A 55193-nucleotide genomic window follows, 5' to 3' on the forward strand; every position below is an offset into this window, starting at 1 on the left:
CGGGCGTACGTCTGGTGGGTGCTGGGGCGGCACGGCGAGGCGCTGGAGGACGTACGGCGGGCGGTGCCGGTGCTGCGGCAGGCCGACGACGTGATCTGGACGGCGCGGGCGCTGACCCTGCGGGCGACCGTGCACCTGGCGCTCGGCGCGGTGGACCGGGCGGACGCCGACTTCACGGCGGCGGAGGCCCTGTGGGACACCACCGGCCAGGAGCACGACAAGGCCGACGCGGTGGAGAGCCGGGGGCTGGCGGCGTTCCGGTCGGGTGACGTGCCGGCGGCGCTGAGGCTGCTGGACGAGGCGGAGGAGCGGTACGGGAAGCTCGGCACGCCGACGTTCATGCTGACCATCCGGCGCTGCGAGGTGCTGATGGCGGCGGGGCTGGCCACGGAGGCGCTGGCCGAGGCGGACGGGGCGATCGCGGCGCTGGACGGGATCGGCGGGCAGTCCACCCGCAAGGCGGAGCTGCTGCTGGTGGCCGCGCGGGCGGCCCGGCTGGCGGGCGACGCGCAGACCTCGCTGGCGCGCGCGGCCCTCTCGGTGCGGCTGTTCGCCGGACAGCGGCGCACCTGGTACGAGACGCACGCCCGGCTGGTGCTGCTGGAGGCGCGGGTCGCGACGGGGCGCGCCTCGGGCCGACTGGTGGCGGACGCGGCGGCGGTGGCGGAACGGCTGGCCGCCTTCGGGGCGCCGGCCGCGCCGGAGGCGTCGCTGCTGGCGGGCCGGATCGCGCTGGAGCTGGGCTGGACGGCGGACGCGGAGCAACACCTGGCGGTCGCCGCGCGCAGCCGGCACGGCGGGCCGCCGCTCGCGCGGATGACGGGCTGGGCGGCGCAGGCGCTGCGCGCGCGGGCGGCGGGGTCGACACGTGGGGTGCTGGAGGCCTGCCGAAGGGGTCTGGACGTCCTCGACGACCACCGGATGACGCTCGGGGCCTCGGAGTTGCGGGCGCGGGCCACGGCGCAGGGCGCGGAGCTGGCGGCGCTGGCACAGCGGGCGAGCCTCGTGTCGGGCGGGCCGCGGCGGCTGCTGGTGTGGAGTGAGCGGTGGCGGGCGACGGTGCTGTCGGCGCCGCCGACCCGGCCGCCGGCCGATCCGGTGCTGCTGAGCACCATGACGGCCTTCCGGGAACTGGCCGCCCGCGCGGACGAGGCCCGCACGGACGGCGGCCGTCCCGCCCCCGCCCTGGAACGCGAACAGCGGCGCCTGGAGCGGGAGATCCGCTCCCGCACCCTGCACATGCGGGGCGAGGGGCCCGGCGACGGCGACCGGTTCGACGTCGGGCGCCTGCTGGACCGGCTCGGTGACGACCTGCTTCTGGTGGAGCTGGCCGTGCTCGACGGGCGCGTGCACGTGCTGCTGTGCGGGCAGGGGCGGGTGCGGCGGTTCGAGGCCGGGCTGCTGGCCGAGGCGGAGCGGGAGGCCGAGCACGTACAGGCCGGTCTGCGTCGGCTGGCGCACCCCGGTGGCGAAGCCCGGCTGCCCCTGGTGGAGGCGGCGGGCGCCCGCCTCCAGGAACTCCTCCTCGGCCCCGCCGCGGCCCACCTCGGAGGCGGCCCGGTCGTCGTGGTCCCGCCGGGCCGGCTGCACCGCGTGCCGTGGGCGCTGCTGCCCGCGCTGCGCGAACGGGTCCTGAGCGTCTCGCCGTCGGCGAGCAGCTGGCTGCGCGCGAAGGAGACCGCCCCGCCGCCCGGCGGCCGCCAGGTCCTGGTCCGCGGTCCGGGGCTGGCCAGCGGCGGCGCCGAGGTCCCGGAACTCGCCGACCGGTACGGGGCGGTTCCGCGGACGCGGGAGAGCGGCGGGGCGGGTGCGGGCCCTGCCATGGACGTGCCGGACGTCCCGGTCGCAGCGCGCGCGGACGAGGTCCGGGCCGCCGTCGGACGCCCGGCGCCGGAGAGCACGGCGCGGACGCGTCTGCCCGCCGACCGAGCCCCGGACGCGGGCCCGGCGAACGGCCACGGCACAAGCGCGACCGGACCGGACGACGGGTACGGCCCCCCGGCCGAGCCGCGCACCGACGGCCGGCCCACCGTGCTGGAGGGAGACGAGGCGCGCGTGCCCCGGGTGTTGCGGGAGCTGGACGGGGCGGCGTTGGCGCACATCGCCGCGCACGGGACGTTCCGGGCGGACAGCCCCCTGTTCTCTTCGCTGCGGATGGCGGACGGGCCGCTCATCGTGCACGACTTCGAGCGGCTGGACCGCAGCCCGTACCGGATCATCCTCTCCTGCTGCGACACGGCCCGCTTCGCCTCGGTCGGCGCGGACGAGCTGCTCGGACTGGTCACCGCGCTGCTGCCGCTGGGCACGGCCGGGGTGGTGGCGTGCAGCGCGCCGGTCAACGACGCCGCGGTGGTGCCGTTGATGCTCGCGCTGCACAAGGGCCTGGACGCCGGACTGTCCCTGGCGGAGGCGCTGCGCGACGCGCGGGCGGCCCTGCCGGACGACGCGGTGCACCGGGCGACGGGGTGGGCGTTCTCCGCGTTCGGGGCGGCCTGACATACCGGGACCGTGATGCGCCGGGGCACGGCCCGACATCGTTGCCTGTCCCGGCGAGCGCTCAAGCAGCCACGGCGGGTGTCACGCCGGCTGGGGCTCGGGCAGTTCCATCAGCCAGGGCAGGGCGCCGCGGTCGCCGGCGCCGAGGCGGGTGTAGGCGCCGTAGAGGTGGTTGCCGACGGTGCGGACGGAGAGGGTGAGTCGCTCCGCGATCTGCCGGTTGCTCAGGCCGGCGGCGGCGAGGGTGACGATCTGGCGCTGGCGGGCGGTGAGTTCGCCCAGCGCGAGTCCGGACAGCGCCGGGGTGCGGGCGCCCTCGCAGCGCCGGGCGAGGGCGGCGGCGCGAGTGCGGGCGGTGCGGGCGGCGCTCGGGTCGCGGTGGGCGCGTACCGCCTGGGCGTGCGCCTCGGCCGCGAAGAGCAGGAAGCCGCGCCGTTCCAACTGCCCGGCCACCTCGTCCAGTGCCGGTCCGTCGCTCCGCGCGAGGGCGTCGGCGTGCGCGGCGAAGACGCCGGTCAGCCGGCCGGCCGCCCGCTCGGGTGCGCCCAGCCGGACGGCGTCGTACGGGTCGCCCCCCTCGGCGGCCGACCTGACCGCCTCGTCGAGGTCGCCGTGTGCGGCGGCGACCCAGGTGGCGACCGCCCCGGCGTGCTCAGCCCGCTCTCCGTCCCCTGCCGCCGCGTCGCCCGACTGGGCGTTGGCCAGCGTGAGTTCGTCGCGGCAGGGCCCGTCGTCCGGGTCGGTCCGCAGGCCCTCGCGAGCCCATGCCGCCGCCTCGGACAGCCGTCCGCGCAGGCGGGCGAACCGGGCGCGCAGTGCCGCGTACCGGGCCGGCAGCGGCACGCCCTCGGCCACCAGCCACTCCCCCACCGGCGCCGCGGGCTCCCGTACGTCCAGCTGCTCGATGCGGTGGGCCAGGGCCGCCCGCTCCGCCGCCAGGGCGGCCTCGTACCGCTCGGGCCCGCGGGCCAGGCGCCGGGCCCGCAGCCGGCCCGCGGCGGCGCGCAGCACCGGCCCGTGCAGGGGGTGGGCGAGCCGGGTGGCGCCCCGGTCGTCGACGGCGACCAGGCCCTCGGCCTCCAGACGCTCCAGGACGCGCACGTCGAAGACGTCCAGGTCGAGGGGCAGCGGTTCCGCGAAGGCGAGGCGGTCGAGCGTTTCGCGCTCCTCGGGGCACCCCCGGTCCAGCACGTGGGCGGTGCGTTCCCGGACGGCCGCGGTGACCGGCACGGGCCCCCGCCAGGCCCACAGGTCCGTGTCCGGGACCGGCGTGAGCAGGTTCCGCTCGCGCACCGCGGTCAGCAGCTCGCGCAGCAGTCGCAGGTCGCCGCGGCACAGGCGGTGCAACCGGTCCGCGGTGAGCGGGTCGAGGGCGACGCCCGCGCCGGCCGTGAGCAGTTCGGCGGTGTCCTCGCGGGGCAGCGGCCGAAGTGTGAGGCGCGGCAGCAGTTCCCCGGACCACAGCCGGGACACCGCGCCCGGCACGGGCACGCCCTCCGTGGCGGCGACCAGGAGCCGGGTGCGGCCGTGCACGGCGAGCTGGTGCACCAGGGCGGCGGAGGCGTCGTCGAGCAGGTGGGCGTCGTCGACCAGCAGCAGCCGTACGCCGGACAGGAGCTGTACCGCGCGGTGCAGGGTGACGGTCCCGGGCAGCAGGTGGGCGAAGGGGGCGAAGGGGATGTGCCGGGTCTCGGGCGTCCCGGCGGCCCTGGCGCAGTCCGTGCCGCGGACCGCCTCGGTCACGAGCCGGGTCCTGCCGCAGCCGGCCGGGCCGGTCACCACGATGCCGCCGCCCTTGCCGGCCACCGACCGGCGCACCAGCTCCAGTTCGTCCGCCCGCCCGGTGAACGGCCAGGGCGTCCGAAGTGTCCTCACGTCCCGCTCAGAAGTCGTCACGGCAATAGGAGTCCGCGTACTCAGCCCTGATACAGGGCGACTTGAGTACCCCCCGACTCAGGCGCCCGCACCCGCCCGGACGGCATTCTGGGGGCCATGACCGCACGCTACTGCTCGCTCGCGCGGCAGCCGGCTCCCGTGCTCGCACCGGGACTGGCCGCCGAGCGCGTCGCCGCGCTCGTCGGCGGGCAGCGGATGTGGGTCAACGGCACGGTGCTGCACTACTGCTTCCTCGGCGGGGACACGGACTCCTCCGTCGTGCCCATGCCGGGCACCGGGCGCCCGGCGCGGGGGGCGTGGGCGGGGACCGAGGAGCAGCGGGAAGTGGTCCGCGACTGCTTCCAGGAGTGGCAGGACCTCGGTGTCGGGCTCGTCCTCACCGAGGTCGGCGACCGCTCGGAGGCCGAGCTGCGCATCGGCTTCCAGCCCGGCGACGGCTCGTGGTCGGCGGTGGGCAGGGACGCGCTCGGGGTCGGCCTGAACGACCGTACGATGAACTTCGGCTGGGACCTGACCGCACCCGGGGAGCGCGCCACCGCCCTGCACCAGATCGGGCACGCGCTCGGAATGCTGCACGAGCACCAGAGCCCGTACTCCGGCATCCTCTGGGACGACGAGGCCGTCTACGCGGAGCTGGCGGGCCCGCCGAACCACTGGAGCCGGGAGCGGACGTTCCACAACATCCTGCGCAAGCTCGACGGCGACGAGGCCAACGGCCCGGTCTGGGACCCTCAGTCGATCATGGAGTATCCCTTCCCGTCGGGGCTGATACTGGAGCCGGAGCACTACCGTTCGGGCCTGCACCCGCCCGGTACCCTCTCGGCCGCCGACAAGGAGTTCGCCCTGCGCTGGTACCCGCCCTCCGGCCGGCCGGGCCCGCTGGTGCCGTTCCGTTCGGTGCCGCTGGGGCTCGGGCCGGGCGAGCAGGCCGACTTCCGCCTGGACCCGCCGGAGACCCGCGAGTACACCGTGGGCACCTTCGGTGACAGCGACGCCGTCGTCGTGATCTTCGAGGTGCGGGACGGAAAGCCCCGCTACCTCGCCGGACACGACGACGGGGGAACACCCCGCAACGCCACGATCAGGGCCCGTTTCGTCAAGGGCCGCCGCTATGTCGTCCGGGTGCGCCTGTACTCCTCGTGGGGTGCGGGCGAGACGGCGGTCATGTGCTGGTGACCGCACGGCTCCGAGACACCCGGGCGCCGCGGCCGCAGTCCGGCGCCGGGGGCGGCTGAGGACGTCACCTTCGGGGGACGGTGTCACTCGAAGACACTCGGGTGACGTTCCCAGCCCGCCGGGCCCGCTTCTTCGGGGGAGGAAGCGGGCCCGGCTCTTTCCGGAACCGCCGGGCTATCCGGGCGTGATCACCACGGTGACCGTCCGGTTCTTCGCGGGTTCCGCGTACGGTGCCTCGCGCTGGTCCGCGCTGACGGTGGTGAAGTCGGTGAGGGGCCTGCCGGTGGCGGCGCTGAGCTCGCGGGCCGCGATGAGGGCGCGCCATAGGGCGACGACGGATCCGCCGCTGGTCGGGGCGCCGGGGACGGTGGCCGCGTGGCCGTGGATCTCGACGTGCGGCCGGCGTCCGGCCAGTCGTTCGCCGAGGACGGCGAGCCGGCCGGCGCCAGCCGGGGTGAGCTCGGCGCCCCGGGAGAACAGTCCTTCGGCGAAGACGACCTCCACGGAATCCCCGTGGACCTGTGGCCGTATGCCCGGTGCCCGCAGCGCGCGGGCCAGTGCCTCGGCCGCTTCCGCCCGGCGGGTCGCCGCACGGTCCCGGTCCCTCGCCTGTTCCGCCCGGCGTTCGGCGGCGAGCTGCCGGGCCCGTTGTTCGACCAGGTCGGCCTGGGAGGGGTCGGGGCGCTCCGGCCGTCCGCCGCCGCCGTCCGCGAGGACGACGGTGCCGGCCGTCACCGCGGCCACCGCGCAGACCGCGGCGGCCAGGGCGGTGGCGGCCCGGTGCCGGGCGAGCGCTGTCCTCGGGCCGCGGCCGCCGAGTCGGTCGATCCTCGCCAGCCCGGCGGTCGCGGCGGCGTCCCCCGGGTCGAGTTCCAGGACCCTTCGCCAGTGGGCGGCGGCCTGCTCCGGCTCGCCGCGCTGGGCGTGCACCCGGGCGAGCAGGTCGAGTACGTCCCGGTGGTCCGCGACGACGGCACCGCCCGGGTCCGGCGCCGGCTGTCCGGGCCGGTCGTCCTCACCGGTGCGCGCCCTCGGCCCCGCCCCCGCGGTGTCGGCATCGCGCAGCAGCCGCAGGGCACCGTCCAGGTCGCCGGAGCGGGCCGCTGTCCGGGCCCGCGAGACGAGCAGGGCAATCCGGAGCGTGTGGGCGGGGGACGGCGTATCCGCGGACTCGGGGCCGCCGTCCGCGGTACGGCCCGGCCCTGCGCCGCCGGCCGGGGCGGCGCCGGGTTCCGTGCGGTCCGGCCCGGTGCCGCGGGCCTCCGTGCCGCCTTGGCCCGCCGACAGGATCGCGCCGGGCGGGGGGCCCGCCGGGATTCGGGATGTGGTCACCTTCGACTCCTCGTTCCCGCTGACTAGTTGATCCCGCCGGACAGCCGCTCGGCCTCCTCCGCGGCCCCGGGCGGCAGCAGTCGCCGCAGCCGCTCGTTGACACCGGCGAGGGCGCGCCGGTCGCCCGCCGCGACGGCCCGGCGGCCCTCGAGGATCGCGGCGTCCGCCTGGGCGCGGGAGAACATGTCGTCGCGGACCTCGACCAGCGCGTTGAAGACCACGTACTCCCACTGGTCCGTGCGGCGCAGCAGCTCGACGTGGAACTCCCCGGCCCGCTTGATCAGCCGCCGCAGATCGGCCGGTGAGGCGTCCTCGCCGAGCGCGCCGGCGCGGTCGCGCATGGTCTGCAGCTCCCGCCGGTCCGACGGGCCGCCGCCGACCTGCTCGATGACGTCCTCGCAGGCGCTGAGCAGGTCCCACAGCTCGCGTTGCAGCCCGGGGATCTCGATGGCCTCCTCGATGTCGTCGAGCAGTGACTCCACGTCGCGGATGCGGCGGTCGCTGGTGACGGCGGCACCGGTGTCGACGGCCGCCGCGTCGACCTCCTTGCGGAGCTGCGGGACGGTCTTCTGCTCGGCGAGGTCGTCCAGTCGCGCCTGTGCCTGTTCGGAGAACACGTTCTCGGCCTGGTCCTGGAGGAGGTGCACGCGCTGTTCCAGGTCGTGCAGCCGGTCCACGAGTTCGCCGTGTTCGGGCGCCAGCAGTTCGGAGCGGTCGATCGTCGCCTCGAACTGCTGCTCCAGCAGCGGGATGTCGGCGGTGACCAGGACCTCCCGGTTGCTCGCCTGGATCTCGAACGTCACCTCGACCTCGCTCTGGGCCGGCAGGTCGATGCGGATGTCGCGCGGGCGGACCTCGATCAGCCCGACCCGGGTGTTGCGGTCGGCGCGCCGGCGCTCCCCCTCCAGCAGCGGGATGCGGATGACGGCGTCCGGCTGGGCGCGGCGCAGCGGGATGGTCGTCCGGTACGGCTTGGTCACCTGGGCCGGCAGCGTGGTGCCCTTGCGCAGCAGCGGGTCGAAGGTGCCGTCGGCCTTGCCGATGCCGAGTGTGCCGGTGAGTACCGCGTCGCCGGGCAGGACGGAGGCGTGGGCGATGGAGAAGGTGTCCCCGGCGAGGTTCCGCCGGGTGCCGGAGGTGTCGGTCAGCTCCACGGTGAACCGGGACCTGGCGTCGGTGTCGATGGCCACCTCGGTGTAGAAGGTGCCGTCCGGGCCGAGTTCGGTGCGCGGTCCGCGGAAGGGCGGACGGCCCTCGGAGTTGGTCAGGGTGACGGTGTACCGCGTCCAGTCGACCGCGCTGCCGCTGCTGACCTTGCCGGAGACCGGGATGCCGGTGGTGTCGACGGACTGCGCCGGGTAGTGCAGCTCGATCGCGAACTCGCCCGGCGCCGCCCGCTGCGGCTTCTTGGGCAGCCGGACCGTGCGGGCGAAGACGGCGGCGCCGCGCGCGACGACGGTGGTGGGGTCCTGGCTGTGGTCGAGGGGGATGCCGGGGCCGTCGTCAGGGTCGGCGAGCAGTTCGCGCAGCCCGGGGCTGAGGGTGGCGCCGCCGACCAGGAGCAGCCGGTCGATGTGGTCGGGGCGCAGGGAGCTCTCGGCCAGCGCCTCGCGGCACAGGCGGATCGCGCGGGTGTAGAACGGCAGCGCCAGGTCGTCGAGGGCGCCCCGGGTCAGGGTGTATTCGAAGGGTTCGGTGCCGCCGCTTCCGTCGTCGAGGTCGACGGAGATCTCGACCGAAGCGGCGCGGGACAGCGCGATCTTGGCGTTCTCCGCCTCCAGCTTGAGCTTGGCGAAGTTCTTGCGCCAGCGGCCGCGGTGGGTGCGGTCGAAGTCGGCGAGGCCCAGGTCCCGCCGGACCGCGGGGGCCAGCAGGTCGTCGACGAGGGCCCAGTCGATGAGCTTGCCGCCCAGGTAGGGGTCGCCGGCGTGCTGGATGAGCTGGAGTTCGCCGTCGCGCTTGCTCATCAGGGCGGCGTCGAAGGTGCCGCCGCCCAGGTCGAACACCATCCAGTGCGCGGAGTCGGACGCGTCCTGCACGCCGTAGGCGATGGCGGCGGCGGTCGGCTCCTGCACCAGGGGGCAGTTCTCGCCGAGTCCGGCGAGGGCGGCGGCGGAGCTGGTGGCGTTGTTCTGGTTCAGCGCGAAGGAGGCCGGGACGGTGATCACGGCCGCCTCCGGCTGGTGGCCGTACTCGTGTGCCGCGTCCTGCCGCAGGGACTTGAGGACCTCGGCGGAGAGTTCCTCGGGCGTCAGCGACGTACCGGTGCGCTCGAAGAGCCGACTCGCGCCGGCGGCACCCATCTCCAGCTTGAACTCCGCGTAGGCGTTGCCGGGATCGGTCTCCGTGCGCTCCCGGGCCCGCCTGCCCACGTGGACCACCCCCTCCTTGGGGACCCACACGGCGGAGGGCGTGAAGTCCCAGCCGTCGTTGTTCTTGATGACGCGTACGCCGTCGTCCTCGGCCACCGCGATGGCGCTGTTGGTGGTGCCGAGGTCGATTCCGAAGTCGATGGTCTCGCGCATGGTCGTGGTCTCCTTGGTGGTTCAGCCGGCAGTGGCTCAGCCGGCGGGGGACGCGGGCCTGCCGACGACGACCTGGCCCATCTGGATCCGTTCGCCGCGGAAGTAGACGGTGGGCCGGACGGTCTCCAGCACGGTCTCCCGGTCCAGTCCCGGCTCGTCCTGGATCACCAGGGCCTCCAGGGACTGACCGGAGTCGAAGGGCATGCCGTCGTGCTCCTGGATCTCCAGCCCGTCGTCGGCGAGCGCCTGGCGGCTCGCGTGGACCTGACGGCGCACCTGCCTGAGGTCGGCCGCAGAGAGGGGGCCGGTCCCCTTGTCGAGCTTGCGCAGGGCGCGCCAGATGCCGATGGCCGCCCCCAGCAGCGCGTCGGTTCCGGCGCCGGGCCGTTTCGCCAGGGCTTCGGCGGCCTCCGCCTCGGCGAGCACGGTCGCGGCCCAGTCTGCCTGCGCGGGCGTCAGGAGCGGGCGGGGGACGCGGAACTCGGGCGGGTGCCGGAGCTGGCGGAGCGCGGCGCGCGCGTCGTGCACGCGCCGCCGGACTCGGGATGTCACAGGCGGAACCTCCTTCTGGCTCGGTAGTCCTGGATTTCGCCGTACCAGTCGTAGATCCGCTCGGCGGCGCCGACGACGAAGCCCAGGGCCAGGAAGGCGCCCAGCGCCCACTCCCACCCCTTGACCGTCCACAGCACGATCAGCCCGATGATCGCGAGGAAGGTCAGCCAGCAGCCCACTGCTTCGAGGAAGGCCGAGCCCTCGCCCGACTGCCGCGCGGACGAGTGCGAGAACCTGGTGTTCTGGGACCACTCGTAGATGACGTCCCAGTTCTCCTTGAACGCCCGCACATGGGCTTCCGGGGCGATCTCGTAGGCCTTCTCCGCGAGTTCGACCACCGTCTCCGCCTGCCGGGGGGTCGGCGGCCTGAACTGGTGATGGCCCAGCATCGCCACGGCCAGATTGCCCACGCCCACGGCGACGACGTGCGAGACGTCCTCGTACCGCCAGTCCGAAACGAACTCCTTGAGTTCACCGATCCGGTCGAACGCCGGGAGCACCTCCCGCCGCAGGACCCGTTCGGCGTCGCCGAACAGTCCGGCCTCCTTCTTCGCGTTCGCGGACCGCACACCGTCGGTGATCTCCTGGACGGTCTCCTCCACCGTCTCCTCGAACAGCCCGGAGAAGAGGTCCGCGAAGGCCGCGTACTCCGCCCAGGTCGCGCAGACGCGGGCGAGCCGCGGCCGGAAGCCGGGGTCGGCGGCGAGGTCCCGGAACGGGGAGGCCAGGAGGCGGGGAAGCTCGGTGAGGAAGTCGTCCGCCAAGAGCCCGCCCAGCCGGGGGTCGTCCAGTTCGCCGATCCGGTGGGCGAGGTGCCGCCGGAGCTCGGGGCGTTCCAGCAGCGGTCCCCAGCCGGCGGCCGCGCCCCGCCACAGGGTGTCCCGCTCGTCCGGGGCCGTGGTGGTCCGGCCGGCCTCCGCCTCCAGCGCCATGGCGTGCAGGCGCACCGCGTCGTCGTGCTCCTCGTGCACGGACGCCGGACAGCCGCATCCGGGGTCCGGCTCGCCCCAGCGCCACAGGAGTTCGTCGACCAGCCGCCGCCGCGGGTCCTGGAACTCCTCGAACGCGGCCCGCACCTCTTCCTTGCGGCGCCATCCCGTGAGCGGCGAGTCCGGGTCCGGGGGAAGGTGGTCCCGCACCGCGAGCCGGGCCTCCAGCCGCTGCCTGTGCTGCCGTACGGCACGGCCCTGCGCGGTCACCGCGAGCCCCGTGACGGCGAAGGCGTTGTCGTGGTACAGCCGCAGGCCGGCCAGGTCCGTGAAGCGGGACAGTTTCCCGGTGCCGCGCCGGAAGGCGGACGGCTGCTCCGTCCGGCCGCCCGCAGTCGTGTCGTCCATCCGCTCTCCATACGTCCGCTGCCGGTACGTCCGTTCCTTGTGCGCCGGGCCGTTCACATGACCACCCCGCGGCGCCAGGTCATCAGCCGTGCCACGTGCCGTTCCCTGAGCCGGGGGTGGCGGCTGACGGCCTCTTCCAGCTGGTTCGCGGCCTCGGCCAGCCGGCCCGGCGTCCGGGAGAGCTCGACGGCGGCCCGGACCTGCTCCTCGGCGGCCCGCTCCACCTCCGCCGGCGCATCCCGGGACGGCTGCGGGCCCGGTGAGGGCCGCAGGGCCACGGCCCGTTCGGCGACCTCGCGGGCGGTGGCGGGCCGGTCGGCCGGGTCCGTCCGCAGCATGTCCGTGATCAGGCGGTCCAGTTCGGGTGCCACCTCGTCGTTGTAGGCGCTCGGGGGCGGCAGCGGGCGGTTGAACCGCTCCAGGGAGAAGGACTGCACCGGGTCCCCGCCGTCGTACGGGAACTGAGAGGTGAGCAGGAAGTACGCGATGGTGCCCAGCGCCCACACGTCACCGGCGCACGAGTACCCGGTGCCCCGGCGCAGCACCTCCGGCGGCATGTAGGCGACCGTTCCCTGGGCGCTGGCCGCCATGGTGCCCGGGTCGGTCTCCTTGGCCAGTCCGAAGTCGCTGACCTTCACCCGGAGCCCGGACTCGTCGTAGGTGATCAGCACGTTGGCCAGGGACAGGTCGCGGTGCACGATCGGGTGCGGTCGCTCGTGGGCGACGGCGAGCCCGTCCGCGGCCTGGCGCAGCACGGCCGACGCCTCACCCACCGGTACCGCGCCGGAGTGGGAGGCGACGAGCCGTTCCAGGCTGCCGCCCGCGACGTACTCCATGGTGATGTAGCCGCGCACGCCCTCGGAGGTCTGCACGGTGCCCGCGTCGAACACCCGGATGATGTTGGGGTGGCCCAGGGTGGAGAGGATGCGTGCCTCGTCGAACAGCCTGGAGGTGGCCTCCAGCGAGGCCACGTGCTTGAAGAGCTTGAGCGCCTGCCAGCCGAGGATGTGGTGCCGCACCCGGTACACCTCGGCGAAGGCGCCCTCGCCCAGCCGCCGATCCACGACGAGCGCCGAGTTGATCCGCTGCCCACGGGTGAGCAGGGTCCCCTCCGCGCCCGTCGTGTCCCCCGTCATCGGCTCCCCCTTCTGTGCCCCCGTGCACGGCCACCGTGACACGCCCCTTCCGGGACCCCTCCCGGACGCCGGTCAGGAGTGGATGACCCGGAGGTGGGAGATGCGGACCTCGCCGTGGTTGCGTGCGGCGCACGGCTCGGAGTTGTCGCAGTTGGCCTGCGTGTAGGCGCCCGCCTTGAAGTAGTTGGTGTCGCCGTCGTGGGAGACCGTGGTCTCGAACCGGCCGTTGTAGTACGCGTCGATCTCCCCGTCCTTCGCGACGAACCTGGCCTCGAACTCGGTGCCCAGCTCGTAGTCGTCGGTCACCAGGTGGTGGTGGCGGTCGTCGCCGTCGGTGACGTAGAGGCGGCTGCCCTCGAGGCGGAAGACGGTGACGTCGTCGTCGCCGCCGTGGACCTGCGCGCCGACCACGTAGGGCCGTTCCTCGGGCAGGGCCGTGAACGCCTCCCTGACCACGAGGGTGTGGGTGCCGTCGGTGGTGGACCAGGCGGCCTCGTCCTCGCCGCCCTCGGTCATCTCCCGCAGCTCGGCGCGCGGGTAGCTGGAACCTCCCGTGGTGACGCCGTCGACGGCGGCCCGGAACCTCACCGCGTCGCAGCCGGCCTCGGCCCGGAACCAGGGAGCGGCGGAGAAGGTGGCCAGCTCGGGCTGGGTTATCTCGGTCGGGTCCTCGTCCCCGCCGGTGGGCAGGGTCAGCTTCCAGTTCGTCAGGTCGAGGACGTCGGCGGGGTACGCGCACCGGGCGGCCGGCCGGTCGTGCGGGGCCGGGGTGCCCGCGTGGGCGGACGGTGCGAGCGTGGTGGTCGAGACGGCGGCCGTGATGCCGGCCAGCACGAAGGTCGGGGTACGAGCCATGGAGGGGCGCTCCTGTCGGGGGTGGGCGGTCGGTGCGACGCGTACCGTAGGCGAAGCTTCCGGGACCGGTCCCGGCGCCCGCGACCACGGCCCGTACGGGCATGGGTGCGACTCATGGAGGCTCTGGGTAGACGGTGCGAACGGTCCGCTCCACGCAGTAGGTTCGTTCCGTACGCGCGGCAGGGGCCGTGTGGGGTTCCGGAGTCGACCGAGGGGGAAGATCCGTGCGTTCCGGGGACCGGTTCGCCGACCGTTACGTCCTCAAGGAGGTCATCGGCGCGGGACGGGGCGGCGATGTGTGGCTGGCCCACGACACGGTGGTGGGCCAGGACGTCGCGCTCAAACCGGAACGGGCGGACGGCGAGAGCGACGCCGCGGTACGGCGGCTGCTGGGTGAACCGCGTGCCATGGCCAAGTTCCGGGGCCATCCCCACGTGGTGACGCTGCTCGACGTCGTGACCGAGCCGCTGGGCGGGGAACGGGACGGGGCCGCGGGGAGCGGGCGGACGTACTGGTTCGTCATGGAGTACGTGACCGGGGGCGGCCTGGACCGGCAGCCGACGGTCTCTCCACAGCGGGCGGCGCGCATCGGTGCCCAGCTCGCCGACGCCCTGGCCGCCCTGCACGAATCGGGCATCGTCCACTGCGACGTCAAACCGGCCAACATCGGCCTCACCCGGCACGGCGACGCGAAGTTACTGGACTTCGGGGCCGCCTACCGGGTCGGCGGCACGGAGACCATCACCGTCAACGGCCCCTTCAGCTTCACCCCCGACTACGCCGCCCCCGAGCTGGCCAGGGGCAACGTGCCCCGGCCCGCCTCGGACGTGTTCTGCCTGGCCGCCACCCTGCACGCCCTGGTCACCGGTGCGCCGCCACGTGGCGGCACGCCCCTGGAGGAAGCCGGCTCCGCGGGGACGGGGGACGACGGCGAGGAGGCCGAGCGGCTGCGGTACTGGAAGGCCGAGCAGGGCGTCGTCGAGGTGGACGCCGCCGTGGGGCCGCTGTATCCCGTGCTCACCGCCATGCTGCGCCGCGATCCCCGGCAACGCCCCGACGCCGCCGAGGCCGGGCGGCTGCTGGAGGAGATCGCCGGGGCCGGTCCGAAGACGCCCCGGGACAGCGCCGACACCGTCACCGGTCGCCGGCGCCTGCGCCGGCCGCTGATCGCGGCGGCCGTCGGTGTCAGCGCCGCACTGGCCCTGGCGCTTGTTGTTGTTTTTTCCGGCCACGGCGACGGCGACGGCGGGAAGGCCGCCCCCGGCCCCGGGCGGAGCGGGACGCAGACGCGCGCCTCGGACGGTGAACGCCGGGCCCTGATCGGCGATCCGCACACGGCCGACGTGTGCGCGCTGGCCGACCCCACCGCCCTCGACGGGTTCGGCGACGGGGACGTCCACGTGGACGTGGACTACGGCAACTTCGACCGCTGCGACGTGCTCGTCGGCATCGACGAGCGGACCCGGATCGACGTGTCGGTCAGTCTCCTCCAGGGGGCGCCGCCGGAGGGATCGGAACCCTCCCGCACCGTCGGGAGGGTGGGCATCCGCGAGGAGGAGGCGGAGAGCGGCGAGTGCGAGCTGCTGCTGACCTCCGAGGGCGGTGCGGACGGCACCCTGGTCGGCATCCGCGTCAACATGGGCAAGGGCTCGGTGGTCGGCGGCAGGGCGACCCTGTGCACGGTCGCCGACAAGGCCGCCACGAGCGCGGCCGAGGTGCTGAACCGGGGCCCGGTCCCCCGGCGCTCCCCGGCCTACCCGCCCACGTCGCTGGCGTGGAAGGACGCCTGCGAGCTACTGGACGCGCAGGCGCTGTCCGCCGTCCCCGGCCTGCGGGCCGACGTGCCGGAGGTCGGGGTCGCGAACTGGAGCTGCGAGTGGGCGAGCGACGTCGACGACCTGGACGTGGAGGTGAGCTTCTTCCGCGACCAGCCCAAGTCCGCGCAGGGCGAGGCCACCGCCACCGAGCTGAGCGGCTACCGCACGATCGTCGAACCGGACGCCGAGGGCGACACCTGCGCGGTCTTCGTCGAGTACCGCAGGTACAGCGGCCAGGGCGCCGAGACCGCCGTCGAGATGGTGCGACTGGACGTCGGCGGGCAGCGGCCCGCGGACCGGCTCTGCACGACGGCCACGGACCTCGCGGCCTCGGCCGCCGCCGAACTCCGCGCGCGCTGACCCCGCGTGCCCGCCTCCTCAGAGCGCCGGGTCCGGCCAGGACTCGTCGTCCTCCATCAGCTCCAGGTCCGGCGGCACGAGGGTCGTGGACTCCACGAGGCCCCTGATCAGGTTGTGCAGCAGACTGTTGTCGGCGGGGCGGCCCCCGGACTTGTCGTGCAGCAGCGGGTACTTGAACCCGGTGCCGTGCAGCCGGCGGCGCACGGCCTCGACGCGGAACTCGATCCGGCGCTCGTTCCACCTGCCGTCCGGACGCAGGTAGGCCAGCCGCTCGGCGGCCTGACGGTACGACAGGGGACGCGGGTCCTCCTCGTACAGCAGGTACCGCTGGCCGAGTACGACCAGCAGCAGCCGCTCGTCGTCGTCCAGCGACCACGTCTCCGGCCGTACGGTGTCGGCGCGCCGCCGGGACACCGGCCCCTGGTCGTCGTGGCCCGCCACGTACAGCTCGACCAGGTGCTCGCGGTAGCCCGAACCCTTGACGAACAAGGGGGTGTACCCGGGGGCGAGCGGGAGCGGCTCGGTGCTGAGGTGCATCATCCGGCCGCGCGGCAGCCGGACGAGCTGCTGCCCGGTGTTGCGCAGCCACCACTGTCCGCGGCGGTAGGTCAGCTCGCCGTGCCGCCGGCTCACCCGCAGGTCGTCCACCCCGACCCCGAGGTCCACGTCCGGCTTCTCACCGCGCCCGAAGCGGACGGTCAGCCCCTGTCGGGGCGGCGCGCTGAGCTCGCCGGCGACCGTACGGGCGTGCAGGGTTCCGGGCGTGGTGGGCGCCACACCACGAGCGAGGCTGGTGGAGAGAGTCATCGCTGGTCTCCTCGGTTCGTGAGCTCGGCGTACGGCAGCCGCTCGGCGGGCGTCCGGCGTACCGACCAGTGTCCGCGCCCGCCCCGGGACCCCTCCCGCCCCAGGTGGAGGAGGTGGCGTTCAGCGGCATCGGCGCACGACCGAGAGGCCGCACCGGAATGTCCCGGTACGGCCTCTGGCCTGTTGCTTCACGTCGGGACGACAGGATTTGAACCTGCGACCCCTTGACCCCCAGTCAAGTGCGCTACCAAGCTGCGCCACGTCCCGTCGCGTCCACGCTTCCGTGTGATCGCGCTGGTCAAGCCTACCTCATCCGCGGGACGGGCACGCCGATGGTGCAGCGGGCCAGGTCCACCGCGTCCACCGGCGACGACCACCCCGATGATCACATCGCGAGACGGCGTTGCGCCCGGCCTCCCGGCGGGCGTTACCTCGCACGGTGCGAACCGAACGACCCGAACGCGTCAACAACACCACCGGCGGCGACCGCTCCGCGCGGCGCGCCGTGACCGTTTTTCCGATCCTCGTCCTCCTGGCCGGCGCCCTCGGCCTGCTGCTCCCCGGGAGTTTCACCGGGTGGAGCGAGGCGGTGCCGTACCTGCTGGGTGTCGTGATGTTCTGCATGGGCATCACCATGACGCCCGAGGACTTCCGCGGGGTCGTGAAGCGCCCCTGGGCGGTGGCCCTCGGCCTGGTCGCGCACTACGTCATCATGCCGGGACTCGGTTGGGCCGTCGCCCACCTGCTCGACCTCCCCCCGCAGCTCGCGGCCGGTGTCATCCTCGTCGGCTGCGCGCCCAGCGGCACCGCCTCCAACGTGGTGACGTACCTGGCGCGGGGCGACGTCGCCCTGTCGGTCTCCGTGGCGACGGTCTCCACCCTCGTCGCCCCTCTGGTGACCCCGCCGCTGACGCTGCTGCTGGCCGGCGAGTACCTGCCGGTGGACGCCGGGTCCATGGTCACCGACATCCTCAAGACGGTGCTGCTGCCGGTCCTCGCGGGGCTGGCGGTGCGGCTGCTGGCGGGACGGTACGTGGAGCGGGCGCTGCCGGCGCTGCCCTGGCTGTCGGCGGTGACGATCTCGGTGATCGTGGCGGTGGTGGTGGCGGGCAGCGCCGACGCCATCAAGTCGGCCGCGGCGATGGTGTTCCTCGCCGTGGTCCTGCACAACGGGCTCGGGCTGGCGCTCGGTTACGGCGCGGGGCGCCTCGGCCGGCTCGGCGAACCGGCGAGCCGCGCGATGGCCTTCGAGGTCGGCATGCAGAACTCCGGCCTCGCGGCCTCCCTGGCCACCGCCCACTTCAGCCCGCTCGCTGCCCTGCCGGCGGCGGTGTTCTCCGTCTGGCACAACGTCTCCGGCGCGGTGACGGCGGCGTGGCTCTCACGCCGGGGGCGGTGACGTGTGAGCCGGTCCGGACCCGACCGGCTCACGCACCATGAACACGTCCACCGAGTCCTCGGTCTCCACGGTGAACCCGTGCCGCTCGTACAGCCTCCGGGCCGCGCTGCCCCGCAGCACGTTGAGACGGACGAGGTCGCCGCCGCGGTCGCAGCGCGCCAGCAGTCCGCGCAGTACGGCCGAGCCGATCCCGGCGCCCTGGAGGCGCGGGGCGAGGTAGAAGTGCTCCAGCCATCGGGCGTCCCGGGCCGGTCGCAGCGCCACACAGCCGGCGAAGGCGTTCTCCACCTCGATCACCCAGGTGTGCGTACGGTCGAAGCCGTCCCTCAGCCGCTGCCGCACCCGCCGCTCGTCGTACCGGCCGAGTCGCTCCAGGTCCGGCCGCAGTACCACGGCCCGCAACTCCGCGACGGCTTCCACGTCCGACGCCGACGCCGGCCGGAGTTCCCACTTCACCATGATCGCCACACTAACGGCCGGCCCTGCTCGGTTCCGGGCGTCCACCGGTCGCTACGCCGGCGCGGCCCGGGTCACGCCGAACTGCTCGGCGAGTCCGTTCGGACCCGACGAAGTGTCCGTGGACACCACCGGATACGCCACACCCTGTCGCCCCCGAAGCCTCCTCGGCCCCGGGTAGCGTCACCGCACATGACCCACAGCTTCGTCGTCCACGTCCCCGACACCGAGCTCGAACCCGAGCCCCTCTCCCCCGAGCAGATCGTCTCCGGCAAACCCGAAGTGACCGGCAAGGTGGTCTGGGAGTCGGCGGACGGCCGCCAGGCGCGCGGGGTCTGGCAGATCACCCCGGGCGTCGTCACCGACACCGAGGCGGACGAGATGTTCGTGGTGCTCAGCGGCTCGGCCACGATCGAGGTGGCGGGCGGCCCGACACTGACGGTCGGACCGGGCGACCTGGCGGTACTGCGCGAGGGCGACCGCACGACGTGGACGGTGCACGAGACGCTGCGCAAGGCGTACGCGATCAACCTGGGCTAGCGGGGCACCCGCCGGGCTTTGTCCTGTCAAAAGGTTGACATGATGCCGACGCTCCGCACAGGGTGGGCGGGACAGCGCAGGGACCGGTCCGAAGAGGGGCTCTCATGGTGGACGCACTCGGTGTCGCCGTCGTCGGTTTCGGCTGGATGGGCCGGGTGCACACCCAGGCGTACGCCCGGGTCCGCCACCACTATCCGCGGCTCGCCCTCCGCCCCGAGCTGGTCACCGTCGCCGAGGAGGTGCCGGGGCGGGCCGAGGAGGCCGCCGCGCAGTTCGGCTTCGCCTCGACGGCCCGCGACTGGCGCGAGGTGGCCGCCGACCCGCGGGTCCAGGCGGTCAGCATCACCGCGCCGAACTTCCTGCACCGGGAGATCGCCGTGGCGATGGCCGAGGCGGGCAAGCACATCTGGATCGAGAAGCCGGTCGGCCTGTCCCTCGACGACGCACGGGCCGTCGCCGACGCGGTCGCCAAGGCCGGTGTGCAGGGTACGGTCGGCTTCAACTACCGCAACGCGCCCGCCGTGGAGGCCGCCCGCGACCTGATCGCCGCCGGGGAGATCGGCACCGTCACCCATGTCCGCATCCGGCTCTTCAGCGACTACGCCGCCCATCCCGAAGGGGCGCTGACCTGGCGTTACGAGCGCGAGCGCGGCGGCAGCGGGGTGCTCGGCGACCTGGCCTCGCACGGCGCGGACCTGGCCCGGTTCCTGCTCGGCGACATCGCGTCGCTGACCGCCGACACAGCCGTCTTCCTGCCCCGGCGGGCCCGCCCCGCTGCCGCCACCGCCGGCCATGCCCGGGCGGCCGGCGGCGAGTTGGGGCCGGTCGAGAACGAGGACTACGTCAACTGCCTGCTGCGCTTCGCCTCCGGCGCCCGCGGGGTGCTGGAGGCCTGCCGGGTCTCGGTCGGCGAACAGAACAACTACGGCTTCGAGGTGCACGGCACCACGGGCGCGGTGTTCTGGGACTTCCGCCGGATGAACGAACTGGGCGTCAGCCGCGGCACGGAGTACCAGGACCAGCCGGTCAGCACGGTCTACGTCGGCCCGGCGCACGGCGAGTTCGCGGCCTTCCAGCCGGGGGCGGCGAACGCCATGGGCTACGACGACCTCAAGGTGGTGGAGGCCCACCGTTTCCTGCGCTCGATCGCGGAGGCCACCCCGTACGGCGCCACCCTGTCGGACGCCGTGCACAGCGCGGCCGTACTGGAGGCGATGGCGCGGTCGGCCGAGGGTGGTGCCTGGGTCAGCCCCGAGACTCCCGGGTGAGGGCGTCGCGGCGGGCCCGCGTCGCCCACCGGCCCAGCAGGGCCTGGACGGGGACCAGCACGAGCCAGCTCCACATGGCCGCGGGACCGACCGCCAAGGCGAGCGGGATGCTCAGCGCGAAGACCACCGTCGTCGCCGCGATGTCCAGGCCGAAGAGCCAGAACCCCTCCTCGGGGGCCGCGTCACCGCGCAGCCAGGGCCGGGCGGCCAGCACGGCGAGCAGGGCTAGGTGGGATGCGCCCAGGGCGGCGATCGCCGCCGCGTAGACGGCGACGGAGACCGGCTCGTCCCCGTACTCGGAGATGAGCTTGGTGGGGAAGGGGACGAGTGCCGCGACGCCCAGGCCGAGCAGGGACAGGGTGATCACCTGGCCGTCGACCCGTTCGACGAAGCCGAAGATCCGGCGGTGGTCGCGCCAGAACAGCCCGAGCACCAGCAGACTGAGCACGTACGCGCCCAGGTTGGGGGCGAGGTCGCGCAGTGCGGCGTGGTAGGCCGCGGAGTCCAGGTCGCGGGGCACGGAGAAGTCGAGGACGAGCAGGGTGATGGCGATCGCGAAGACGCCGTCGGCCAGCGCCACCACCCGCTCGGGACCGCCGGCCGGAGTCGATTTCCACATGCGACCGACGGTACGAGCGGCGGCGCGGACGGCCGCGTCACACGCCCGGGGCGGCGGCGCGCGTCACACGGTCGCGGTGTCCGGAGGCATGTTGTGCGGGGTGACGACCTGGATCGCCGACGGCCGTGCCGGACCGGCGGGCGGCAGGGCGCCGTGGGCCCGCATCACGTGGCGGCACGCCTCGCGCAGGTCCTGGCGCAGGTCGTGGTGGAGGACGACGGACAGGCGCCGCTCGCGCAGCAGCCGGGTGTTGTCCTGGTCGAGGTCGTGGGCGACGAACACCTCGCAGGTGCGGCCGAGGTCCTCGAAGGCGCGCAGGGTGGCGATGTTGCCGCCGCCTATCGAGTAGACCGCCCGGATGTCCGGGTCGCGTTCCAGCGCGGCCCGCACCAGGTCGTACTGGGTGGCGTCCAGGCCCTGCCCCTCGGCGATCTCGACGAGAGCCCGCCCGGGGTGCCGGGCCCGCATGACGCCGCGGAAGCCCATCTCGCGCTCCTCCTCGTTGCGGAAGAAGCCGCTGCTGAGGCTTGTGAGGACGTTGCCGGGGCGGTCGCCGAGCCACTGGCCCGTGAGGTAGGCGGCGGTCGCGCCGGCGGCCCGGTCGTCGATGCCGACGTAGGCCACCCGGGGGCCGGCGGGCAGGTCCGTCGCGAGGGTGACGACGGGGATGCCCGCGGCGGTCAGCCGGCTCACGGCGGCGTTCACCTCGGGGACGTCCGGGGCCTTGAGGATCACTCCCTGGGAGCCGCGCCGGGCGATCCGGTCCAGGGTGGCGGTCAGCTCCCCGGCCGGGTCCGTCTCGCGGAAGTGGAAGCGGCAGCGCACCACCGCCGGGTGCAGGGCGGGCAGTTCGGCCTCCAGGGCGGCGCGCACGGCGGTGGAGAAGCGCTCCGGAGCCTGCATCACGATGTCGCACATGAACGTGCGGCCGACCAGCCGGACCTGGGTGCGCTGGCGGTCCAGGTCGGCGATGGCCCGGCGCACCTCGTACGCGGTGCTCTCGCGCACGCCGCCGCGGCCGTTGAGCACCCGGTCGACGGTGGCCTCGCTCAGGCCCGCCTGCCGGGCGATCTCCCGGATCGGGAAGGGGTGTCCCATGACCGGCTCCTCGGCTTCCTCCCGCGGCGCGCTCTGAGGGGTTTTTGATGGCCGCCTGCTGGTTGTTCGACGCGTTTGTCAGGACAAGAATGACAGCACCGCGTCGCCCCTGTCAGCGAAAGGACGACGATGTCCGCAGCGCCCGTCCCCGCATACCGCGCCCATCTGTCCGAACGCGACTGCGACCTCGGCGCCTTCCGCGCGCTCGTCGAGCAGCCGACCGACCCGTCCGCGTACCCGCGGGCCACCGCCGTGGAGCGGAACGTCCCCGTGTACGACGCCGGCGGGCTGCGCGACGACGCGGAGACGGCGGCCGAGCTGATCGACGCCCTCGCCGACGGTCCCGGCATCGTCGTCCTCAAGGGCGCGTTCCCCGACCCTGCGGTGGTCGACCGGGCCTCCGCCGTGTTCGACGCGCTGATCGACGGGCAGCGCGCCTCGGGCGCCACCGCCGGTGACCACTTCGCCGCGCCGGGAGCCAACGACCGGGTGTGGAACGCGCTGGAGAAGGCCGCGCTGCACGACCCCGAGGCCTTCGCCGACTACTACGCCAACGACGTCCTGGCCCTGGTCGCCCGGGCCTGGCTCGGTCCCGGCTACCAGGTCACCTCGCAGATCAACGTGGTCAACCCGGGCGGCGCCGCCCAGTCGGCGCACCGCGACTACCACCTCGGCTTCCTGTCGGCCGAGGCCGCGGCGGCCTACCCGGCGCACGTGCACCGCCTCTCCCCCGTGCTCACGCTCCAGGGCGCCGTCGCCCACTGCGACATGCCCGTGGAGTCGGGGCCGACGATGTACCTGCCGCACTCCCAGAAGTACGAACCGGGCTATCTCGCCTGGCGGCTCCCCGAGTTCCGGGACTGCTTCGAGGCGCACCACGTGCAGCTGCCCCTCGCCAAGGGCGACGCGGTCTTCTTCAACCCGGCCCTGTTCCACGCGGCGGGCACCAACCGCTCGTCCGGCATCCGCCGCATGGCCAACCTGCTGCAGGTCTCCTCCGCGTTCGGCCGCGCGATGGAGACCGTGGACCGGGAGGCGGTGGTGAACGCCGTCTTCCCGGTGCTGCTGAAGCGCAAGGCCGAGGGCGCGGGCGAGCGGTGGCTGGAGAACGTGGTCGCCGCGAGCGCCGAGGGCTACCCGTTCCCGACCAACCTAGATCGCGATCCGCCCGTGGACGGTCTGGCGCCGCCCACCCAGGCGGACTGCGTGCGGCAGGCGCTGCGCGAGGAGTGGACGCCGGACGGGCTCCGGGCTCGGTTGCGGGCCGGCGCCGGACGCCGGGAGACACGATGACACTGCTCGACGACAAGGTGGTCCTCGTCAACGGCGGCAGCCAGGGCGTCGGCGCGGCGATCGCACGGGCCGCCGTGCGGGAGGGCGCGGCCGTTGCCGTCACGGGGCGCCGCCCGGAGCCCGTCGAGGCCCTGGTGGCCGAGCTGACGGCGGCGGGCGGCGAGGCCGTGTTCGTACGGGCCGACCTGGCGGACGCCGGGCAGGCGAAGGCGTCCGTGGGCCGGGTGGTGGAGGCGTACGGCCGGGTCGACTGCCTGGTCAACTCGGCGGGGCTGACGTCCCGGGGGACGCTGCTGGACACCACGCCCGAGCTGTTCGACCAGCACATCGCGATCAACCTCAGGGCGCCGTTCTTCGCGATGCAGGCGGCCGTCGCGGACATGGTGGGCCGGGGCGCGCCCGGCACCGTCGTCAACATCATCACGTCCTCGGCGCACGGCGGGCAGCCGTTCCTGGCGCCGTACGTCGCCGCGAAGGCCGGTCTGGTGGGCCTGACGAGGAACGCGGCGCACGCGCACCGCTTCGACCGGGTGCGGATCAACGGCCTGAACATCGGCTGGACGGCCACCGAGGGCGAGGACGCCACCCAGCGGGCCTTCCACGGCGCCGGGGACGACTGGCGCGAGCGGGCCGCCGCGCGGTTGCCGATGGGCAGGCTCGGGCAGCCGGACGAGATCGCCGACTTCGTGGTCCTGCTGCTGTCGGACCGGTCCGGCGTGGTCACGGGCTCGGTGATCGACTGGGACCAGAACGTCCTGGGCGGCCTGGACTGAGCAGTACGCGTGCCCGGCACGGCAATCACGCACAAGGAGCAACGAGAAGCATGCGCATCGCAATCCTCGGCCTCGGCCGCATCGGCGCCTTCCACGCCGAGACCCTCTCCTCCCTGGACGCCGTCGACTCGCTCGTCGTCGCCGACCCGTTCGCGGATGCAGCGAAGGCGGCCGCCGAGCGGTTCGGCGCTGAGATCGCGGACTCCCCCGAGGCGGTGCTGGCCGCCGGGGTGGACGGTGTGGTGGTCGCGGCGGCGACCGACGCCCACCCGGACCTGATCCTGGCCGCCGTCGAGGCCGGCGTGCCCGTCTTCTGCGAGAAGCCCGTCGCCCGCACCATGGCGGAGGGCGTCGAGGTGCTCAAGGCGGTCTCGGGCCGTGACGTGCCGGTGCAGATCGGCTACAACCGCCGCTTCGACACCGCCTTCGTCGCGGCGCGGGCGGCCGTGCGGGCGGGTGAGCTGGGCAAGCTGCACACCGTGCGGTCGACCACCCTGGACCCGGCGCCACCGCCGGCCGCGTACATCGCCGCCTCCGGCGGCATCTTCCGCGACTGCGCGGTGCACGACTTCGACGTCATCCGCTGGGTGACGGGCCGCGAGGTGAGCGAGGTGTACGCCGTCGGCGGCAACCGGGGTGCGGACTTCATCCGGGAGGCGGGTGACGCGGACACCACCGGTGCGGTCCTCACGCTGGACGACGGCACGATCGCCGTGGTCTCCAACAGCCGTCACAACGCGCGCGGTTACGACGTCCGCATGGAGATCCACGGCTTCGCCGACTCCATCGCGGTCGGCCTGGAGGACAAGCTGCCGCTGCGCTCGGTCGAGCCCGGCACGGCCTTCCCGGCCGGTGTGCCGCACGACTTCTTCATGGACCGCTTCGCCGCCGCCTACCGCGCCGAGCTGACCGCTTTCACCGAGGTCGTCGCGGGTGCCCGTCCCTCCCCCTGCACGATCGAGGACGCGCTGGAGGCGGGGTGGATCGCCGAGGCGTGCACCCTGTCGCTGCGGGAGCACCGCCCCGTGACGGTGGCGGAGGTCAGGCGGGCCTGAGGCCGGTCGGGGCGGGCCGGCGGGGCGCGGTCAGCCCGCCGGCTCGGTGATGTCCACCATCCAGGGGACGCCAAACCGGTCCGTGCACATGCCGAAGACGTCCCCCCACATCTGCTTCTCCAGCGGCACGGCGACGGAGCCGCCGGCGGACAGCTTCTCCCAGTACCCGCGCAGCTCCGCCTCGTCGTCACCGCTGAGGCTCACCGAGAAGTTGGTGCCCGGGGTGTAGTCCATGCCGGGCGGGGTGTCCGAGGCCATCAGGGTGAAGCCGCCCGGTGTCTCCAGCATGGCGTGCATGATCTTGTCGGTGTAGGCGCTGTCGGGCATGCCGGACTCGCCGAAGGTGTTCAGCGACAGGGTGCCGCCGAACACCTGCTCGTAGAACTCCATCGCCTGTCGGGCGTCGCCGTCGAAGCTCAGGTAGGGATTGAGACGCGAGGTCATGACTGCCTCCCGGAACGGGACGAAGGGCCAGTGCTTCGCACGCTAGCGCGCACCACTGACAACGGCCCGCCGGGCGGTGCGCCGGCGGGACCCGTCCCCGCCGGCGCGACCGGGGTCAGGCTCCGCAGGAGCGCAGGAACCTGCGGGTGCGGACCGCGATGGGCAGCGGCCTGTCCGGCTCGCACGGGTACATGTCCTGCTCGACGATGGCGAACAGGTCGACGCCGAGCTTCTGGGCCGCGGTGAGCACCGGCCCCAGCTCGGGCACTCCCGCGGGCGGCTCGCACATCACCCCGCGCTGCACGGCCGGCCCGAAGGGGACGCCGTTCGCGCGCACGTCGGCGAGGATCTCCGGGTCTACCTGCTTGAGGTGGAGGTAGCCGACGCGCTCGCCGTAGGTCTCGATCAGCTTGACGCTGTCGCCGCCGCAGTAGGCGTAGTGGCCGGTGTCCAGGCAGAGGCTCACCAGGTCGGAGTCGGTGGCGTCGAGGAAGCGCTCGACGTGCTCCTCGGTGTCGATGTGGGTGTCGGCGTGCGGGTGGACGACGATGTCCAGGCCGTAGCGCTCCCGCACCTCGTGGCCGAGGCGTTCCATTCCCTTGGTGAGGTGGGACCACTGCTCGCCGGTCAGCTCCGGCGGCTCCAGGATCTCGGCGGTCTTGTCGTCGCGCCAGAAGGACGGGATGACGACGAGGTGCTTCGCGTCCATGGCCTGGGTGAGGGCGGCGACGCGGCTGACCTGCTCCCAGGTGCCGTCCCACTCCGAGGGGCCGCGGTGCAGGCCGCAGAAGATGGTGCCGGCCGAGACCTTGAGGCCGCGCCGGGTCACCTCGTCGGTGAGGCGGGCGGGGTCGGTGGGGAGGTAGCCGTAGGGGCCGAGCTCGATCCACTCGTAGCCGGCTTCGGTGACCTCGTCCAGGAAGCGTTCCCAGGGCACCTGTCGCGGGTCGTCGGGGAACCAGACGCCCCAGGAGTCGGGGGCCGAGCCGACGCGGATGCGGTCCAGGGCGGTGGGCATGTCAGGCCTTCCCTTCGGCGGGTGCGGCGGTGCCGGACGCGGTGGTGTCGTCGGGCGCGGGGGCCGCCGGCTCCTGAGGGAGCGCCGCCACGTCCACGCCGCCGGTCTGTGCCAGTTCGTGCTTGAGGGCGGCCAGTTCGGCGCCGCCCGCCATGTGGTTGGTGAGTTCCTCGAGGGTGATGTCGGCGCGGGCGGCGCTCAGTTCGAGGGTGCCCAGGCGCAGCACGCTGAAGTGGTCGCCGACCAGGTAGGCGTGGTGGGGGTTGTGGGTGATGAAGATGACGCCGAGTCCGCGTTCGCGGGCGGCGGCGATGTACTTGAGGACGACGCCGGACTGCTTGACGCCGAGGGCGGCGGTGGGCTCGTCGAGGATGAGGACGCGGGCGCCGAAGTAGACGGCGCGGGCGATGGCGACGCACTGGCGCTGGCCGCCGGAGAGGGTGCCGATGGGCTGTTCCAGGTCGTCCAGGACGATGCCCATGTTGCGCAGTTCCTCGTCGGCGGTCCGCTTCATGCGGGCGATGTCGAGACGGCGGACGGGCCAGGGGCCCTTGGTCATCTCGGAGCCGAGGAAGAAGTTCCGCCACACCGGCATCAGCGGGATGGTCGCGAGGTCCTGGTAGACGGTGGCGATGCCCCGGGCGAGGGCGTCGCGCGGCGTGCTGAAGCGCACCGGTTCGCCGTCGACGAGGAACTCTCCCTCGGTGTGCTGGTGCAGCCCGGAGATGATCTTGATGAGGGTGGACTTGCCGGCGCCGTTGTCGCCGAGGACGCAGGTCACCCGTTCGGGGTGGACGGCGAGGTCGACGCCGTGCAGGGCGCGGATGTTGCCGTAGGCCTTGCCCGCGCCGCGCAGTTCGACGATCGGGCGGCCGTCCTGCTCGGATGCGGGGTCGTCGGCGAGGACGGCGCCGTGGGTGCCGGGGGTCTTGTTGGTCATCTCGGTCACCTCCGGGTCGCCGCGCGGCGGACGTACAGGTTGATGAGGACGGCTCCGAGCAGCATCACGCCGAGGAAGGCCTTGAACCAGTCGGGGTTCCAGCCGGCGTAGACGATGCCCTGGTTCACCATGCCGAACATGAAGGCGCCGAAGACGGGGCCGATGGCGGAGCCGTAGCCGCCGGTGAGCAGGCAGCCGCCGATGACGGCCGCGGCGATGTAGATGAGCTCCTGGCCGACGCCCTCGCCGGACTGCACGGTGTTGAAGGAGAAGAGCTGGTGCATGCCGACGAACCAGGCGCCGAAGCCGACCAGCATGAACAGGGTGATCTTGGTGAAGGTGACGGGGACGCCGACCGCGCGGGCGGACTCCTTGCTGCCGCCGACGGCGAAGATCCAGTTGCCGTACTTGGTGCGCAGCAGCACCCAGGTGGCCAGTGCCGCGAAGGCCAGCCACCACACGACCGTGATCTTCACCTGGACGCCGCCGACGTCGAAGGAGGAGGCGAAGAGGGCCTTGGCCTGGTCGAAGCCGTCCATGTCGCTGATGTCGTCGGTGGCGACGTTGCCGGTGACCAGCTTGGTGACCGCGAGGTTCACGCCCTGGAGGATCAGGAAGGTGCCGAGCGTCACCAGGAAGCTCGGCAGGCCGGTCTTCACCAGCACCCAGCCGTTGAAGGCGCCGACCGCGAGGGAGACCACGAGGGCGACGATCACGCCCATCCAGACGTTCATGGTCAGCTGGTAGCTGAGCATGCTCGCGGTGAGCGCGGAGGTGACGACGGCGACGCCGGCGGACAGGTCGAACTCGCCGCCGATCATCAGCAGCGCCACCGGCAGCGCCATGATGCCGATGGTCGACGACTGGTACAGCACCGTCGCCATGGAGCCGCCCTCGCGGACCGTGGGCGCGGCGATCAGGAAGAAGACGAACACGGCGACGGCGCCGAGGAAGACCCCGACCTCGGGCCGGGCGAGCAGACGCAGCGTCATGGAGCGCTGCCTGGTCCGCCCGTCGGTCTGCTTCGGGCCGGGGGCCGGCGGTGTGTCCACCGCCGGCTCAGCCTGTTGGGTCATGCCCATCACCGGGTGCCCTTCGCGGCGAACTCGGCGACGGCCTTGACGTTGGACTTGTCGACGAAGGCCGGGCCGGTCAGCACCGGCTGCTCACCGCCGCCGCTGTAGTTGCCGTTGTTCTTGTAGAGCCACAGGCCGTCGACGGCGAGGTAGCCCTGGAGATAGGGCTGCTGGTCGACGGCGAACTCGATGTCGCCCTTCTCGATGGCGCCGGTCAGCTCCTTGTTGAGGTCGAAGGTGGCGACCTTCGCCTTGCTGCCGGTCTCGTCCACCGACTGCACGGCGACCATGGCGAACGGGGCGCCGAGGGTGACGACGTGGTCGATGTCGCCGTCCTCCTGCAGTTTGGCGGTGACCGTCGCCTTGACCGAGGGCTTGTCGGCGCCGTTGACGTAGAGGTTCTCCACCGAGCCCTCGAAGGTCTTCTTCAGGCCGTCGCAGCGCTGGGTCAGGCCGACGTTGCCCTGTTCGTGGATCACGCAGAGGGCCTTCTTGGAGCCCACCTCGTTCAGCTTCTTGCCGAACGCCTCGCCCGCCACGCTCTCGTCCTGGCCGAAGAACGACATCAGGCCGAGCTCCTTCCAGTCCGCCAGGCCGGAGTTGAGCCCGACGACGGGTATCCCGGCCTTCTCCGCCTTGCCGAGGACGCCGCGCAGGGCGTCCGGCTTGGCGAGGGTGACGGCGATGCCGTCGACCTTCTGGTCGATCGCGTTCTGCACCAGGTTGGCCTGGTTGCCCGCGTTCGGGTCGGCGGAGTAGACGAGCTTGATGTTGTCCTTGGCGGCGGCGGCCTCGGCACCCTTGCGGACGATGTCCCAGAACGTGTCGCCGGGCGCCTGGTGGGTGACCAGGGCGACGGTCATGCGCGGGGTGTTCGCCTTGCCCGCGGAGGCACCCGAGTCCCCTTCCTCGTCGGCCTTCTTCCCTCCGGAGCCGCTGGAGCAGCCGGCGAGGGTCAGGGCCGCGGCGGCGGCGAGGGCCACGGCGGGGGCGAATCTGCGGGAGCGGGCGTGCGAAGAGCGGTCCATCTTTCCTGCACCTCACTGTGCGACTGTGCGACGGGGAAGCCGTGTGCCAGACCAGAGAAGAACGGCTGTTGCTGCGCTGGGTCCGGATACAAGTCCTTGAGACGCCCGCTGTCAATACTTTGTCAAGACATCATTTCACTCACAGGTCCGAATGTAAGTACAAAGTATTGACATGGTCGTCCGGGAGTCATACACCTGGGAGGCGGCAGGCCCCCCGCCCAGCCCGAGGAGCGTCGCACATGGCCGAGTCAGTCCCGCGTTTCGATCTGATCACGATGGGCCGCATCGGGGTCGATCTCTATCCCTTGCAGACGGGCGTACCCCTGGCGGAGGTTGAGACCTTCGGCAAGTTTCTCGGCGGTTCGGCCGCCAACGTGGCGGTCGCCGCCGCCCGGCTCGGCCGTGCCACGGCCCTCATCACCCGCACGGGCGAGGACCCGTTCGGCGGCTTCCTGCACCGGGCGCTGAAGGAGTTCGGCGTCGACGACCGCTGGGTCACCCCGGTCGCCGCCTACCCGACGCCCGTCACGTTCTGCGAGATCTTCCCGCCGGACGACTTCCCGCTGTACTTCTACCGCCGTCCGAAGGCCCCCGACCTGGAGATCCACCCCGAGGAGCTGGACCTCGACGCCGTCCGCGCCGCCTCCGTCTTCTGGATCACCGGCACCGGGCTGAGCGAGGAGCCGAGCCGCACGGCGACCCTCACCGCCCTCGCCCACCGCGCGAAGTCCGGCACCACGGTCTTCGACCTGGACTGGCGCCCGATGTTCTGGGCCGACCCCGACGAGGCCCGCCCGCACTACGCCGAGGCGCTGCGGCACGCGACCGTCGCGGTCGGCAACGTCGACGAGTGCGAGATCGCCACGGGCGTACGCGAGCCGCGCGCCTGCGCCGAGGCGCTGCTGGCGGCCGGCGTCGAGCTGGCCGTGGTCAAGCAGGGCCCGAAGGGCGTCCTCGCCGTGCACCGCGACGGCCGCAGCGCCGAGGTGCCCCCGGTGCCGGTCGAGGTGGTCAACGGGCTCGGCGCGGGCGACGCGTTCGGCGGCTCGCTCTGCCACGGTCTGCTCTCCGGCTGGGACCTGGAGCGGACCATGCGGTACGCCAACGCGGCCGGCGCCCTCGTCGCCTCCCGTCTCGCCTGTTCCTCCGCGATGCCCACCGGGGCGGAGGTCGACGACCTCCTCGCGCGAGCCACTCCCTGAACGGAGCAACGCCTTGTCCCTCAGCATCCCCGACCTCACCGCGGTCAGAGCCCGGCACCCGGAGGCGATCGCCGAGGCGGCGGCCCGCCGGGTACGCCGTCCGCTGATCGGCGCCTCCGGCCGCCTGATGATCGTGGCCGCCGACCACCCGGCGCGCGGCGCGCTCGGTGTCGGCGACCGCGGGCTCGCCATGGCCAACCGGGCCGACCTGCTGGAACGCCTGTGCACGGCGCTGTCCCGGCCCGGCGTCGACGGGGTGCTCGCCACCGCCGACGTACTGGAGGACCTGCTGCTGCTCGGGGCGCTGGACGACAAGGTCGTCATGGGCTCCATGAACCGCGGCGGCCTCGCGGGGGCCGCCTTCGAGATGGACGACCGCTTCACCGGCCACCGCGCGGAGGACATCGCCCGGCTCCGCTTCGACGCGGGCAAGCTGCTGCTGCGCATCGACTACGACGATCCCGGCTCGCTGACCACCATGGAGGCGACCGCCCGCGCGGTGGACGCGATGGCCGCGCGGGAACTGCCCGTCTTCGTCGAGCCGTTCATCTCCCGCCGCGTCGGGGGCCGGGTCCGCAACGACCTGTCCGCCGAGGCCGTCACCCGGTCCATCGCGATCGCCTCGGGCCTGGGCGGCACGTCGGCCTACACCTGGCTGAAACTGCCCGTCACCCAGGACCCAGACGACATGGGCCAGGTCCTGGAGACCTCCACGCTGCCCGCCGTCCTGCTCGGCGGCGACATAGGAGGTTCCCCCGCGGACCAGGCCGCCGCCTACGAACGCTGGCGCAAGGCGCTGCGGCTGCCCACCGTGCAGGGCATGGTCGTCGGCCGCTCGCTGCTCTACCCGGCCGAGGGCAGTGTGGAACAGGCGGTGGACACGGCGGTCGGACTGCTGTGACCGGCGTGGAGACGAGGAAAGGGGAAGAGGAGATGACGTACCACCTCCCGGCGGGCAAGGCGGCGGACGGGGTCCTGGCCGTCGACGTGACACCGGAGAAGGCCGGCTGGGGCTACTCCAGCCTGCGCGTGCTCCACCTGCCGCCCGGCGGCAGCCACACCTTCGACAGCGGTGACAGCGAGTGGATCGTCCTCCCGCTCAGCGGCGCCTGCACCGTCGCCACGGCCGACGACTTCGGCCAGGACACCTTCGAACTCGCCGGCCGGGAGAGCGTGTTCAGCGGCGTCAGCGACTTCGCGTACGTACCGCGCGACGCCCGCACGACCGTGACGACCGCCGCCGGGGGCCGCTTCGCCCTCACCGGCACCCGCTGCACCCACCGCCTGCCCGCCCGCTACGGGCCTGCGTCGTCGGTGCCGGTGGAGCTGCGGGGCACCGGGAACTGCTCGCGGCAGGTGAACAACTTCGGCGCGGCGGGGACGTTCGAGTGCGACAAGCTCATCGCGGTCGAGGTCATCACCCCCGGCGGCAACTGGTCGTCCTTCCCGCCGCACAAGCACGACGAGCACCGCCCCGGTGAGGAGTCGGTGCTGGAGGAGATCTACTACTTCGAGTTCGCGGCCCATGACGGCACCCCCGGCCTCGGCTACCAGCGCGTCTCCCCCTCCGGGCACGGACGGGGCACGGACGTGCTGGCCGAGGTCCGCGACGGCGACGTCGTACTGATCCCCGACGGCTGGCACGGGCCCTCGATGGCGGTCCCCGGCCACCACATGTACTACCTCAACGTCATGGCGGGCCCGGAGGCCGAACGCGCCTGGCTGATCTGCGACCACCCCGACCACGCCTGGATCCGCGACACCTGGCCGGAACAGCCCGTCGACCCCCGACTCCCCCTCTACACCGCACCGGAGAGGTCCGCATGAGCGCCGCCGCCACCCGCCGACTGACCACCGCCCAGGCCCTGGTGCGCTTCCTGGCCGCCCAGCACACCGAACGCGACGGCGTACGGCGCCGCCTGATCACGGGCACCTGGGGCATCTTCGGCCACGGCAACGTGGCCGGGATCGGCCAGGCCCTCGTCGAGTACGCCGACGTCATGCCGTACCACCAGGGCCGCAACGAACAGGCCATGGTGCACGCGGCCGTGGGCCACGCCCGCCACCTGAACCGCCTGTCCGCGCAGGCGGTGACGACGTCCATCGGCCCCGGCGCCACCAACCTGGTCACCGGCGCCGCGCTCGCCACCATCAACCGCCTCCCGGTCCTCCTCCTCCCCGGCGACTACTTCGCCTCGCACGCCGCCGACCCGCTGCTCCAGCAGCTGGAGCACCCGACCGAGGCCGACGTGTCCGTCAACGACACCCTGCGCCCCGTCTCCCGCTACTTCGACCGGATCGCCCGCCCCGAGGCCCTCGTCGCCTCCGCGCTCCAGGCGATGCGCGTGCTCACCGACCCGGCCGAGACCGGCGCCGTCACCCTCGCGCTCCCCCAGGACGTGCAGGCGGAGGCGTACGACTGGCCCGAGGAGTTCTTCGCCGACCGCGTCTGGCGGGTACGGCGACCGGCGCCCGACCCGGTGGAACTGGCCGAGGCGGTCCGCGCGGTCCGCGCCGCCGAACGCCCGCTGATCGTCGCGGGCGGCGGCGTCCACCACAGCGAGGCCGAGGAGGCGCTGCGGGCGCTGGTGGACGCCACCGGCATCCCGGTCGCCTCCACCCAGGCCGGCAAGGGCGCGCTCCGCCACGACCACCCGGCCGACCTCGGCGGCATCGGCCACACCGGCACCACGGTGGCCGACGACCTCGCCCGCACCGCCGACCTGGTGATCGGCGTCGGCACCCGCTGGTCGGACTTCACCACGGCCTCCGGCACCCTCTTCCAGCACCCGGACGTCCGCTTCCTGAACCTCAACATCACCGCCTTCGACGCCCACAAGCTCGCCGCCCGCACCCTGGTCTGCGACGCGCGGGCCGGGCTCACGGCGCTGGCCGAGGAACTGTCCGGCCACCGGGTGGACGCGGCGTACGAGTCCGAGTACCGCACCGGACAGGAGCGGTGGGAGCAGGTGGTGGCCGCGTCCTTCCGCGCCGACGACGACACCGCCGTCCCCACCCAGACGCAGGTACTGGGCGCGCTGGACGCGGTCGTCGGCGACGAGGACGTGGTGATCAACGCGGCCGGTTCGCTCCCCGGCGACCTGCACAAGCTGTGGCGGGCCCGCTCCCCGCGCCAGTACCACCTGGAGTACGGCTACTCCTGCATGGGCTACGAGATCCCGGCCGCGCTCGGCGTCCAGCAGGCCGCGCCGCCCGGTACGCCGGTGTGGGCGCTGGTCGGCGACGGCACGTACCTCATGAACCCGACGGAGATCGTCACCGCCGTGCAGGAGAACCTGCCGGTGAAGATGCTCCTCGTCCAGAACCACGGCTACGCCTCGATCGGCGGTCTGTCCGAGTCGGTGGGCGCCGAACGCTTCGGCACGGCGTACCGCCACCGGGTGCCCGACGGCTCCTTCACGGGGGCTCCGCTGCCCGTCGACCTCGCCACCAACGCGGCCAGCCTCGGCATGGAGGTGCTGCGCGCCAAGACCGTACGGGAGTTGCGCGAGGCCCTGCGCACGGCCCGCGCGTCGGGCCGGCCGACCTGCGTCTACGTCGAGACCGACCCCACGCCGACCGCTCCCGCCGCCGAGGCCTGGTGGGACGTTCCGGTGGCCGAGGTGTCCGCCCGCGAGGCCGCCGCCGACGCCCGGGCGCAGTACGAACGCGCGGTCGCCGACCGCCGCCGCCACCTCTGAGAGCCCGTCACCGACGCAAGGGAGGTACGCCCATGGCGAGAACCGGCGACCGGGCACGTGCCGTGACCGCCCCCGCGCTCAGCACCCTGGACTTCGCGCTGGACCGGAGCAGTCCGGTGCCGCTCTACTACCAGCTCGCCCAGCAGCTGGAGGCGGCGATAGAACACGGCGTCCTCGCCCCGGGCAACCTCCTGGGCAACGAGGTCGACCTCTCCGTCCGCCTCGGCCTGTCCCGGCCCACCGTCCGCCAGGCCATCCAGTCCCTGGTCGACAAGGGGTTGCTGGTCCGGCGGCGCGGGGTGGGCACGCAGGTGGTGCACTGCCAGGTCAAGCGCCCGCTGGAGCTGAGCAGCCTCTACGACGACCTGGAGGCGGCCGGGCAGGGGCCCACCACGCGGGTGGTGCGCAACGAGACCGCCCCGGCCCCCGCCGACGTGGCGGCGGCCCTCGGCATCGCGGAGGGCGGCGAGGTCACCGTCCTGGAACGGCTGCGCCTCACCCACGGCCAGCCCGTGGCGCTGCTCCGCAACTACCTGCCGACGGGACTGCTGGACCTTGACGGTGCCCGGCTGGAGTCGACGGGCCTGTACCGGATGATGCGCGCGTCCGGCATCACCCTGCACAGCGCCCGCCAGACCGTCGGCGCCCGCACCGCCGCCCGCGAGGAGGCCGCGTGCCTCGACGAGAAGGAGGGCGCCGCCCTGCTGACCATGCGGCGCACGGCGTACGACGACACCGGCCGGCCGGTCGAGTACGGGACGCACGTCTACCGGGCGTCCCGGTACGCGTTCGACTTCCAGCTGCTGGTCAAGGGCTGACGGGCTTGCGCGCCCAGAAGAGGGTGTGCCCGGTGTCGCCGCCCTCCGGCACGTACTCCTCGCGTTCGACGGTCAGTCCGGCCCGGGTGATCCACTCCCGGTAGCCGGCGGCGTCGGTGTGGCTCCACCACATCGGGGCGCCGCCGCCGAGCCAGTCCTCGTCGGTGCCGGTCCAAGCACCGTGCCCGGTGGTGGCGACGAACCGGCCGCCCGGGCGCAGCCGGCGGAGTTCGTCGAGCCACGGCCGGTACTTGGTGTCACCTCCGAACGCCTCGTCGTAGCGCGCCGCCAGGGCGTCGTAGCCGCGCCGCACGATGTCCTTCGGGTCCGTGGTGTCCACGCCGGGTGACGGTAGTCACCGGAGGCGGGGCGGGCCATCGCTTTTCCCGGCCCCGCCGTCCCGGGCGAGGCCAGCGAAGGGGCCTTCCAGTGCCGCCCACTGGAGCAGCATGATGGTCTTCGCGTCGGCGATCTCGCCGGTCCGGATCATCTCCAGGGCCCGTCGGAAGGGCAGTTCGAGGGTCTCGATGTCCTCGCCCTCCTCGTCGAGGCCGCCGCCCTCGTGGGTGCGGGTGGCGGGGCCGTAGGCGGCGGCGTAGAAGCTGACGCGCTCGGTGACCGAGCCGGGGCTCATGTAGACGTCGAAGACGTGCCGGACCTCGCCGACGGTGTGCCCGGTCTCCTCCACGACCTCGCGCCGTACGGCGACCTCGGGGTGCTCGTCCTCGTCGTCGAGGAGCCCGCCGGGGGTCTCGATCAGCATGCCGTCGGGGTGGCCGTTGACGTAGACGGGGAGACGGAACTGCCGGGTGAGGAGAACGGTTCCGCGTTCGGTGTCGTACAGCAGCACGGTGGCGCCGTTGCCGCGGTCGTGGGTCTCGCGTTCCTGGGTGCTCCAGGTGCCGTCGGCGCGCTGGAAGTCGAAGGTCGTGGTGCGTTCGACGTACCAATGGCTGGAGAGCAGCCGTACGTCCGTGATCTTGACCCGGGAGTTGCCGGTCAGGTCCTGGCCGGCCCGGTCGAGTCCGGTGCGGCCGCGGCGGTCCGGGGTGTCGAGGCCGGCGGTCACGGGCGGCCGTCCAGGGGTACGGGGTGGGGCGAAGTGGTCATGTCCGCTTCTATCACGCGGCGTGGTGCCCACAGGCGTGCGGGGCTCTCACCGTGATCCCGTGCGCCACTGGTGGTCGGGCAGGAAGGTCACGTCGTACTGCTCGGGCACGGTGGCGAACTTGTGCGGCTCGGGTACGAACGGGCGCCGGGGCAGGCCGAGTTCGCCGGTGTCGGTGCCGAGGGTCTCGAAGAACCGCTCGAAGGTGCCGCCGGGGCCCGCCGCGACGCCGACGATCTGGCTGTGGTGGCGCTCGATGCGGTAGGCGTGCGGGCAGTTCTTGGGTACGAAGCCGAAGTCGCCGGCTGTCAGGAGCCGCTCCTCCTGCTCACCCTCCAGGTCCTCCACGAAGAGCCGGACGGCGCCCTGGGTGACGAAGAAGACCTCGTAGGTGTCGGGGTGGGAGTGGGCCGGGATGATGTCGCCCTTGGGGCCTTCGCAGGTGAAGAAGTTGAAGGTGTTCTCGGTCTGCGGACCGCCCGCGTAGACGGTGATCAGGTCGCCGAAGAGGTGGGCGCGGTCGCCCATGCCCTTCTCGATGAAGTAGGGCCTGCCCGGTTCGGCGGGGATGAGGGAGTGGGTGCGCCTGGCGAACTCGATGGTCATGGGAGCCTCCGACCGCGGGGATTGTCAGCCTTCCTGACGTTCAATGCGTGTCAGGCTACCTGACGTAGCGGGCTGCCCGTATGCTCGGGCACCGGAGGACCCGAGGAACGATGACCGAAGCCGCACCGAACATGCCGCTGCGACTGGCCGCGGCCAAGCGCTGGTTCGACGACGCCCTGACGGCGAGCATGCGCGCGGCCGGCGAGCAGCCGCTGAGCGCCGCGCAGGGCCAGGTGTTCGCGTTCCTGGACGCGGAGGGCACCACGGTCGCCGAGCTCGCCCGCCGCCTCGGCGTCACCCGCCAGACCGCCCACCAGGCCGTGCACGGCCTGCTCGCCCTGGGACTCCTGGAACAGGTCCCGGACCCCGCCTCGGCCCGCAGCCGCCTGATCCGCATCACCGCGGAGGGCACCCGCGTCCACCGGCGGGCCCAGGAGACCCTCGCCGTCATCGAGGGCGTCCTGGCCGACCGCATCGGCGCCGCGCAGGCCACGGCGCTGCGCACCGCCCTGACCCTGCCGCGCGGGGAGCCGCCGGTGGTCCGGGCGCCATAGGAAGGGACGCCCGGAGCACGTGCCGGCCCCCGGACTCACAGGGTCAGCCGGAACAGCGCCCCTCCACCAGGTGCCCGCTCGGCGGTGAGTTCCGCGCCGTGCGTGCGGGCGATCTGGCGGGCCATCGCCAGCCCGAGTCCCGAACCGGGCAGTGCGCGGGCGGACTGCGCCCGGTAGAAGCGGTCGAAGATGTGCGGCAGGTCCTCGGCCGCGATGCCGGGCCCGTGGTCGCGCACGGTCAGCTCCCGCTCGGTCAGCGCGACCTCGACCGTGCCGCCCGGCGGACTGAACTTGGCCGCGTTGTCCAGCAGGTTGCCGAGCAGCCGGGCCAGCCGCGCCGGGATGCCGGGGCGCAGCACGCCCGCCGCGCGGTCGGCGACGTCCAGGGTGAAGGTGAGGTGGGGCCAGCGCTCGCGGGCGGTGTCCACCGTGTGCCGGGTGAGGGCGGCGAGGTCGATCTGCTCCAGGAGCGGCTGCGGTTCCTCGTCCCGGGCCAGCTCGATCAGGTCGTTGACCAGGCTGGTGACGTCCTCCAGCTGCCGGACCAGGGCGCCGGCCGCCCGCTCGCGCCGGTCCGGGGGCAGGCGGTCGGCGCGCGCGAGGAGTTCGGCGTTGGTGCGCAGGGCGGTCAGCGGGGTGCGCAGTTCGTGGGAGGCGTCGGCGATGAGGCGGCGCTGGGCGGTCACCGAGCGGTCCAGCTCGTCGAGCATGGTGTTGAAGGTCGTCGCCAGCCGTGTGGTCTCGTCGCCCCGGTGCCGGCCGCCCGGCGGGAGCTCGATGCGGTGGCGCGGATCGCGGGTGGCGGCCACCCGTTCCGCCGTGGCCGTGAGCCGGGTGACGGGGCGCAGGCCGGTACGGGAGACCGCGTAGCCGAGCAGTCCGGCGACGACCACGCCGGCCCCGCCGACGCCGATCAGCAGCCAGGCGGTCTGGCGCACACCGCGCTCGGCGACGTCGGAGCGCAGGGCGACCTGGACGGCGGTGCCGTGGCCGAAGGTGGTGGTGAGCATGCGGGCGGGGTGCCCGGCGACGGTGATGTCCCGGTAGTAGGGCGCCCGGCGTCCGGCCGCGACCTCGCGGACCGCCGGGGACACGGGCAGGACGTACGGCTCCGCCGGATCGTCGGCGCGGTCGGGCGGGACCGTCTGGGCACAGGCCGGGGCGCCCAGGTAGCGGCATTCGCCGCGCAGCACGGCCGGTTCGCCGTCCCGGGCCTCCCGTGCGACGAGGGTGGCCGACTGGGCGAGGCTCTGGTCGACCTGCTGGTAGAGCTTGTAGCGGAGCACGAGGAACGCGGCCGTGCACACGCCGACGGTGACGAGCACGACGGCGGCCGAGGCCGCCAGCGCCAGCCGGGAGCGCAGCCGTCGGGGGCGCGGCACGATGCCGTTCCACCATCGGCGCGGCGGCCGGGTGGTGCCGGAGGCGGTGGCGGCGGGGCTGCCTTCGGTGGCGGCCGGGTCCGGCCGGTTCATGCCGTACCCAGGCGGTAGCCCACCCCGTGCACGGTGTGCACCAGGCGCGGTTCGCCCTCCGCCTCCAGTTTGCGGCGCAGGTAGCCGACGTAGACCGCCAGCGAGTTGGAACCGGGCCCGAAGTCGCGGCCCCAGACCCGCTCGAAGAGCGTCTCCCGGGTGAGCACCTGCCCGGGGTTGCGCAGCAGCTCCTCCAGCAGTGTGAACTCGGTCCGGCTGAACTCGATGGCCCGCTCCCCGCGCCGCCCGGTGCGCGTCGCCGGGTCCACCACCAGGTCGGCGTAGGACAGCCGGTCGCCCGGTTCCGGCACGCCGGTGTCCGCCCGGCGCAGCAGGGCCCGCACCCGCGCGGTCAGCTCGTCCAGCGCGAAGGGCTTGACCAGGTAGTCGTCGGCCCCGGCGTCCAGTCCGTCGACCCGTTCGCTGACCGAGTCGAGCGCGGTCAGCACCAGCACCGGCGTACGGTCGCCGACGGCCCGCAACTGGCGGCAGAACCCGAGCCCGTCCAGCACCGGCATCATCACGTCGACGACGACGGCGTCCGGCTGCCAGGCGGCCAGCTCGGACAGGGCCGCCAGGCCGTCGGCGGCGCCCCGCACCGCGTAGCCCTCGACGGTGAGACCGTCCTCGACCGCGGCCCGCACCTCGGGTTCGTCGTCGACCACCAGGATTCGTTTCAGCACGCGCCCAGCCTGCCAAAGGAGCGTCTTAAAACCTTCTTAGGGCGGCTTGTGACCGTGGCGGCCATGTTCGGACCTTCCCACTCGTCCTCCGGCCCACCGGCCCCCATGCCGCCCGCCGGCCCTCCCGCTCCCCCGTCCCGGCTCTCCGTGGTGATCGGCGCGGGCGGCACCGGCGGGCACATCTACCCCGGTCTCGCCCTCGCCGACGCGCTGCGCCGTGCCGTACCGGCGGCGGAGATCTCCTTCGTCGGCACCACGCGGGGCCTGGAGACCCGGCTGATCCCGCAGGCCGGGTACCGGCTGCACACCGTCGACATGATCCCCTTCGATCCGTCCCTCGGTGCCAAGCGCTACCTGCTGCCCTCGGCGCTGGTGCGGTCCGCCGGGCAGTGCCGGTCGATCCTGCGCGAGCAGCGGGCCCAGGTGGCGGTCGGCATGGGCGGCTACCCGAGCGCCCCGGTGATCCTCGGGGCCCGCTGGTCGGGGCTGCCGAGCCTCATCCACGAGTCCAACGCCGTCCCCGGCCGCGCCAACCGCTTCGCCGCCCGGCTCACCCCGCACGTCACGGTCGCCTTCGACCGGTCCCGCGCGGGGCTCGCCGGCGGGGAGCGCGCCCGCCTCGTCGGCATGCCCATCGCGGCGGCCCTCGCCGGTCTGGACCGGGCGGGCCGCCGTCATGAGGCCCGGCACGCGCTGGGCGTGCCGGACGGTGCCCGGCTGATCGTCGTCAACGGCGGCAGCCTCGGCGCCGCCCGGCTCACCGAGGCTGCGACGGAACTGGCCCGGCGCTGGCGGCGGCGCACCGACGTGCACCTGCTGATCAAGACCGGGCCGGACGCCCTGGAGGAGGCGCGGTTCCGGCTCGCGGGCAGTCCGGTGGCCCGCGTGGTGCCCTACCTGGACCACATGGACCAGGTGTACGCCGCCGCCGACCTGGTGATCTGCCGCGCCGGTTCGGCGACCGTCGCCGAACTCGCCAGCACCGGCGTGCCCGCCGTGCTCGTGCCCTACCCGCACGCCCCCGGCGACCACCAGACCCACAACGCCCGGGTGCTGACCGACGTCGGGGCCGGTCTCCTGCTCCCCGACGCCGAGACCTCCGCGACACGGCTCGCCGAGCTGATCGACCCGCTGCTGGCCGATCCTGCGCGGCTCGCCGCCATGGAGTCGGCCGCCGACCCCGGCCCGCACGCACACGCCGCCGACCTGCTCGCCGCCGAGGTACTGCACCTCGCCGGCCACCCCCTGCCCACCCACTTCCTGGAGCACACCCCGTGAACAACGCCGCCGCCACCGCCCGCACCGCCGACTGGACCGACCGCCAGGTCCTGGTCACCGGCGCCGAGGGCTTCATCGGCTCCGCACTCGTCGAACTGCTCGTCGCCCAGGGCGCCCGGGTCCGGGCGTTCACCCACTACAAGCCGTACGCCGAGAAGGGCCACCTCGCCCACCTGCTGAACCACCCGCTGGTCGAGACGTTCACCGGCGACGTTCGCGACGCGGGCCGGGTGATGGACGCTGTGGAGGGCTGCGACACGGTCTTCCACCTTGCCGCGCTCATCGGCATCCCGTACAGCTACGACTCCCCGGGCGCCTATGTGCAGACGAACGTCGTCGGCACCGAGAACGTCGCCGAGGCCTGCCGGCGCCACCGGGTGCGCCGCCTGGTGCACACCTCCACCAGCGAGGTGTACGGCACGGCCCGCACGGCGCCCATCGCCGAGAGCCACCCCCTCCAGCCCCAGTCGCCGTACTCCGCGTCCAAGATCGGCGCCGACATGATGGCCCTGTCCCACTGGCACGCCTTCGAACTCCCGGTGACGGTGGTGCGCCCCTTCAACACCTACGGCCCCCGGCAGTCCGCCCGCGCGGTGATCCCGGCGATCCTCGCCCAGCTCCACTCCGGCGCCCGCACGATCAAACTCGGCTCGCTCACCCCGACCCGCGACTTCACCTACGTCACCGACACCGCGCGGGGCTTTCTGGCCATGGCCGACTGCGACCGGGCCCTCGGACAGGTGGTCAACCTCGGCTCGGGCCGCGAGATATCCATCGGCGACCTGGCGCAGGCCCTCACCGTCGCCTCCGGGAGCGACGCCGAGATCGTCGTGGACCCGGCCCGGCTGCGGCCCGGCGGCAGCGAGGTGCAGCGGCTCCTGTCCGACAACTCCCGCGCCCGCGAGTGGGCGGGCTGGGAGCCGCGGGTCGAGCTGGCGGACGGACTGCGCCGGACCTCGGACTGGGTGAAGGAGCACCTGCACCTGTTCGCCGCGGAGCGCTACCAGGTCTGACCCGGCGGGGCGGTGGTGCGGCGGGCTCACTAGGCTCGACGCCCGTGAACAGACGACGGAGGAAGAAGCTGTCGGAGCGTCTCGTCACGGCCGTGCTGGTCGGCGACCTCGCCCAGGTGCGCGCGCTGCTGCGCTCGGGCGCGCCTGCGGAGACGGCCGACGCCGCCGGCACCACGCCGCTGTACCAGGCGTCCGTGAACGGGGCCGCCGACCTCGTCCGCGTGCTGCTGGCGGCCGGGGCCTCGCCCGACACGGAGAGCGGGATCGGCTCGGAGGGGACACCGCTGTGCGGGGCGGCCTGCTGGGGCCACACGGAGGCCGTCCGCGCCCTCCTGGAAGCCGGCGCCGACCCGAACCTCAGGGAGGACCACGGCACGGGCTGGACCCCGCTGGACTGGGCGACGCACGGGTCGCACGGCGAGTCCGCCGACCTCCTGGTCGCCGCCGGGGGCCGACCACGGCCACAGCCATAGGACACAGCGAAGGGGCCTTCGCGGGCGGTCGGCCCGCGAAGGCCCCTTCGTCACATCACCGTCGGGACGACAGGATTTGAACCTGCGACCCCTTGACCCCCAGTCAAGTGCGCTACCAAGCTGCGCCACGTCCCGGTGTGCTCACGCGCGGTGCACCGCGCGATCACGCGGACAGCACTTTACCTCACCCGCCGGGCCACGCCTAAGCGGGCACGGCGAGGGACAATCGGCCCATGGACAGCCCTGCCGACACCCCCATGGACAGCGCGACGACGGACCGTACGGCCTCCGGCCGGCCGGTGGACGCGCGGGATCGCGACGACGAGGGGCGGGCGCGCAACGCCAGGCCCCGGGACGGGCTCGGCCGCCCGTTGCCGTACGGCACGGACGGTGTCCCCCGCCAGCCGGAGGGTGTCGTGCGGGAGCCGGAGGAGACGGTGGCCGAGGCGCAGCGGCTGTTGGACGAGGGGAAGCCGTTCCACGCGCACGAGGTCTTCGAGGACGCCTGGAAGTCGGGGCCCGAGAAGGAGCGGGAGCTGTGGCGGGGGATGGCCCAGCTGGCCGTCGGGCTCACCCACGCGGCCCGCGGCAATGTGACGGGCGGCGCCAGGCTGCTGCGGCGCGGGGCCGGGGCCGTGACCGACTGGGCGGCGTCGGGGGCCGGGCTGGAGCGGCCGTACGGGATGGACCTGGGCGGGGTCGCCGAGTGGGCCCGCGCGCTGGCGGGCGAGGTGGAGGGCGGCGCGTCCGTGGACGCGGGGGTGCGGGCGCCGCGGCTGCGGGGGTGAAGGCGGCCCGGCCGCGGGGCTGAGGGGCGGCCCGGCAAGGGCACTGTCAGTGGCGTACGGCAGACTCGTGGCGTGCGGACAATTCATGTGATCGGTATCGGCGCGGGCGACCCCGACCAGCTCACCCTGCAGGCGGTCAGGGCGCTGCGGAGCACGGACGTGTTCTTCGTCCTGGACAAGGGCGAGGTGAAGGCCGACCTGGTGCGGCTGCGCCGGGACATGCTGGAGACGCACGTACCGGAGGGGACGTACCGGATCGTCGAGGCGCGGGACCCCGAGCGGGACCGGCGCGCCGGCGGTGCGGACTACTCCCCCGCCGTCGAGGACTGGCGCAGCGCCCGCGCCGGCATCTACGAGCGGATGATCGCCGAGGAGCTGGGCGAGGACGAGAGCGGCGCCTTCCTGGTGTGGGGCGACCCCGCACTGTACGACAGCACGCTGGGCATCCTGGAGGAGATCCTGGAGCGCGGCACGGTGGCGTTCGAGTACGACGTCGTGCCGGGCGTCAGCAGCGTCTCCTCGCTCGTCGCCCGGCACCGCACCGGGCTGAACCGGGTGGCGCGGCCGGTGCAGATCACCACCGGGCGGCGGCTCGCGGAGGGCTTCCCGGAGGGGGTGGACGACATCGTGGTGATGCTCGACGCCCACCAGGTCTTCCGGCAGTACGCGGACCAGGACATCCACATCTACTGGGGCGCCTACATAGGCACCCCGGACGAGATCCTCGCCTCCGGCCCGATCGCCGAGGCCGCGCCCCGCATCGAGCGGCTGCGCGCCGAGGCCCGGGAGCGCAAGGGCTGGATCATGGACACGTACCTCCTGCGGCGCAACCCCGGCGACGGCTGACCGGACCGGGCGGGCCCGACCGGCGACCGTACCCGGGCGGACCGCCCCCGCATGCGTGGCCCGTGCACCGGTGTGATCGTGACCGTGTGACAGTCGCCGAGGAAACGCCCCGGACCGCCGCCGCCCAGCCGCCCGTGCTGGACAAGCGCCGCCGCAACGTCGTCTTCGTCACGATCATGCTCGGCATGCTGCTGGCGGCCCTGGACCAGACGATCGTGGGCACCGCGCTGCCGACGATCGTGTCGGACCTGGGCGGCGGCGAGCACATGTCGTGGGTGGTGACCTCGTACCTGCTCGCGGAGACCGTGGCTACGGTGCTGGTCGGCAAGTTCGGCGACATGTTCGGCCGCAAGGTCGTCTTCCAGGTCTCGGCGGTCGTCTTCATCACGGGTTCGTTCCTGTGCGGACTGGCCACGAGCATGCCGCTGCTGATCATCTGGCGGGCGATGCAGGGCGTCGGCGCGGGCGGTCTGATGGTCACGTCGATGGCCCTGATCGCGGACGTCATCCCCCTGCGGGAACGCGGCAAGTACCAGGGCGCCATCGGCGCGGTGTTCGGGGTGGCGACGGTCATCGGGCCGCTGCTGGGCGGGCTGTTCACCGACCACCTGTCCTGGCGCTGGGCGTTCTACGTCAACGTGCCCATCGCGATCGTCGTCGTCATCGCCGCAGCCCGCACCATCCCGGTGGTGAAGTCGGCCGCCCGGCCCGTCATCGACTACCTGGGCATCGCCCTGGTGGCGGTGGGCGCGAGCGCGCTGATCCTGGCGACCAGCTGGGGCGGCAACGAGTACGCATGGGGTTCGGCGGTCATCGTCGGTCTGTTCGCGGGCGGGCTGCTCGCGCTCGGTCTGTTCTGCTGGGTGGAGACCCGCGCGGCCGAGCCGATGCTGCCGATGCGGCTGTTCTCCAACCCGGTGTTCACGGTCTGCTCGATCCTCAGCTTCATCGTCGGCTTCGCGATGCTCGGCGCGCTGACCTACCTGCCGACCTACCTGCAGTACGTCGACGGCGACTCGGCCACCGTCTCGGGCGTGCGGACGCTGCCGATGGTGGCCGGTCTGCTGATCGCCTCGGTCTTCAGCGGCAGCGTGGTCAGCAGGACCGGGCGGTACCGGGTGTTCCCGATCGTGGGCACGCTGGTGATGGGCGTCGGCCTGTACCTGATGTCCCTGATGGGGCCGTCCACGGGAGCGTGGCTGGAGTCGCTGTACATGTTCGTGCTGGGCACCGGCATCGGCCTGTCCATGCAGGTGCTGACCATCGCCGTGCAGAACACCGTCGACTACGCCGACCTCGGCACCGCGACCTCCGGCGTCACCTTCTTCCGCACGCTGGGCAGTTCCTTCGGCACGGCCGTCTTCGGCACGATCTACGCCAACGCCCTCACCCCCAACCTGCGCGACGGCGTCGCGGCCGCCGCGGGCACCGGCGCCGCCGATCCGGCCGTGATCGGCAGGGCGGCGACCAGCCCGGAGGGCGTGCACCGGCTGCCGCCCGAGGCGTCGGCGCCGATCGTCGGCGCGTACGCGGACACCATCCAGACCGTGTTCCTGTGGACGGTGCCGGTCGCGGCGCTCGGTCTGATCGTCGCGCTGTTCCTCAAGCAGGTGCAGTTGCGCGACAGCGCCCGGCTGGGCTCCACCGACATGGGCGAGGGTTTCGCCTCGCCGCACGACGCCGACAGCAGACGGGCGCTGGAGGCCTCCGTCGGCAAGATCATCGGCAGTACCGAGCTGGACACCGCCCGGCGGATCATCGCGGACAGCGACACCCGGCTCGATGTCGCCGGCGCGTGGGCCGTGATGCAGGTCGAGCTGTTCACGCGGCTGGTCGGGCACGCCAGCCTCGGGCTGATCGCCGCCCGCCGCCGGGTGCCGCCCGAGGTACTGCTGCCGGTCTTTGACCGCATGGTGGAGGAGGGGTTCCTGACCCGTCACGGCTCCCTGCTCTCGCACACCGAGGCGGGTTCCCGTGAGGCCCTGGTCATCGGCCGGGCCTGGGCCGCCTGGCTGGAGGACCGCCTGGAGCAGGACGTCGGCCGGCCCACCGACGCGGACCTGCGGGCCGCGGTCGACTCCATCGCCAAGCGTCTGCTGGTCGAGGACCTGAGCAGCGGCCTGCCGGAGCGGGTGCGGCAGCCTGCCGCGACCCGCTGAGGGAGACGGAGCACGCCGGCCGGTCACGGCCCGGTGAGGCCCAGCCCTTCCAGCCGCTCCAGCACCGCCCGGACGTCGGGCTCCGCGGACACGCCGTCCGGCAACGGGGGTCTGCGGACCACGACCACCGGCAGGGCGAGGTCCCGGGCCGCCGTCAGCTTGGCCGCGGTGGCCGCTCCCCCGCTGTCCTTGGTGACCAGCACGTCGATGCGGTGCTCGCGCAGGACGGCCGTCTCGTCGGCCACCGAGAAGGGGCCGCGGGCGGTCAGCACGCGAATGTCCGGCGGCAGGGGCGGCTCGGGGAGCTCCACCGAGCGGACGAGGAAGTGGAGCGCGGACAGGTGCGCGAAGGCGGCGAGGCCGAGGCGGCCGGTGGTGAGGAAGACGCGGCCGCCGAGGTCCGGCAGCAGGTCGGCGGCCTCGGTGAGGGAGGCGGCCGGGTGCCAGTCGTCGCCGGGGCCGGCCTGCCAGCCCGGGCGGCGCAGGAAGACGGCGGGGGTGCCGGTGGCCGCCGCGGCCTGGGCGGCGTTCGACGACATGCGCGCGGCGAAGGGGTGGGTCGCGTCGACGAGGGCGTCCACCCGCCGCTCCCGCAGCCAGCCCGCCAGCCCTTCCGCCCCGCCGAATCCGCCGGTCCGCACCTCCCCGGCGAGGGTGCCCGGGCGGGTCACCCGTCCGGCGAGGGATGTGGTGACGCGGACGCCCGGCCGGGAGGCCAGGTCGGCGGCCAGGCGGCGGGCCTCGGTGGTGCCGCCGAGGATCAGCACGTGCGGGGACGGACGACGGGACATGGGCCGAGAGTACGGCCCCTCGACCGGGCCGGGACCGCGGCCCCCTCAGGGCAGCAGCAGTTGCAGCCCGCCCACGACGGTCGCCGCGATGACCAGGCGCTCGAACAACCGCTGGTTGATGCGGGTCACAGCCCATTTGCCGATGAACGCGCCGGGCACCACGAACACCACGAGCGCGGCGTCGAGGAACAGCGAGCGTCCGTCGATCAGTCCCAGACCGGCGCTGAAGGGCAGCTTGGACACGTTCACGATCAGGAAGAAGAAGGCCGACGTGCCGAGGAAGCCGAGCTTGCGGAAGCCCGCAGAGAGGAGGTACATCGACATCACCGGACCGCCCGCGTTGGCGACCATGGTGGTGAAACCGCCCAGGACGCCGTACGAACGGGCCTTCACGCGCCCGGCCGGTGAGGCACCCCCGTCGGGCTCGTCCGCGTCGGACTGCCTGGCCGTGTCGGCCTGCCGTCGGCGCCACACCGTCACCCCGGCCATCACCAGCAGGATCACGCCGATCGACGTCCTGACGACCGCGTCGTCGGCCCACACCAGGAACACGGTGCCCACGACCACGCCGGCCCCCACCGCCGGGAACAGCCGCCACAGCGTGGGCCAGTGCGCGTGGCGCCGGTAGGTGAGGACGGCGAGGATGTCGCCGGCGATGAGCACCGGCAGCAGGATGCCGGTGGAGGCGCGGGCCGGCAGGACCGCCGCGAAGATCGCGAGGCTGACCGTGTTGGCGCCGCTCACGGCGGTCTTGGAGAAACCGACGAGGAAGGCGGCGAAGGCGAGGGCGGTGAATTCCCAGCCGGTGAGGTGCCAGAGCGTCATGGTGTCCATTGCGGGCACCGATGCTATGCGCACCCCACCGGCGTCGTAAGCACCGTCTCGCCGTACGGACCTTAATGGGCCGTCAGCGGTGCGCGTACCGCGCCCGCAGTTCCCTCTTCAGCACCTTCATGCTCGGTCCCAGCGGCAGTTCCCGCGCGAACTCCACGCGGCGCGGGTACTTGTACTTGCCGAGGTGCCGCTTGGACCACTCGACGACCTCGGCGGCGTCCGGTGCCGCGTCGTCGGCGGGGACGACGACCGCGCACACCTCCTCGCCGTGCAGTTCGTCCGGGAGGCCGATGACGGCGACCTGCGCGATGCCGGGGTGGCGCATCAGCACCTCCTCGACCTCGCGCGGATAGACGTTGTAGCCGCCGCGGATGACGACGTCCTTCTTCCGGTCGACGATCCGCAGGAACCCCTCGTCGTCCTTGGTGCCGAGGTCCCCGGTGCGGAACCAGCCGTCGACCAGCGCCTCGGCGGTGGCCTCGGGGCGGCCCAGGTAGCCGGAGAAGACGTTGTGGCCGCGTACGACGACCTCGCCCAGTTCGCCCGGCGGCAGCAGCTCGACGCTGCCCTCGACCTCAGCGCGGGCGATCTCCACGTCCACGCCCCACAGCGGGTGGCCGATCGTGCCGGGCCTGGCGCCGAACACCGGCTGGTTCACGGCCGCCGCCGGGGAGGTCTCCGACAGCCCGTACCCCTCGTAGATCTTGGCGCCGAACGCCTCCTCGAACCGCTCCAGTACCGCCACGGGCAGCGATGCGCCGCCGGAGATGCACACGCGCAGGTCGGGCAGGGCGCCCGCCTCGGACGCGGCGGCGGCGAGGGCGACGAACATGGTCGGCACGCCGTGGAAGGTGTTGACCTTCTCCACCACCATCAGCTCGATCGCGCGCGCCGCGTCGAAGCGGGGCAGCAGGACGAGGGTGGCGCCCGCGCGCCAGGTGGAGTTGAGGGAGACGGTCTGGCCGAAGGCGTGGAACAGCGGCAGGGCGCCGAGCGCGATGTCGTCGGGCCGGATGTCGTTGGCGTCGAAGGCGTTGACGGTCGCGTTCATCACCAGGTTGAAGTGGCTGAGCACGGCGCCCTTGGGGACGCCCGTGGTGCCGCTGGTGTAGAAGACGACGGCCGGGTCGTCGGCATCGCGGGTGACGTAGGAGGGCAGCGGCTCGGCGTCGGCGGCGAGCTTGCCCAGCTCGTCACCGAGGGTGATCATACGTACGCCCGTCTCCCGCGCGGCGGTGGCTCCGGTCTCCGCCTGGGCCGGGTGGCACAGCAGCAGCGTCGCGCCGCTGTCGCGCAGCACGTGCTCGACCTCGGTCGGCGACAGCAGCAGGTGGACCGGTACGACCACGCCGCCGGCCGCGGCGATCGCGTAGTACGCCTGCGGGAAGTCGGCGGTGTTCGGCGCCATCAGGGCGACCCGGTCCCCCGGCCGCACGCCCAGGCCGGTGAGGGCGCCGGCCTGGGCCCGGGCCCGCCGCCACACCTCGGCGAAGGTCAGCCGCAGGTCGCCCTCGACCAGCGCCTCCTTGTCCGGGCGGCGCCGGGCGTTCTCGGCGAGGATGGCGGCGACGGAGAGGGTTGCCATGGGATGTTGCTCCGTTCCTTGCTGCGGCTCTGCGAGGGGTGGGTGGCGTCGACGGACGCGGCTAGTGCCGTTCGACCAGCAGCGCGCTGCCCTGCCCCACGCCGACGCACATCGTGGCGAGCCCGCGGCCCGCGCCGGTGCGGCGCATGCGGTGGAGCAGGGTGGTGAGGATGCGGGCGCCGGAGCAGCCGAGCGGGTGGCCCAGCGCGATGGCGCCGCCGGTGGGGTTGACCAGGTCGGGGTCGACGCCGAGCTGGTCGACGCAGGCGAGGGCCTGGGCGGCGAACGCCTCGTTGAACTCGGCCGCCGCGAGGTCGTCGACGTTCCAGCCGGCGCGGGCCAGGACCTTGCGGGTGGCGGGGACCGGGCCGATGCCCATGACGTCCGGGTGGACACCGGCGGAGCCGCCGGCGACGTACCGGCCCAGTGACTCAAGACCCAGCTCGTTCAGGGCCTCCTCGCTGACCAGGAGGAGGCCGGCGGCGCCGTCGTTCATCGGGGAGGCGTTGCCCGCGGTGACCGTGCCGCCGGGGCGGAAGACCGGCTTGAGGCGGGCCAGCTTCTCGACGGAGGTGTCCTCGCGGACGCACTCGTCGCTGTCGACGACCACGCCGTCGGGGCGCTCGACCGGGAGGATCTCGTCGTCGAAGTGGCCGTTCTTGCGGGCCTCGGCGGCCAGGCGGTGGCTGCGCAGCGCGAACTCGTCCTGGCGCTCACGCGGGATGCCGTACCGTTCGGCGACCTCCTCGGCGGTCTCGCCCATGGCCAGCAGGCCGTGCAGTTCCCTCATCGCCGGGTTGACCAGGCGCCAGCCGAGCCGCGTGTCGGCGGTCTCGACGCGGTGCGGCAGGGCCTCGTCGGGGCGGGGCAGTACGAAGGGGGCGCGGCTCATCGACTCCGAGCCGCCGGCGAGCACGATGTCGGCCTCGCCCGCGGCGATGGTGCGGGCGGCGGAGGTGACGGCCTCCAGGCCGGAGGCGCACAGCCGGTTCACCGTGGCGCCGGGGACGGAGTCGGGCAGACCGGCGAGGAGGGCGGCCATGCGGGCGACGTTGCGGTTGTCCTCGCCGGCCTGGTTGGCGGCGCCCCAGTAGACGTCGTCGATGCGGGCCGGGTCGAGGGCGGGGACGTCGGCGACCAGGCCCCGGATCACGGCGGCGGCGAGGTCGTCGGGGCGCACGGTGGACAGGGCGCCGCGGAGCTTGCCGATCGGGGTGCGGCGGGCGGCCGCGAAGTGGACGGGGCGCACGGGGTCTCCTGACCGTCGCTCGGCCGCCGGGGCGGACCGACACGTTACCGACTGACTTAATTAGCACTGCTAGTTTTGGACTATAGACCGCCGGGCGCCTCCCTGGGAAGATCCCCCCGTGACCGTCACCGACGCAGCCGGAGGAGACATGACCGAGGCCCGCGAGCACGACCTGGCCGGAACGCGGGGACGGCTCACCGCCCGTGAGTGGCCCGCCGAGCGGCCCGCGTACGTGGCACTGCTGGTGCACGGCTACGGCGAGCACATCGGCCGCTACGAGGATGTGGCCGGCGTACTGACGCGGCACGGGGCCGCCGTCTACGGCGTGGACCACACCGGCCACGGGCGCTCGGACGGGGAACGGGTGCTGATCGAGGACTTCGAGGACGTGGTCACCGACGTGCACACCGTGGCGGAACGGGCCCGGGCCGATCACCCGGAGCTGCCGGTGGTCATGGTCGGGCACTCGATGGGCGGCCTGATCGCCTCCCGCTACGCCCAGCGCCACCGCGGCGAGCTGACCGCGCTGGTGCTGTCCGGGCCGGTCATCGGCGACTGGGAGCTGCCGCGCACCCTGCTCGCCCTGGACGAGATCCCGGACAAGCCGATCAGCCCGTCCGCCCTCTCCCGGGACCCGGCGGTCGGCGCGGCGTACGCGGCGGACCCGCTGGTGTGGCACGGGCCGATGAAGCGGCCGACGGCCGAGGCGTTCGTACGGACCCTGGACACCGTGGCCAAGGGCGGCGACGTCGGCCCGCTGCCCCTGCTGTGGGTGCACGGCGACGACGACCGGCTGGTGCCGCTGCCCGGCAGCCGTCCCGGCGTGGAGGCGCTCAGCGGCGGTGACCTCACCGAGCGGATCTACCCGGGCGCCCGGCACGAGCTGTTCAACGAGACGAACCGGGCGGAGGTCTTCGCGGACGTCACGCGCTTCCTGGACGGCGTGCTCGCCCGCTGAGCGGCCGGACGTCCGGGAGCGGCGCAAGCCGCCCACCGGGGCGTTTGCCCCGTTGCCCGATGGGCACCCGCGCCGCGTACGCAGGCACCACGACCGACGGAGGGGCACCTCATGGCCGACGCCCTCGAACTCGACGCGCTGTGGGAGGACTTCCACCGCGTGTTGAATCCTCTCCCAGCCGAAGCAGGGAGATTCCTGGCTCACGCTGCCTGCCGGGTCAGCGACCAGGCAGGTCTTCCACGATCAATACCAGCCGGGTTGAAACCAGCCCGGTTTGGGACCACAAGCTTGGACGTGCATGTGCTGTCTTGGTTCTCGATCAGCACGGTGTACGCGCTTGATTCTCGCAACGCACGGCACACAGCCTACCCGGTCCCGTGGCCGACCGGACGCCCTCAAGGCGCGGAGAACGAACCCGAGCCCGACGACAGCCGCCTCAGGCACCGCCTCATGACGGTCGGGCACGACCCCCTGAAGCCGTAGCCGTGGGCCGGGACCAGGAACGCGTCGTACGGGAACTGGTCGACGCGCACGGGCAGACGTACGCGGAGGAGGCGGGCATCGCGCTGAAGGACACCCCGCAGCCGCTGTACCGGCTGCTGGTCCTCGCCCACCTGCTCAGCGCCCGCATCCGCGGTTCGATCGCCGTGGCCACCGCCCGCGCCCTCCAGGAAGCCGGGCTCAGCGACCCCCGCCGCATGGCCGACGCGGACTGGCAGGAACGGGTGGACGCGCTCGGCCGGGGCGGATACCGGCGTTACGACGAACGCACCGCCACGCAGCTCGGCGAGGCCGCGGAACTGCTGACCGAGCGGTGGGGCGGGGATCTGCGCCGGCTGCGGGAGGAGGCGGACGGAGAGGTCCCCGAGGTGCGGCGGCTGCTCCAGGAGTTCCCCGGGGTCGGCCCGACCGGCGCGGACATCTTCCTGCGCGAGGTCCAGCGGGTCTGGCCCGAGGCCGCACCCTACCTGGACCGCAAGGCCCTCCAGGGCGCGGAACGCCTCGGCCTGCCGAAGGAACCCGACCGGCTGCTGGACCTCGCCGGCAGGACGGATCCCGCGGTCCTCGCGGCGGCGCTGGTGCGGGCCTCGGTGGACAAGGAGGTCGCCGAGGACACCCTCGACCGCGCCGGGTGACGGGCCCTCTCGGCGCCGGGTCACCCGGACAGCCGCGTGCGCTGGTGGCCCGGCGGGGGCGGTGATGCCCTGAGGACACCGTGCAACGTCCCAGGAGGCATCCGCGATGAGCCGTCGTCCCGTCCCCCCTCTCCGTCTCGTGGCCTCCGCCCTCGCCGTGGGCGCGCTGCTCACCACCGCGGCCTGCTCGGACGGCGGCGGTGGTTCGACGGCGGCCGCGGACACCGCCGCCGAACAGGCCCGCGCCGCCGAGCAGGACGCCGCTGAGAAGGCCCCCACCGGGTCCCCCAGCGCCTCTCCCTCCACCCTCACGGAATCCGGCGCCAAGGCGGCCCTGCTCACCGAGGCCGACCTGGAGGGCGACTGGAACCGGGTCGACGACGCCGAGAAGTGGCGCGACAGCCTGCTCATCAACGAGGTCGACGTCTCCGACTTCCTCACCGCCAAGACCGACGCCGCCGAGTGCCAGCGGCTGCTCGACCGCCTCTACAGCCAGGACCTGCTGGGCAAGCCGTCGGGCGCGTCGGCGCTCACCGGCTTCGAGCAGGGCGACTCCCGGCTGCTGGAGCAGGTCGCCGCCTACGACCGTGCGGCCCTGGACGACGCCCTGAAGTGGATGGACTCCCTGCCGGTCGACTGCGACGAGTTCACCGCGACCGGCGAGACGGGCGAGAAGCGCACCGTCCAGGTGACCGAGGCCTCGGTGCCCGAGCTGGGCGACGCCCGCGAGGGGCTGCACGTGACCTTGCGGGGCCCCGCCGCCGGCAACCCGGCCACGCTCACCCTCGACATCGCCGCCGTACGCGTCGGCGGCTCCGCCCTCACCGTCACCGGCGGCGGCCTGGACGGGCGCGAGATCACCGCCGTCGAGCAGGGCGCGCGCCAGGGCACCGAGCGGCTGAAGACCGTACTGGAGGGCGGGACGCCGTCCCCGCAGCCCACCAACCTGGACTGAACCACCCACGCCGACTCTCGGCATCTGCGGCGAAACCCGGACAGGGTGATCACCGGACGGCACAATGGTGTGCGGCGGGCGGCGCACGCGCGAAGGAGCCGAGACGTGATCGATGGCGACCCCGTTCCCGGCGGGCGTCCGGGTGAGGTCGAGCGGGCCACCGCGCTGAGCGCGGAGCTGACCGGGCAGGACGTGCACGGGGTGGTGCTGGCGTACGTCGACACGGCGGGGATCGGCCGGGTGAAGACCGTGCCCACCGCGAAGCTCGCCTCGGCCGCTGCCTGGGGCGTCGGCATGTCCCCGGTGTTCGACACGTTCCTGGCGAACGACGCGATCGTCACCACGGACGTCCTCGGCTCCCCCGACGGCGATCTGCGCCTCTATCCCGACCTCGACCGGCTGACCGTACTGGCCGCACAGCCCGGCTGGGCGTGGGCGCCCGTCGACCGGATCACGCAGGAGGGCGAGCCGCACCCGGCCTGCGGTCGCACCGTGCTGCGCCGGATCGTCGCCGAGGCCGCCCGGTCGTACGGGCTCTCCTTCAAGGCCGCCGTAGAGATCGAGTGGGTGGTGGGCCGGGGCGACACGGACGGCGACGACTTCGTCCCGGCGGTGTCCGGACCGGCGTACGGCGCCGTGCGGCAGATCGAGCTGAGCGACTGCGCCGCCGACCTGCTGGCGGCGCTCGCGGCGCAGGGCGTGGACGTGGAGCAGCTGCATCCCGAGTACGCGGCGGGGCAGTTCGAGATCTCGGTCGGTGCCCTCGACCCGGTGGCGGCGGCCGACCGCAGTGTGCTGGTGCGGCAGACGATCCGGGCCGTGTCCCGGCGGCACGGGCTGCGGGTCTCCTTCGCCCCGGCGGTCCTCGGACAGGGCGTCGGCAACGGCGGGCACCTCCACCTCTCCGCCTGGCGCGACGGGCGGAACCTGCACGCGGGCGGTCCGGGCCGGTACGGGATGACGGCCGAGGCCGAGTCCTTCGTGGCCGGGGTGCTGGACCACCTCCCGGCGCTCACCGCGATGACCGCGCCGAGCCCGGCCAGTCGTCTGCGGCTGCGTCCCTCGCAGTGGGCGGGGGTGTTCACCGCCTGGGGCCGGGAGACCCGCGAGGCCGCCCTGCGGATCGTCACCGGCACCACCGGCGTGCGCGACCGGGCGGCGAACCTGGAGGTCAAACCGGTCGACCTGGCCGCCAACCCCTACCTCGCGCTCGCCTCGGTGATCGCCGCCGGACTGGACGGGCTCGCGTCGTCCGCGTCGCTGCCCGAGGAGACCACAGGCGACCCGGCCCGGCTCGACGCCGCCGAGGCCGCGGCCCGGGCTGTGCGCCGGCTGCCGGTGTCCCTCGCGGAGGCGGTCGGGGCGTTCCGCGCGGACGGTGTGCTCCGGGCCGCGCTCGGGCCCGTCCTCGCCGACGCCGTGATCGCGGTGCGGCGGGGCGAGATCGCGGCGGTCGACGGGCTGGACGACGACGGCGTGGCGGCGGCCTACCGCTGGAAGTACTGACATGGCGGCCGGCCCCGTCGAGGAGCGGCTCGCCACGCTGGAACTGGTCGACCACCACTGCCACGGCGCGGTCGCCCACAGCCTGGACCGGGCTGGCTTCGAGTCCCTGCTCACCGAGGGCGAGGCGTGGCCCGGAGTCTCCCCCTTCGACAGCCCCGTAGGCCTGGCGGTCCGCCGCC

General features: G+C 73.6%; 51 protein-coding genes and 2 tRNA genes (2 of these 53 cut by a window edge). 26 read left to right on the forward strand and 27 right to left on the reverse strand.

The window, feature by feature from the left end; genetic code table 11:
- Positions 1–2496, forward strand: the 3' portion of a protein-coding gene (locus KUM03_RS30000) for a CHAT domain-containing protein (RefSeq protein WP_254400127.1). It extends 324 nt beyond the left edge of the window; only the last 2496 of its 2820 coding nucleotides appear in the window; its start codon lies off the left edge, out of view; it ends in the stop codon at positions 2494–2496.
- Positions 2497–2577: 81 nt separating this feature from the next.
- On the opposite strand, the gene KUM03_RS30005 is transcribed toward KUM03_RS30000, so the two are convergent.
- Entirely contained in the window at positions 2578–4392 is a 1815-nt protein-coding gene (locus KUM03_RS30005) for a LuxR family transcriptional regulator (protein ID WP_217253462.1), read from the reverse strand.
- A gap of 96 nt (positions 4393–4488) precedes the next feature.
- Here KUM03_RS30005 and KUM03_RS30010 point away from each other — a divergent pair, with 96 nt between their 5' ends.
- Entirely contained in the window at positions 4489–5568 is a 1080-nt protein-coding gene (locus KUM03_RS30010) for a hypothetical protein (protein ID WP_217253464.1), read from the forward strand.
- Positions 5569–5742: 174 nt separating this feature from the next.
- Here the strand turns inward: KUM03_RS30010 and KUM03_RS30015 are convergent, their stop codons facing one another.
- From KUM03_RS30015 to KUM03_RS30040, 6 genes are all read right to left on the reverse strand, one after another.
- Positions 5743–6900 carry a tetratricopeptide repeat protein gene (locus KUM03_RS30015; protein ID WP_308406447.1) on the reverse strand — a complete coding sequence of 386 codons (1158 nt, stop codon included), beginning with the start codon at positions 6898–6900 and terminating at the stop codon, positions 5743–5745.
- A gap of 23 nt (positions 6901–6923) precedes the next feature.
- Positions 6924–9425: an Hsp70 family protein gene (locus tag KUM03_RS30020; RefSeq protein ID WP_217253467.1), complete on the reverse strand. Its 2502-nt coding sequence runs from the start codon at positions 9423–9425 to the stop codon at positions 6924–6926.
- 36 nt (positions 9426–9461) lie between these two features.
- Positions 9462–9977, reverse strand: coding sequence for a hypothetical protein (locus tag KUM03_RS30025; RefSeq protein WP_217253470.1), 516 nt, complete (start codon positions 9975–9977; stop codon positions 9462–9464).
- The gene (locus KUM03_RS30030) at positions 9974–11314 is read right to left on the reverse strand and encodes a hypothetical protein (protein ID WP_217253471.1); all 1341 of its coding nucleotides are present in this window, start codon (positions 11312–11314) and stop codon (positions 9974–9976) included. Before KUM03_RS30030 ends, KUM03_RS30025 begins: the two co-directional genes overlap by 4 nt.
- A 53-nt stretch (positions 11315–11367) precedes the next feature.
- On the reverse strand, positions 11368–12450 hold the full coding sequence (locus tag KUM03_RS30035; protein ID WP_217253473.1) for a serine/threonine-protein kinase: 1083 nt from the start codon (positions 12448–12450) through the stop codon (positions 11368–11370).
- A 72-nt stretch (positions 12451–12522) separates the two neighbouring features.
- Positions 12523–13305 (reverse strand): polysaccharide lyase family 7 protein, encoded by a 783-nt coding sequence (locus tag KUM03_RS30040; protein WP_217253476.1) that lies wholly within the window; start codon positions 13303–13305, stop codon positions 12523–12525.
- A 224-nt stretch (positions 13306–13529) separates the two neighbouring features.
- Between KUM03_RS30040 and KUM03_RS30045 the strand changes: the two genes are divergently transcribed.
- Entirely contained in the window at positions 13530–15482 is a 1953-nt protein-coding gene (locus KUM03_RS30045; protein WP_217253478.1) for a serine/threonine-protein kinase, read from the forward strand.
- Between the two features lie 18 nt (positions 15483–15500).
- On the opposite strand, the gene KUM03_RS30050 is transcribed toward KUM03_RS30045, so the two are convergent.
- Both KUM03_RS30050 and KUM03_RS30055 read right to left on the reverse strand, forming a co-directional pair.
- Complete coding sequence (locus KUM03_RS30050; RefSeq protein ID WP_217253481.1) at positions 15501–16289, reverse strand: FHA domain-containing protein; 789 nt, start codon at positions 16287–16289, stop codon at positions 15501–15503.
- 193 nt (positions 16290–16482) lie between these two features.
- Positions 16483–16556, reverse strand: a tRNA-Pro gene (locus KUM03_RS30055).
- A 172-nt stretch (positions 16557–16728) separates the two neighbouring features.
- On the opposite strand from KUM03_RS30055, the gene KUM03_RS30060 reads away from it, so the two are divergent.
- Positions 16729–17688 carry a bile acid:sodium symporter family protein gene (locus KUM03_RS30060; protein ID WP_217253484.1) on the forward strand — a complete coding sequence of 320 codons (960 nt, stop codon included), beginning with the start codon at positions 16729–16731 and terminating at the stop codon, positions 17686–17688.
- Here the strand turns inward: KUM03_RS30060 and KUM03_RS30065 are convergent.
- Complete coding sequence (locus KUM03_RS30065) at positions 17671–18147, reverse strand: GNAT family N-acetyltransferase (RefSeq protein ID WP_217253486.1); 477 nt, start codon at positions 18145–18147, stop codon at positions 17671–17673. The genes KUM03_RS30060 and KUM03_RS30065 overlap by 18 nt on opposite strands.
- Before the next feature lie 189 nt (positions 18148–18336).
- Here KUM03_RS30065 and KUM03_RS30070 point away from each other — a divergent pair, with 189 nt between their 5' ends.
- Positions 18337–18684 (forward strand): cupin domain-containing protein, encoded by a 348-nt coding sequence (locus KUM03_RS30070; protein ID WP_217253489.1) that lies wholly within the window; start codon positions 18337–18339, stop codon positions 18682–18684.
- A 104-nt stretch (positions 18685–18788) separates the two neighbouring features.
- On the forward strand, positions 18789–19952 hold the full coding sequence (locus KUM03_RS30075) for a Gfo/Idh/MocA family protein (protein ID WP_217253491.1): 1164 nt from the start codon (positions 18789–18791) through the stop codon (positions 19950–19952).
- Here KUM03_RS30075 and KUM03_RS30080 read toward each other — a convergent pair.
- Complete coding sequence (locus KUM03_RS30080) at positions 19930–20571, reverse strand: TMEM175 family protein (protein ID WP_217253494.1); 642 nt, start codon at positions 20569–20571, stop codon at positions 19930–19932. The genes KUM03_RS30075 and KUM03_RS30080 overlap by 23 nt on opposite strands.
- Before the next feature lie 63 nt (positions 20572–20634).
- Positions 20635–21669, reverse strand: a complete 1035-nt coding sequence (locus KUM03_RS30085; protein ID WP_217253496.1) for a LacI family DNA-binding transcriptional regulator — start codon at positions 21667–21669, stop codon at positions 20635–20637.
- A 129-nt stretch (positions 21670–21798) separates the two neighbouring features.
- On the opposite strand from KUM03_RS30085, the gene KUM03_RS30090 reads away from it, so the two are divergent.
- Genes KUM03_RS30090 through KUM03_RS30100 form a run of 3 tightly spaced genes read left to right on the forward strand, consistent with a single transcriptional unit; the run spans position 21799 to position 24790 of the window.
- The gene (locus KUM03_RS30090; protein ID WP_217253499.1) at positions 21799–22962 is read left to right on the forward strand and encodes a phytanoyl-CoA dioxygenase family protein; all 1164 of its coding nucleotides are present in this window, start codon (positions 21799–21801) and stop codon (positions 22960–22962) included.
- Positions 22959–23735 carry an SDR family oxidoreductase gene (locus KUM03_RS30095; RefSeq protein ID WP_217253502.1) on the forward strand — a complete coding sequence of 259 codons (777 nt, stop codon included), beginning with the start codon at positions 22959–22961 and terminating at the stop codon, positions 23733–23735. The genes KUM03_RS30090 and KUM03_RS30095 overlap by 4 nt, the downstream gene beginning before the upstream one ends.
- A 50-nt stretch (positions 23736–23785) precedes the next feature.
- The gene (locus KUM03_RS30100; protein WP_217253505.1) at positions 23786–24790 is read left to right on the forward strand and encodes a Gfo/Idh/MocA family oxidoreductase; all 1005 of its coding nucleotides are present in this window, start codon (positions 23786–23788) and stop codon (positions 24788–24790) included.
- Between the two features lie 30 nt (positions 24791–24820).
- Here KUM03_RS30100 and KUM03_RS30105 read toward each other — a convergent pair whose 3' ends face one another.
- The 5 genes from KUM03_RS30105 to KUM03_RS30125 form a co-directional block, all read right to left on the reverse strand.
- A complete protein-coding gene (locus KUM03_RS30105) occupies positions 24821–25234 on the reverse strand; it encodes a VOC family protein (protein ID WP_217253507.1) in 414 nt (137 codons plus the stop codon).
- A gap of 115 nt (positions 25235–25349) precedes the next feature.
- A complete protein-coding gene (locus KUM03_RS30110) occupies positions 25350–26252 on the reverse strand; it encodes a sugar phosphate isomerase/epimerase (RefSeq protein ID WP_217253509.1) in 903 nt (300 codons plus the stop codon).
- Between the two features lies 1 nt (position 26253).
- On the reverse strand, positions 26254–27192 hold the full coding sequence (locus KUM03_RS30115) for an ATP-binding cassette domain-containing protein (protein WP_217253512.1): 939 nt from the start codon (positions 27190–27192) through the stop codon (positions 26254–26256).
- 5 nt (positions 27193–27197) lie between these two features.
- Entirely contained in the window at positions 27198–28274 is a 1077-nt protein-coding gene (locus KUM03_RS30120) for an ABC transporter permease (RefSeq protein ID WP_217253515.1), read from the reverse strand.
- Positions 28274–29296 carry a sugar ABC transporter substrate-binding protein gene (locus KUM03_RS30125; protein ID WP_217253518.1) on the reverse strand — a complete coding sequence of 341 codons (1023 nt, stop codon included), beginning with the start codon at positions 29294–29296 and terminating at the stop codon, positions 28274–28276. Before KUM03_RS30125 ends, KUM03_RS30120 begins: the two co-directional genes overlap by 1 nt.
- A 239-nt stretch (positions 29297–29535) precedes the next feature.
- On the opposite strand from KUM03_RS30125, the gene iolC reads away from it, so the two are divergent.
- The 5 genes from iolC to KUM03_RS30150 are packed head-to-tail and all read left to right on the forward strand — an operon-like array spanning position 29536 to position 35017.
- Positions 29536–30498, forward strand: a complete 963-nt coding sequence (iolC, locus tag KUM03_RS30130; protein ID WP_217253520.1) for a 5-dehydro-2-deoxygluconokinase — start codon at positions 29536–29538, stop codon at positions 30496–30498.
- Between the two features lie 13 nt (positions 30499–30511).
- The gene (locus KUM03_RS30135) at positions 30512–31399 is read left to right on the forward strand and encodes a deoxyribose-phosphate aldolase (protein ID WP_217253522.1); all 888 of its coding nucleotides are present in this window, start codon (positions 30512–30514) and stop codon (positions 31397–31399) included.
- A 32-nt stretch (positions 31400–31431) separates the two neighbouring features.
- Positions 31432–32325 (forward strand): 5-deoxy-glucuronate isomerase, encoded by an 894-nt coding sequence (iolB, locus tag KUM03_RS30140; RefSeq protein WP_217253523.1) that lies wholly within the window; start codon positions 31432–31434, stop codon positions 32323–32325.
- Positions 32322–34199: a 3D-(3,5/4)-trihydroxycyclohexane-1,2-dione acylhydrolase (decyclizing) gene (gene iolD, locus KUM03_RS30145; RefSeq protein ID WP_217253526.1), complete on the forward strand. Its 1878-nt coding sequence runs from the start codon at positions 32322–32324 to the stop codon at positions 34197–34199. Before iolB ends, iolD begins: the two co-directional genes overlap by 4 nt.
- Positions 34200–34231: 32 nt before the next feature.
- Positions 34232–35017, forward strand: a complete 786-nt coding sequence (locus KUM03_RS30150) for a GntR family transcriptional regulator (protein WP_217253529.1) — start codon at positions 34232–34234, stop codon at positions 35015–35017.
- On the opposite strand, the gene KUM03_RS30155 is transcribed toward KUM03_RS30150, so the two are convergent.
- From KUM03_RS30155 to KUM03_RS30165, 3 genes are all read right to left on the reverse strand, one after another.
- Positions 35007–35357: a hypothetical protein gene (locus KUM03_RS30155; RefSeq protein WP_217253531.1), complete on the reverse strand. Its 351-nt coding sequence runs from the start codon at positions 35355–35357 to the stop codon at positions 35007–35009. The genes KUM03_RS30150 and KUM03_RS30155 overlap by 11 nt on opposite strands.
- Before the next feature lie 15 nt (positions 35358–35372).
- A complete protein-coding gene (locus KUM03_RS30160) occupies positions 35373–36086 on the reverse strand; it encodes an NUDIX domain-containing protein (protein ID WP_217253533.1) in 714 nt (237 codons plus the stop codon).
- Positions 36087–36173: 87 nt separating this feature from the next.
- Complete coding sequence (locus KUM03_RS30165; protein ID WP_217253535.1) at positions 36174–36731, reverse strand: quercetin 2,3-dioxygenase; 558 nt, start codon at positions 36729–36731, stop codon at positions 36174–36176.
- A gap of 110 nt (positions 36732–36841) precedes the next feature.
- On the opposite strand from KUM03_RS30165, the gene KUM03_RS30170 reads away from it, so the two are divergent.
- Positions 36842–37285 carry a MarR family winged helix-turn-helix transcriptional regulator gene (locus KUM03_RS30170; protein ID WP_217253537.1) on the forward strand — a complete coding sequence of 148 codons (444 nt, stop codon included), beginning with the start codon at positions 36842–36844 and terminating at the stop codon, positions 37283–37285.
- 35 nt (positions 37286–37320) lie between these two features.
- Here KUM03_RS30170 and KUM03_RS30175 read toward each other — a convergent pair whose 3' ends face one another.
- Both KUM03_RS30175 and KUM03_RS30180 read right to left on the reverse strand, forming a co-directional pair.
- The gene (locus tag KUM03_RS30175; RefSeq protein ID WP_217253540.1) at positions 37321–38760 is read right to left on the reverse strand and encodes a cell wall metabolism sensor histidine kinase WalK; all 1440 of its coding nucleotides are present in this window, start codon (positions 38758–38760) and stop codon (positions 37321–37323) included.
- Positions 38757–39443 carry a response regulator transcription factor gene (locus KUM03_RS30180; protein ID WP_217253542.1) on the reverse strand — a complete coding sequence of 229 codons (687 nt, stop codon included), beginning with the start codon at positions 39441–39443 and terminating at the stop codon, positions 38757–38759. The genes KUM03_RS30175 and KUM03_RS30180 overlap by 4 nt, the downstream gene beginning before the upstream one ends.
- Before the next feature lie 105 nt (positions 39444–39548).
- On the opposite strand from KUM03_RS30180, the gene KUM03_RS30185 reads away from it, so the two are divergent.
- From KUM03_RS30185 to KUM03_RS30195, 3 genes are read left to right on the forward strand one after another with little or no spacing between them, the layout of a single operon-like run.
- Positions 39549–40721 carry a glycosyltransferase gene (locus KUM03_RS30185; RefSeq protein WP_217254069.1) on the forward strand — a complete coding sequence of 391 codons (1173 nt, stop codon included), beginning with the start codon at positions 39549–39551 and terminating at the stop codon, positions 40719–40721.
- Positions 40718–41734 (forward strand): SDR family NAD(P)-dependent oxidoreductase, encoded by a 1017-nt coding sequence (locus KUM03_RS30190; RefSeq protein WP_217253544.1) that lies wholly within the window; start codon positions 40718–40720, stop codon positions 41732–41734. Before KUM03_RS30185 ends, KUM03_RS30190 begins: the two co-directional genes overlap by 4 nt.
- Before the next feature lie 44 nt (positions 41735–41778).
- A complete protein-coding gene (locus KUM03_RS30195; protein WP_217253545.1) occupies positions 41779–42207 on the forward strand; it encodes an ankyrin repeat domain-containing protein in 429 nt (142 codons plus the stop codon).
- Positions 42208–42268: 61 nt separating this feature from the next.
- Here KUM03_RS30195 and KUM03_RS30200 read toward each other — a convergent pair.
- Positions 42269–42342 (reverse strand) — tRNA-Pro (locus tag KUM03_RS30200).
- A gap of 98 nt (positions 42343–42440) precedes the next feature.
- Here KUM03_RS30200 and KUM03_RS30205 point away from each other — a divergent pair.
- The 3 genes from KUM03_RS30205 (at position 42441) to KUM03_RS30215 (ending at position 46000) form a co-directional block, all read left to right on the forward strand.
- Positions 42441–42995: a DUF309 domain-containing protein gene (locus KUM03_RS30205; protein ID WP_217253547.1), complete on the forward strand. Its 555-nt coding sequence runs from the start codon at positions 42441–42443 to the stop codon at positions 42993–42995.
- 72 nt (positions 42996–43067) lie between these two features.
- Complete coding sequence (cobF, locus tag KUM03_RS30210; protein ID WP_217253550.1) at positions 43068–43841, forward strand: precorrin-6A synthase (deacetylating); 774 nt, start codon at positions 43068–43070, stop codon at positions 43839–43841.
- An 86-nt stretch (positions 43842–43927) separates the two neighbouring features.
- Positions 43928–46000 carry an MDR family MFS transporter gene (locus KUM03_RS30215; RefSeq protein ID WP_217253552.1) on the forward strand — a complete coding sequence of 691 codons (2073 nt, stop codon included), beginning with the start codon at positions 43928–43930 and terminating at the stop codon, positions 45998–46000.
- Between the two features lie 23 nt (positions 46001–46023).
- Here KUM03_RS30215 and KUM03_RS30220 read toward each other — a convergent pair whose 3' ends face one another.
- From KUM03_RS30220 to KUM03_RS30235, 4 genes are all read right to left on the reverse strand, one after another.
- Entirely contained in the window at positions 46024–46791 is a 768-nt protein-coding gene (locus KUM03_RS30220; RefSeq protein ID WP_217253555.1) for a cobalt-precorrin-6A reductase, read from the reverse strand.
- A gap of 45 nt (positions 46792–46836) precedes the next feature.
- On the reverse strand, positions 46837–47625 hold the full coding sequence (locus tag KUM03_RS30225) for a sulfite exporter TauE/SafE family protein (protein ID WP_217253557.1): 789 nt from the start codon (positions 47623–47625) through the stop codon (positions 46837–46839).
- Between the two features lie 73 nt (positions 47626–47698).
- On the reverse strand, positions 47699–49210 hold the full coding sequence (locus tag KUM03_RS30230) for a long-chain fatty acid--CoA ligase (RefSeq protein WP_217253559.1): 1512 nt from the start codon (positions 49208–49210) through the stop codon (positions 47699–47701).
- A gap of 61 nt (positions 49211–49271) precedes the next feature.
- Positions 49272–50459 carry a thiolase family protein gene (locus tag KUM03_RS30235; protein ID WP_217253562.1) on the reverse strand — a complete coding sequence of 396 codons (1188 nt, stop codon included), beginning with the start codon at positions 50457–50459 and terminating at the stop codon, positions 49272–49274.
- A gap of 148 nt (positions 50460–50607) precedes the next feature.
- Here KUM03_RS30235 and KUM03_RS30240 point away from each other — a divergent pair, with 148 nt between their 5' ends.
- The 5 genes from KUM03_RS30240 to KUM03_RS30260 all read left to right on the forward strand — a co-directional run.
- Positions 50608–51417, forward strand: a complete 810-nt coding sequence (locus KUM03_RS30240) for an alpha/beta hydrolase (RefSeq protein ID WP_217254070.1) — start codon at positions 50608–50610, stop codon at positions 51415–51417.
- 485 nt (positions 51418–51902) lie between these two features.
- Entirely contained in the window at positions 51903–52553 is a 651-nt protein-coding gene (locus tag KUM03_RS30245; protein WP_217253565.1) for an endonuclease, read from the forward strand.
- 106 nt (positions 52554–52659) lie between these two features.
- Positions 52660–53508: a hypothetical protein gene (locus KUM03_RS30250; protein ID WP_217253567.1), complete on the forward strand. Its 849-nt coding sequence runs from the start codon at positions 52660–52662 to the stop codon at positions 53506–53508.
- Between the two features lie 105 nt (positions 53509–53613).
- Positions 53614–55014: a glutamine synthetase family protein gene (locus KUM03_RS30255; protein WP_217253569.1), complete on the forward strand. Its 1401-nt coding sequence runs from the start codon at positions 53614–53616 to the stop codon at positions 55012–55014.
- Position 55015: 1 nt separating this feature from the next.
- Positions 55016–55193 carry the 5' portion of an amidohydrolase family protein gene (locus tag KUM03_RS30260; protein ID WP_217253571.1) on the forward strand. The gene runs 995 nt beyond the window's last position, so 178 of the gene's 1173 nt are visible here — the first part of the coding sequence; its start codon is at positions 55016–55018; the stop codon falls past the right edge of the window.

Source organism: Streptomyces sp. AC602_WCS936, from assembly GCF_019049125.1.
Lineage (GTDB): Bacteria > Actinomycetota > Actinomycetes > Streptomycetales > Streptomycetaceae > Streptomyces.

Excerpts from the sequence above, each read along its gene's own strand:
- KUM03_RS30090 (WP_217253499.1), top strand. The coding sequence starts at position 21,799 with ATGTCCGCAGCGCCCGTCCCCGCATACCGCGCCCATCTGTCCGAACGC.
- KUM03_RS30095 (WP_217253502.1), top strand. The coding sequence starts at position 22,959 with ATGACACTGCTCGACGACAAGGTGGTCCTCGTCAACGGCGGCAGCCAG.
- KUM03_RS30225 (WP_217253557.1), bottom strand. The coding sequence starts at position 47,625 with ATGGACACCATGACGCTCTGGCACCTCACCGGCTGGGAATTCACCGCC.
- iolC (WP_217253520.1), top strand. The coding sequence starts at position 29,536 with ATGGCCGAGTCAGTCCCGCGTTTCGATCTGATCACGATGGGCCGCATC.
- KUM03_RS30185 (WP_217254069.1), top strand. The coding sequence starts at position 39,549 with ATGCCGCCCGCCGGCCCTCCCGCTCCCCCGTCCCGGCTCTCCGTGGTG.
- KUM03_RS30100 (WP_217253505.1), top strand. The coding sequence starts at position 23,786 with ATGCGCATCGCAATCCTCGGCCTCGGCCGCATCGGCGCCTTCCACGCC.
- KUM03_RS30115 (WP_217253512.1), bottom strand. The coding sequence starts at position 27,192 with ATGACCAACAAGACCCCCGGCACCCACGGCGCCGTCCTCGCCGACGAC.
- KUM03_RS30035 (WP_217253473.1), bottom strand. The coding sequence starts at position 12,450 with ATGACGGGGGACACGACGGGCGCGGAGGGGACCCTGCTCACCCGTGGG.
- KUM03_RS30125 (WP_217253518.1), bottom strand. The coding sequence starts at position 29,296 with ATGGACCGCTCTTCGCACGCCCGCTCCCGCAGATTCGCCCCCGCCGTG.
- KUM03_RS30120 (WP_217253515.1), bottom strand. The coding sequence starts at position 28,274 with ATGGGCATGACCCAACAGGCTGAGCCGGCGGTGGACACACCGCCGGCC.
- KUM03_RS30105 (WP_217253507.1), bottom strand. The coding sequence starts at position 25,234 with ATGACCTCGCGTCTCAATCCCTACCTGAGCTTCGACGGCGACGCCCGA.
- KUM03_RS30150 (WP_217253529.1), top strand. The coding sequence starts at position 34,232 with ATGGCGAGAACCGGCGACCGGGCACGTGCCGTGACCGCCCCCGCGCTC.
- KUM03_RS30220 (WP_217253555.1), bottom strand. The coding sequence starts at position 46,791 with ATGTCCCGTCGTCCGTCCCCGCACGTGCTGATCCTCGGCGGCACCACC.
- KUM03_RS30165 (WP_217253535.1), bottom strand. The coding sequence starts at position 36,731 with ATGACCATCGAGTTCGCCAGGCGCACCCACTCCCTCATCCCCGCCGAA.
- KUM03_RS30205 (WP_217253547.1), top strand. The coding sequence starts at position 42,441 with ATGGACAGCCCTGCCGACACCCCCATGGACAGCGCGACGACGGACCGT.
- iolB (WP_217253523.1), top strand. The coding sequence starts at position 31,432 with ATGACGTACCACCTCCCGGCGGGCAAGGCGGCGGACGGGGTCCTGGCC.
- KUM03_RS30020 (WP_217253467.1), bottom strand. The coding sequence starts at position 9,425 with ATGCGCGAGACCATCGACTTCGGAATCGACCTCGGCACCACCAACAGC.
- KUM03_RS30085 (WP_217253496.1), bottom strand. The coding sequence starts at position 21,669 with ATGGGACACCCCTTCCCGATCCGGGAGATCGCCCGGCAGGCGGGCCTG.
- KUM03_RS30175 (WP_217253540.1), bottom strand. The coding sequence starts at position 38,760 with ATGAACCGGCCGGACCCGGCCGCCACCGAAGGCAGCCCCGCCGCCACC.
- KUM03_RS30040 (WP_217253476.1), bottom strand. The coding sequence starts at position 13,305 with ATGGCTCGTACCCCGACCTTCGTGCTGGCCGGCATCACGGCCGCCGTC.
- KUM03_RS30050 (WP_217253481.1), bottom strand. The coding sequence starts at position 16,289 with ATGACTCTCTCCACCAGCCTCGCTCGTGGTGTGGCGCCCACCACGCCC.
- KUM03_RS30170 (WP_217253537.1), top strand. The coding sequence starts at position 36,842 with ATGACCGAAGCCGCACCGAACATGCCGCTGCGACTGGCCGCGGCCAAG.
- KUM03_RS30070 (WP_217253489.1), top strand. The coding sequence starts at position 18,337 with ATGACCCACAGCTTCGTCGTCCACGTCCCCGACACCGAGCTCGAACCC.
- KUM03_RS30230 (WP_217253559.1), bottom strand. The coding sequence starts at position 49,210 with ATGGCAACCCTCTCCGTCGCCGCCATCCTCGCCGAGAACGCCCGGCGC.
- KUM03_RS30080 (WP_217253494.1), bottom strand. The coding sequence starts at position 20,571 with ATGTGGAAATCGACTCCGGCCGGCGGTCCCGAGCGGGTGGTGGCGCTG.
- KUM03_RS30065 (WP_217253486.1), bottom strand. The coding sequence starts at position 18,147 with ATGGTGAAGTGGGAACTCCGGCCGGCGTCGGCGTCGGACGTGGAAGCC.
- KUM03_RS30030 (WP_217253471.1), bottom strand. The coding sequence starts at position 11,314 with ATGGACGACACGACTGCGGGCGGCCGGACGGAGCAGCCGTCCGCCTTC.
- iolD (WP_217253526.1), top strand. The coding sequence starts at position 32,322 with ATGAGCGCCGCCGCCACCCGCCGACTGACCACCGCCCAGGCCCTGGTG.
- KUM03_RS30250 (WP_217253567.1), top strand. The coding sequence starts at position 52,660 with ATGAGCCGTCGTCCCGTCCCCCCTCTCCGTCTCGTGGCCTCCGCCCTC.
- KUM03_RS30075 (WP_217253491.1), top strand. The coding sequence starts at position 18,789 with ATGGTGGACGCACTCGGTGTCGCCGTCGTCGGTTTCGGCTGGATGGGC.
- KUM03_RS30240 (WP_217254070.1), top strand. The coding sequence starts at position 50,608 with ATGACCGAGGCCCGCGAGCACGACCTGGCCGGAACGCGGGGACGGCTC.
- KUM03_RS30010 (WP_217253464.1), top strand. The coding sequence starts at position 4,489 with ATGACCGCACGCTACTGCTCGCTCGCGCGGCAGCCGGCTCCCGTGCTC.
- KUM03_RS30110 (WP_217253509.1), bottom strand. The coding sequence starts at position 26,252 with ATGCCCACCGCCCTGGACCGCATCCGCGTCGGCTCGGCCCCCGACTCC.